The sequence below is a fragment of the Bacillus sp. V2I10 genome, from assembly GCF_030817055.1.
Taxonomy (GTDB): domain Bacteria; phylum Bacillota; class Bacilli; order Bacillales; family Bacillaceae; genus Bacillus_P.
The window spans coordinates 4308721-4364850 of record NZ_JAUSYV010000001.1 but is presented as its reverse complement, the minus strand read 5'-3'; the positions used below and the strand labels follow the sequence as shown (position 1 = coordinate 4364850).

Here is a 56130-nt window from a genome sequence, read left to right as displayed (position 1 = left end):
GGCACAAACGATTATTTTTTTCAGGTTTAACGAATGCTTAACATGAGGGGGAGAAAGACAATATGATCTTAATCGATGTAAGGAAGGACAATAAGCCTTCTACACCTACCGCATAAAAATTCTCGAAGGAAGATTGAAAAAACTCATTTAGACACATCACGGTGAACCGTATCATAAGTAAATGAGGTTTCTATTAGTAAGAAAATCTAAATAAGAACATTTTTTTGTTGAAGGCTGGTAAAGAAATTGATAGAATGGAAGAAATGAAAAGACTATGTGTAACTGGCGAAACGCGGATAACCGCGAGGGAGCACATAGTGTCGTAGCCGTTCGCCTGGGCAGAGGTAAGGGATGTATCCCTTACCTCTTTTTGTTTATTAGAAAAATTATAATAAAAAAAGGAGAAAAAAAATGAGCCTAATAACATTAGACAAAGTGAAAAAAATTAAAACATTAAATAATATTGCAGAAGGAGGTTTAAATGTATTTCATAAGGATACCTTTACGGTCGATAATGACTGTGAAAATCCTGATGCGATTATTGTTCGCAGCTTCAATATGCATTCAATGGAATTCGGTAATAATTTAAAAGCAATCGCACGGGCCGGGGCAGGTGTCAATAATATTCCTGTCGACAAATGTACAGAGCAAGGAATAGTGGTTTTTAATACCCCTGGTGCAAATGCTAATGCTGTAAAAGAGATGGTTTTAACCTCATTAATGGCTTCATCACGAAACCTTTTTGCCGGTGTTTCATGGACAAAGACCTTAGAAGGTAAAGGGGAACAAGTTCCAAAGCTTGTGGAAGCAGGAAAAAAACAATTTGCAGGAAAAGAAATTAAGGGTAAGACTCTAGGTGTAATTGGATTAGGTGCAATTGGTGCATTTGTTGCGAACGATGCGATTGCTTTAGACATGGATGTGATTGGATTTGACCCGTTTATCTCTGTTGATACAGCATGGAATTTATCGCGTAATGTTAAACGTGCTTTAACCATTGAGGAGTTGTTTGCAAGCGCTGATTATATTACAGTACACACGCCATTAACTGAGGATACAAGAAGAATGTTTAACCAAGCAACATTTAGCATTATGAAACCAGGTGTTCATATTTTGAATTTCTCGCGGGGAGAGCTTGTGAATGAAACGGATATGGAGGCTGCACTTGAATGCGGGATAGTGGGTAAATATATTACAGACTTTCCAAATGAAAATGTATTGAAAATGAAAAATACTGTGTCTATACCACATCTTGGTGCCTCAACAAAAGAATCTGAGGAAAATTGTGCGATTATGGCGGGTCGCCAGATAAGGGATTTCCTGCAGACAGGAAACATTAAAAACTCTGTGAATTTTCCAAACGCTTGCCTTCCATATACAGGTAAGCAACGTGTAGCAGCTTTCCATCAAAATGTTCCTGGCATGGTTGGAAAGATTACCTCAGCCATCTCAAGCTATGATTTAAACATCGCAGATATGGTGAACAGAAGTCGTGGGGAATATGCCTATACAATGATTGACATTGATAATAATGTAACGAGCGATATCATTCCCCGTTTGGAGGAAAAAATCTACAAGATTGCAGGCATTGTCACAGCACGTATTATCTAAAGGCTGTTTTACGAAAGACAAGATAAATCTCTTATATCATAGGGGTTCGTGCACTTTTTTCTTTTTACAAAAGGTAAAAACCCTGTATTTAAAGGGTAGATAGAGGGGGGAATTCTAGTTTCCAATTCTACTTACTCCAATTGCAATAAAGGTTTCGGTAAACATAATAATAAATAGAGGTGTTTTTGAAAAAGTATATTTAATGGTGATACAAGTTTATGTATCACCTTTTTTGTTTTCTAACTTTGCATTGCATGGAAATCCGCCAGTTAAACTAGTGCGGAGAACCGTATCATAAGAATCAGCCGCCTTCAATGATTCCCCAAACCATTTAGTAAGCGAGTTCCGAGTAATCAACCGCCCACTATGATTCCCAAAAGACTGAAGCAGGCGTTTTATCCGTTATATCAATCGGTCGTTTGCTTTTTTCTGCTGCTCAATTCTCAGGCTTCAAACTTATACCCTACACTCCATACAGTCTGAATCAGCTTTGCCTCATCCTTTAATTTTAGCCGCAGGGTTTTAATATGAGTATCGACTGTCCTGCCGGTGCCTTTGTAATCATCTCCCCAAACAGACTGCAAAAGCTGATCACGGGAAAAAACAGTCCCTTTATTTTTTGCGAGAAGTGACAGCATTTCAAATTCTTTCAGTGTTAAGGAAAGCGGCATACCATGTATGTAGGCACGGAAGGCCATGGAATCCAGAACGAGCGGACCTATAGATAATTCTGTGTTCTGCTTGGTTGAGTAATTGGCTCTTCTTAACACGGATTCAATCCGCGCAAGCAGCTCCCCGGGATGGAAAGGTTTAACAATATAATCATCCCCTCCAAGCTTAAGCCCAATAATTTTATCCCATTCTTCTCCTTTGGCAGATAAAAAGATGAGAGGGATGTTATAAGATTTCTTCAATTCTTCTGCAAAAACAAATCCATCCATAAAAGGCATCATCACATCTACAAGGATAAGATCAGGTTCTTTCTTTGAAATCAATTCAAGGCCTTCCAGACCATTAGTAGTTTCCAATACCGCGTATCCATCTTTGTATAAAAAGGTCTTAATCAATGATCTCATCGGTTCTTCATCATCTATTATCAAAATCGTCGGTTTATTCACTCTGAGTCCCCCGCAGTTTTAATCACAGCTTAATCATCTCTCAAGTCATTTTATAGCAAAAAAAGAAAATAGACAAAAAAGTGATCCATATGAAAAGGACGCTCGTTATTCTAAACAAGAAGTTCAAAAAGAACTTTCATCTACTACCATTTAAAGGAGAGTGTACTCATGAAAATCAAGAAATTACTAGTACCTGCACTTAGCTTAACATTACTCGTTCCAGCATTCGGAACTGCCAAGGCAGAAGAAATGAAGCCGACAGTAAATACACCAGCCGCTCAACTGAGGGCAGACTTAGTTACAAGGGAGATAAAACAGGAAGTAAGTTTAAAAAAGTCGGAAGTATTTCATCGCATGAAAGAAAGAGCTCGATGAAAATGCAGCAGATCACATTTATTACGTACCTGCAATTGATGCTTATGGCCAGGAATCAGAGCCTTCTGAACTCGCAGCAGTAAAATAATTTTTTTTAGAACCGATCTGACGAAACAGATCGGTTTTACTTTTTTAGAAGGGTAACTTCAATTTTTAGAGAATATACTTATTTAGCCATATATTCAGTAAAAAGGAGTTACACCATGACAAAACCAAATGTTACAGAACCAGTCATTATAAAAAAACGAAAGAGGAAGCTTTTTCTTGGATCTGTCCTGTTCTTGATGCTGCTTAGTGCATGTATCGCTGTTTATCATTATTCAAAACCCCTTCCCGCAGGGATTTCGCATGAAGGGGACATTCATTCTTCCGGTCAGGTTGAGTTTTTATATGATCTTACCTTTGAAAATGGAGATAGCATCACACATGATCAGGTTATTTTTAATCAGATTGAAACCATGATTGACGAAGCTGACGATTTTATCCTGATAGATATGTTCCTGTTTAACGATGAATACGACCGTTCCGCGAGCTACCCTGCTTTATCAAGGAGTTTAATGGAGGCATTAATAGAAAAAAAACAGCAGGACAAAGAAGTTGAAATAACGGTTATTACAGATCGCATAAATACCTTTTACGGTTCATATCCGTCTGAAATTGCAGAAAAACTGAAGGAACAGGGGATCCAGGTTGTGTTTACGGATTTGAAGCCGCTGAGAGATTCCAATCCTTTTTATTCAGGCGGGCACCGGACGTTTCTTCAATGGTTTGGAACGTCTGGCAGCGGCTGGATTCCAAATGCCTTTAGTCCGGACTCTCCAGATGTCACGCTGAGATCATATCTGGATCTTCTGAACTTTAAAGCCAATCACCGAAAAGTAGTAGTGAACGAGAAAGAGGGACTTGTTACTTCTGCCAATCCGCATGACGGCAGCTCGCTGCATTCCAACATTGCTTTTCTCGTCAAAGGTGACATTTTGAGGGAACTTGTTCAAACAGAAAAAGCCGTAGCGGACCTTTCAGGGGCAGAGATAGAGATTGCCGAAAGCGCAGCTGTTTTCGAGCAGGCAGAATCCGGTGAGTATGATGTTCAGCTTTTGACAGAAGGTAAAATTAAAAAACATCTGCTTGATGAACTGAAAAAGACGCAAAAACAAGAGAAAATTACGGTTGGAGCGTTTTATTTATCAGACCGCGATATTGTAGGAGAACTGCTTGCAGCATCAAAAAGAGGGGCTGATGTGAAGCTGATCCTGGATGCCAACAAAGATGCATTTGGACGCGAAAAGAATGGTGTCCCAAACAGACCTGTTGCTCATGAACTGGTTACGGAATCTGATCAAAAGATTAAAGTGCGATGGTACAAAACAAATGGGGAACAGTATCATACAAAGCTGGTCTTTTTTGAGAGAGATCAAGAGGCAACAGTGATTGGAGGCTCCGCAAATTTCACAAAGCGGAATCTGGGTGATTTTAACCTTGAAACGGATTTAAAGATAACTGGTCCTGAGGGCACTGGTATGATGGCAGATATCGAAGAGTATTTCCATACGATCTGGACTAACGAGTCAGGTACTTATACAGAAAATTATGAGGTCTTTGCAGATGATTCGTTTGGACTTCGGTTTCTATATCGCTTTCAGGAGTGGAGCGGCATCTCAAGCTTTTAGCAAAACGGCAGCCTGTCGGCTGCCGTTTTGCTTTTAATACACTTTATAAGTTTGGCCGGTTTGTGCACCAAGGACACTCTTTTTATAGGCAAGCGCAACATCCGCTGCCGGAACAGCTTTAAAGCCTTGAAAAAAATCAGCATACTTATCCATTGATTCAATGAGGACATTTGGACTTACGTTGTTGATGCGGATCCCGCGAGGCATTTCGATGGCTGATGCTCTGACAAAAGCCTGAATTCCTCCGTTGGCCATGGCTGCAGAAGCTCCTTTAAGAATCGGATCATCCATCATCACTCCGCTGGTCAGGGTAAAACTGCCGCCGTCGTTTATAAAAGGAATACCAAGTAAGACAAGGTTGATTTGACCTTTTAATTTGCTCATGATCCCTGTTTCATTTAATTCAGGCGTTAGTTCTTCAAGAGGTGCAAATTGTGCTCTTCCCGCGGCGCTGATAACTGCGTCTACTTTACCTGCAGTTTCATACATCTTTTTTATGCTTTCGGGAGATGTGAAGTCTACTTCCACGTCTGCGCCATTCCGGCCTGCGCGAATGATTTCATGATCTTTGCCAAATTCTTTTAAAATCGCATTTCCGATTGTTCCGCTTGCACCTACTAATAATAGTCTCATTTAGCTGCCTCCCTATGTATATTACTGATGTCTATTATATCCTCTCATATATCTTAGCCGCCAATCATTTAAGCTGAAATTAATGGTTGCATTCATTTCTGTTTTTTATCGGATTGAAAAATTCAGAACATTCAGCTATAATAACATTACCAATCCGATGACAGCAAAAACCTTGCTGCATAGCCGGAATAATCGATAGAATGAATACTAAATAAAAATGGCACCTTATTCATTTGATCTTCTTTTGCGGGAAGACGAGCCTGAGCTAAGAGCCAGTGAAACGGCAATGTCTGCACATTGCTTGTTTTACTGGCTCTTTTTTATGTCATAATCCAAAGAAATGAGGCAGATAAAATGGGAAGAGCATTAGAAGGAGTAAAAATAATTGATTTATCACGTGTGTTAGCTGGCCCTTTTTGCACCATGGTCCTTGGTGATTTAGGGGCAGACATTATTAAAATTGAGCATCATGAATCTGGTGATGAAACAAGAGCCTGGGGGCCGCCATTTGTTAATGGGGAGAGTGCATATTATTTATGCGCTAACAGAAATAAACAAAGCATAACTCTTAATCTTAAATCAGAGAAAGGAAAAGAAATTTTTTATCATCTTGTATCTTCCGGTGATGTCGTGGTTCAAAATTTCAAAACAGGTACATTAGAGAAAATGGGTTTAGGCTACGAACAATTAAAAATGAGTAATCCTGCACTAATCATGGCTTCCATTACAGGGTTTGGATTAAATGGTCCATATAAAGATTTACCTGGTTACGATTATATGATTCAAGCGATGAGCGGATTAATGAGCATCACAGGTGAACCAGAAGGAAAACCTGTGAAAGTGGGGGTTGCAATTGCTGATGTTTTAACCGGTTTATATACATGCATAGGAATTATGACAGCTTTGTATCACAGAGAAAGAACAGGAGAGGGGCAGGAAATCGATATTTCATTAATGGACTGTCAAGTCGCTTCTTTAATCAATGTGGCCAGTAATTTTTTATGCAGCGGGACCCAGCCTGAAAGATTGGGAAATCAGCATCCAAATATTGTACCCTATCAGTTGTTCTCTGCATTGGATGGGGATTTCGTCGTTGCCGTTGGAAACGATGATCAATTTCGAAGGTTTACAAGTCAATTGGGAGTACCGGATTTAGCAGACATGAAAGAGTTTTGCAATAATGAAGCGAGAATTCAAAATAAGGATCGATTAATAACGATATGTGAAGATATTTTAAAAAGGAAAACAAGAAAGGAATGGAAGGAACTGTTTGATAGTAACGGAATACCAAACGGTCCTATAAATACAATAAAAGAAATGTTTGATGATCCGCAAATAAAAGCTAGAGAGATGGTGGTGAAAATGAAACATCCGCTAATTGAAGACCTTCAATTAACAGGATCTCCTCTAAAACTATCGAAAACTCCTGTAACTATGAATAAATACCCTCCGCTATATGGAGAACATACTGACGAAATTCTGCAGCAGCTGGGTTATAGTAAAGAACAAATTTTTGAATTTAAACAAAATAAGGTTATTTAATAGAAGCTAAAAGAACATAGCGATATTGCCATTTTTGCTATGTTTTTATTGTTTTTCAATAAACGGTCAAATTGAGTAGAAAATTCTGATACTTACCTATCGTTCGTATATAATAAGAGTGAAATTGAGCTTCCTAAAAGGAGAATTTATGATTAAGTTAAACATTTACAATGCTCTTTGTCTCATTCTTTTTCTGACGTTGGCAATCTTCAATCCTCCAAGAATATTTGCTGTTGGGCAAACATACAAAATAGCTGGAGAATGGGCCCTGCCTCCATTTTCATATACAAGAGAGGATGGAACACTAACTGGTCTTAGTATTGATTTAATGGAAAAAGTAGCTGCAGACAATGAGGTGGATTTTGAATATATACCTATGAGCATGCATGAAGCAGAACAAGCGCTTCAAAATGGAACTGTTGATGCAATCGCAGGCATGAAATACAGCGTGGAGAAAGAAAAGTATTTCGACTTTTCTCATTCTTATTTTACAATGTCAGATTCACTTATCATACCAGTGGAAAGTGAAGACTCCATCCATGAAATAACAGACGTTAAGAGTCAGCATGTGACGCTTGAAAATCGGACAAAAGTTCTTGATACATTGTCCAATATGCGAATTTCAAATTTAACTGTTGCTGCAAATCAATATTCAGGTCTTCTTACTCTTTTAAAAGGTCGTGCAGAAGTTTTTATCGGCAATAAATGGACAGCCGGGTTCTATTTGGAGCATTTAAATGAAAGCGATCAATATATCATCCGGGATGAGGTGATTGAGCCGGCTGATTATACAATTGCAGTAAAAGAAGGCAATGAAAATTTGCTCGGAATGGTAAATCATACTCTCACTGTTTTAGAAGCGAAAGGTGAACTAAACACTCTTATTTCTGATTGGCTGATGACGAAGACAAAAACAGAAATTGTCCGTTTGGAAAAATTTATTTTTCTGCTGACACTTGTTATATCAGCAGCTGCACTTATTCTGCTCTTTAGCTATATTTGGAATCACCGTTTAAAAAAAGCAGTCCTCAGAAAAACATATGAGCTTTGGCAATTAAATAAAGATTTGCAAAATCAGCAGCAGAAAATTGCCGATAGCCATGCTTTTAAAAATCAAATTTTAAATCAAATTCATACAGGCATTGTCACATTTGATCTTAATTTTACAATGACAAGCTATAACAAGAGAGCATTAGAAATGTTTCAATTCTCAGCAGATCCTGCACTTCACGATCAGCATTCAGACCTCATGAGTGAGCTTTTCATCCAATATCAATCCAGGAATATAAACAAATATGACGTGCCTTCCATTCATATGCTCGAATTTTATGATAATGGACAAAGAAAGTTTTATTATTACCGCATGCGGCAAATGTACGATTCACAAGATGTGCATACAGGATATCTGCTTTCCATAAACGATGAAACAGAAAAGAAAAAATTAGAACAAAAGCTGATTATTCAAGAAAAACTCCATGCTTTAGGTCAGCTTGTAGCCGGAGTTGCACATGAAATACGAAATCCATTAACGTCTATTAAAACCTTCATCGATATGCTTCCAGTTAAATATGACAGGCCCCACTTCAGAGAGTCGATTATAGAGCATTTACCTGCTGAGGTGAACAGATTGAATATGATTGTCACTGATTTGCTCGATTATGCCAGACCCCGGCAGCCAAATAAACAAAGTTACTCTTCCATCGAACTGACTTCACTGCTTAAGTTTCTGCACGTTACGATGGACAATAAAAAGATTGACTTCGAACAATCAATTAATGAAAATCTTGTTTTTTTTATCGATCCACAGCAAATCAGACAAGTGCTCCTTAATTTATTATTAAATGCAATAGATGCCGTAGAAGGTTTAAAAAATAAAAAAATTAAAATTTCTGTCGGAAAAGTGGATAAGTATTACGGACAAATAATCATTGAAGATACAGGAAAAGGAATAAATCAGGAGGATTTGACCCACATTTTTGAACCGTTTTATACAAGCAAAGAGAAGGGGGTAGGCTTGGGTCTTACCCTATCCTATAACTTAGTCAGGGAAAATGATGGGGATATTCTTGTAAAGAGCTGCAAAAACAATGGAACTGTATTTACGGTGATTTTACCTTTGTATGAAGAGGAGAGAAAAAATGAAGCCCCATATATTAGTCATAGATGATGAAAAAGCAATTTGTGCTTCTCTCAGCTTTGCACTTGAAGACGATTATCTCATATCCACAGCTACGGATCCTTTGCAAGGTCTCAGAATTGTTAAAGAAAGGCCCGTTGATCTTATACTGCTCGATCTCCGTATCGGTGGAAGAAATGGCCTTGATGTTTTAAAAGAATTAAAACAAATGGCACCATCTATAACAGTTATTATGATAACGGCATACGCTTCGATTGAATCATCGATAGAAGCAATTAAACTAGGTGCCTACTACTATATTGTAAAACCGATCAACATAGAAGAGCTTCAAATGCTTATCTTGAAAGCACTTGAATACAAGCAGCTTTCCTATCAGCTGGAAACCTTACAAAATGAATTAAATAATAAGAGGGGCTTTGATCATTTTTTGGGGAAAAGCAAAGCCATGGAACAAGTTTTTTCAATGATAGACAGAATCAAGAACATTGATTCAAGCGTACTGATCACGGGTGAAAGCGGAACAGGAAAAGAGCTTGTAGCAAGGAGCATTCATACCTCGGGCAGAAGAAAAAATGGTCCGCTTCAAATCGTGAATTGTGCAGCAATTCCAGAATTGCTGCTGGAATCGGAGTTGTTTGGGTACGAAAAGGGGGCTTTTACCGGTGCAACGCAAAGAAAACAGGGAAAATGGGCTGCTGCAAATGGAGGTACACTTTTTCTTGATGAAATCAGTGAAATGCCACTTCAGCTGCAAGTGAAATTGCTTCGCGCTTTGCAAGAGCGGGAGATTACGCCGCTCGGATCAAATACTAAAATTCCAGTTGATGTCAGGATTATTAGTGCTGCAAATAAAAATCTGGAACAAATGGTACAAGAAGGGACTTTCCGAGAGGATTTATTTTTTAGATTAAATGTCATTCCTATAACGGTACCTCCGCTTAGAGAAAGAAAAGAAGATTTATCACTATTAATAGATTACTATTTGAAGAAGTACTGCAAAGAAATGGAAAAGAGTCAAAAATCGTTCTCTTGTACGGCTCATAAACGATTGCTTGAATACAGTTATCCAGGGAATGTCAGGGAGCTTTGCAATATAATCGAGTACGCAGTAGCTTTGTCGTTAGAAGAAGTGATAAAGGTAGAAGATTTGCCGCAGAATGTTCAGGGTCAGAAGCCTGCATTTTACACTGAAGCTGAAGAAAAAGTGACGAACCTTCAAATTCCTATTGGGATAAGCATGAAAGAGATTGAAAAAAAAGCCATTGCCGCCACTCTGAATCACTTTGACTGGCACCGTCAAAAAACAGCTAACATACTGAAAATTTCAGAAAGAAGTCTTCGGGATAAAATTAAACTGTATGATATTAAATAACAAAAAAGAATTAGGAGAAATATGCCTAACCGGCAATTTTCGCTGTTTCAATCGGCAAAAATTGCCGGTTATAAATATTTTTTATTTTAGTTTTATGAAAACGCATACATTTTATTTGATCTAATAATTGGCATGATCCTTGCATGATAGAAAATAAAGGAGGATTAAGTATGAATCGGCGAATAATCTGTGCTGGAATCATTTTGTGCTTGTTTTTTCCAGCAGGATGTCAGTCATCAACTAAGCATCAGGAAATCCCATCTCCTGCTGCAGCAAATCAGTCTTTAATGGAAGAACATAAACTAGACAATTACAGTGTGATCACAATTGCCACTGGTGATATGTCAGGAGTCTATTATTCCCTTGGACAAGCCATAGCAGATACGTATGAAAAAAACAGCCGGAAAGCAGTCGCTGCACAAGTGACAAACGCATCTATTCAGAATACTGAGCTAGTCAGTCAAAAGGAAGCAGAATTAGGTTTTGCATCAGTTGATGTATTAAACCGCACAGGTACTTCAAAAGGTGCAGCAAATATAAACAAAATTCGTGCACTAACAGGTCTTTATTCCAATTATGTTCATATCGTCACCTCTGAAAAAAGCGGTATAAAAGAATTAAGCGATTTAGATGGAAAGCGAATCAGTGTAGGCACTGAAGGAAGCGGAACAAAATTAATAGCGGAACGAACTTTATCAGCAGCGGGACTCTCGGACACGGTTCATAAGTATGAGCTCTCATTTTCACAATCGTCAGATGCTTTGCGGAATGGCATAATTGATGCGGCTTTTTATTCATCAGGCCTGCCAAATCCGGAGATTTCTGAAATTTCAGGATATAATACAGGCGTCAAATTAGTTCCTATTCCTGAAAAAATAGTGAATGAGCTTACTAAGAGGTATGGTTTTTATACACCTAAGATAATCCCAGCAGACACTTACAGCAATATTAATCATGACACAATGACTATTTCTGTAAGAAATGTCCTTTTGACACATGTGGATTTGTCTAATAAAGAAGCTTATGATCTAGTTCATTTTTTTTACACTCATCTATCAGAACTCCAAAAAATACATCCTGCTGCTAAGGAGATACAGCTTCAAAATGCAAAAATAGGTATTCCAATCGCTTTTCATCCTGGTGCACAAACCTATTACTCAGACGAGGAAATTCATCATGATTAGAAGATAACTAAAAATAATGGAGGTCTAGATATGAAAAAATTCATTAGTCTGTTAATCGTCATTATGCTTTTTATACTTTCTGGATGTGGCGCTCCCACACCTCAAAAACCTGGTAAATCAAGTCAAGCTGGCGGACAAGAAAATGTTGGGGCTAAGCAGATCACCATTGCAGGAAATGGCGGAGTTATTGAAAGAGCCATTCGTGATGTCATCGCCCCAAAATTCAAAGAAGAAACGGGCATTCAAGTAAATTACATAGCCGGATTATCAGGTGAAATTCTTTCTAAGGTTGAATTGCAAAAAAATGCACCCCAAATAGATGTAGCTCTTTTTGTGCCAGTCGATGTACAAAGAGCGAAGGAGAAAGAACTCACAGAGACGGTTGATGAGAGCAATGTAGAGAATATGAAACATGTTGATCAGAGATTTATTGCCGTTGAAGGTGCTGCTGCTCCAGCATTTGGACTTGTGATTGCTCCTGCTTATAATACCGAAACATTTGAAAAAAATGAATTGAAACCAATTGAATCATGGAATGATTTGATATCTCCTGATTATAAAGGGAAAACAGCCTTCTCTGATATTAATAATGACTGGGGTTTTAACACACTTAACGCTTTGGCATTAGCAAATGGGGGCAGTACTGAAAACATGGAGCCTGGATTTGAGAAAGCAAAGGACTTAGCTGGATATTCAAGTACGTTTTATAAAAACTCGACTCAGATGATGCCTGCATTACAACAGGGAGCAGCTGATGTCACTGTGATGGGAAGTTATGCTATAGCAGAGCTTGCCGCATCAGGGCTGCCAATTAAAATGATCGTGCCGAAAGAAGGGGTACCCCTGCAGGCATTTAGTGCAGCCCTTGTAAAAAATACCCCTCATGAAGCTGAAGCGCTTGAATTCATAAACTATTTAATTAGTGAGGAAGCACAAGGGCTTATTTCTGAAGGAGGGTTCTATCCAATTGTTGAGGGCATGAAAATACCGGATAAATATGAAGATTCAATTGGACTGAAGGAATCGGATAAAACATTTAAGCCAGACTTTGCGAAGTTTGCAGAAATTCGGGCTGAATGGTCGGATAAATGGGCTAAAGAAGTAACACCTGAACTTGGAAAGAAACTTGACTGAAGAAAGGGGATCTTCCTTTATGCAAGCTATTAAAAACGATGTGGAAATAAAAAGTGCGTTTAAACAATTTGGTCATAATGTTGTGCTGAATGGTATTAGCCTTGAAGTTAAACAGGGCGAACTGCTAACGCTGCTTGGACCTTCAGGATGCGGGAAAACAACTACTCTGAATTTGATTGCCGGCTTTCTTGAGGCAGATGAGGGGGATGTATATATAAAAGGAAAAAAAGTAACAAAAATTCCTCCATATAAAAGAGACTTAGGAATGGTTTTTCAAACTTATTCACTTTTTCCTCATATGACAGTATATGAAAATCTCAGTTTCGGACTGAAGCTCAGAAAGGTTCCTAATTCTGAGCAGAAAAAGAAAATTGCAAGAGCACTTGAACTTGTTAAAATGTCGGGGCTTGAAAATCGTTATCCACGAGAATTATCAGGAGGTCAGCGGCAGCGTGTGGCAATCTCCAGGGCACTTGTCGTTGAACCTGAGCTTCTGCTGCTTGATGAGCCGCTATCTAACCTGGATGCGAAATTGCGTCATGAGCTAAGAATAGAAATAAAGCGTTTACAAAAAGAAATAGGAGTTACAACTATCTTCGTAACTCATGATCAAGAAGAGGCGCTGTCTCTTTCTGATCGGGTAGTGGTTATGAATAAAGGGCAAATAGAGCAAATAAGCTCTCCGACTTCAATTTATAATCACCCTGATTCCGAATTTGTTTTTCAATTCATCGGAAAATCAAACTCATTTGATGGAAAAATCATTGCTGTTGACACTCATAAAATATCTGTACAAGTTGAAAAAGAAATTACTCATGTAGATGTTAAAAACATAATGGGTTCAGACAGGTCATGCAGTGCAGGAGATCAGGTCAAACTTTATATTCGGCCTGAAAAGATACGGATAGCATCAAGTGAAGAAAACGGCCATCCAACGCTTGAGTTTCATAAATCAAAGATTACACAATTGAATTATTTGGGCACTTCATGGGAAATTGACGTCTCGCTGCTCGGCAAACCATTGCAAATTCTCTCACCCGTAATTGAACCATCATGGCAAATTGGAAGAGAGGTGTATGTGGGATGGAGCCCATCAGACATCATGATCATCAAGAAATAAATCACCCTTCAATAAGTAAGTCTGTCATATTAACAGGATCAAAGAGGAAAAAAAGAAGAAGCTGGGTACCTGGACTTCTTCTGCTTCTTCCGATTCTGCTCTTTATCTTTGGATTTTTTGTTGTTCCGATGTTGTACATTCTATATTTAAGTTTTATCGCAACAGATAATTTAGGAGGTACAGAAGCAGCTTACAGCATTAAAAATTACGTGCAATTTTTTACGGACAACTATTATCTGTCATCCCTTTGGCTGACTGTTAAAATCAGCTTATATACTGTGCTGCTCTCACTCATACTGGCTTATCCTGTGGCACTTACGATGGCTAAAAGTTCGCCTCGAGTAAGGGGGTATATTGCCTTAATCATAGCATCGCCGCTTTTAGTCAGTATTGTCGTACGTAATTTTGGCTGGTATCTATTATTGCTGCCAAATGGAACCATTAATCAAACCTTACTAAACTTAGGGATTATAAATACTCCTCTAAAGCTGTTATTTTCAGAGCTCGGAGTTGTGATAGGCCTTTCCAACGCCTATTTGCCCTTCATGATTCTTGCAATCGCAACAAGTCTGTATACGATCGACCCTTCCCTGGAAAAGGCCGGTGCAATCCTTGGAGCAAGTCCTATCAGAAGCTTCCTTTCCATAACCTTGCCGCTAAGTTTGCCTGGGATTGTATCAGGCTGTGTCCTGGTGTTCAGTCTTTCAATGAGTGCCTATGTAACTCCTGCCCTTATGGGTGGGGCAAACGTTCCTGTTATGCCTGTTGTCGCATATGATCAAATTAATAATTTGCTGCGATGGACTTTCGGTTCCGCCATTTCCTATGTTCTTTTAGCTACTACTCTTGTAACTGTCATTGTCTTTACAAGATCATTTGAAATCAGCAAATTCAAGGAGGTGTTCAGATAATGAAAAGTCTTTCCATTCTTCGTGTCTCTGTTGCAGTTCTGACAATCATATATATCTTAATACCTCTGATTGTAGTAATTCCGGCTTCTTTTACAAGCGCTAATTATCCTAGCTTTCCGGCTGAAGGCTTTTCTTTTCAATGGTATACGATGCTTTTGGATCGTCCTGAGTTTATAGAAGCAATCATTAATAGTGTTAAATTTGCATCGATGGCTGCCTTTTTTTCTGTATTATTTGGAACGCTTGGGGCGCTTTCGATTGCAAAATATGAAATTCCAGGGAAGGCTTATCTTACATCATTATTGACCTCTCCGTTAAGTGTGCCGCAGCTGGTACTTGGCATCGCACTATTAATCTATTTTACTCCGATGATGCTTTCGGGGACATCAATTGGTTTTTTATTGGCGCATATTATTATTTGTATTCCATATGTCATACGGCTTGTGCTGACTGGCCTAAGCGGTTTTGATTACAATCTTGAACGGGCTGCGGCAATTTTGGGAGCAAATCCTGTAGTCGTCTTTTGGAAAGTAACGCTGCCTCTTATCAGGCCGGCAATCATATCAGGAGGTCTTTTTGCATTCCTAACGTCATTTGACAATGTAACCGTCTCATTATTTATGGTTTCGCCGGATATGAGAACGCTTCCTATTGAGATATTCTCACAAATGCAGGATGCATATAACCCCCTGGTTGCATCAGTTTCGAGTGTGGTTATATTCATATCAGTCATTTTGATTATTATTCTTGAAAAATTGCAGGGGGTTGGTAAGGTTTTCGGAGGTTCACATTAACCATAAATCTCAGCCCCTTGGTTGAAATATAAATTGCCAGAGGGGCTATGATCCCAAGCTCTATGTAAAAGGTCATTCTATTTTAGTAGTTGGGAGGGAAAACAGTTTGTATGATTATTTAATCATCGGCGGAGGAATAGTAGGACTCTCTGTAGGCATGGCTATATATGAAAAATATCCGAATGCTAAATTGGCCGTATTGGAAAAAGAATCACAGCTGGCGGTGCATCAAACAGGTCATAATAGCGGGGTAATTCATTCTGGTATTTACTATAAGCCAGGAAGTTTAAAAGCAAGATTAGCAAAAGAAGGAAATCAATCTATTCTCTCATTTTGTCAAAAATACGGGATTCAGCATGATCAATGCGGAAAAGTGATTGTTGCTTCCACACATAATGAACTCCCGCTGCTTGAAAAGCTGTATATAAACGGATTACAAAATGGACTTGCAGTCAATAAAATGGATAAAGGCCAACTACATGAGGCAGAACCAAATGTAAGCGGTTTAGCAGCTCTCCACATCCCAACAGCAGGAATCGTTAATTTTCAAGAGATAGGGGAAAAGATAGGTGAGATTATCCGGAAAAACGGAGGAGAAATCTTTTTAAAAACAGAAGCTAAGAGAATAAAAGAAACAAACAGCGAAGTCGTGATCGAGACAAATGATCAAGTATTGCGCGGTAAAATGCTCGTAAATTGTGCTGGACTGCAGAGTGATCGCATTGCTAAGTTAGCAGGTTATGATTTGGATATGAAAATTGTCCCTTTTAGAGGAGAATACTATCAGCTGGTCTCTGAGAAGCGTCATCTTGTTAATAATCTCATTTATCCTGTTCCAAACCCTAACTTTCCTTTTCTGGGTGTGCACTTTACAAGAATGATAGATGGTACGGTAGATGTTGGCCCTAACGCCGTTTTAAGTTTAAAACGGGAAGGATATAAAAAAACATCCATCAATTTTCAGGATGCTGCAGAGGTATTAATGTACTCAGGTTTTTGGAAACTAGCTTCACTTTATATGAAAGAAGGAGTAGAAGAGATGAATCGGTCTTTCTTTAAGAAGAAGTTTGTTGAAGGTGTACAAAAACTCATGCCTGCTGTTACAGAAAAAGATTTAATACCAGGTCCCTCAGGTGTAAGGGCACAAGCTCTTCGGATTGACGGTTCATTAGTCGATGATTTTTATATCGTAAATGGCAAACATTCCATTCATGTTTGCAATGCCCCCTCCCCCGCTGCTACAGCTTCAATTGAAATAGGAAAAGAAGTCGTAAAGATGCTTTCAGATTACTCATATGTTTGAATGGCCTTCTTCTTATACAGCCACAATTGGGAGGAGACAACATGAAGCAAGAAATAATTGACGAAATAAAGAAAATAATTCCGCATGACCAAGTTTTCTTGGACTTAGCTGAGAGGCACTCCTATAGTTTTGATGCTTCTTTTGGACAATATCTTCCTGAAATCGTCATCCAGCCTGCATCAGCACAGGAAATTAGTCAGCTTGTTAAGCTTGCAAATGAATACTTAATTCCAGTTTATCCAAGAGGTTCTGCTACTTCATTAAGCGGAGGACCGCTTCCTGTAAAAGGAGGAATGGTCTTAGATATGTCCCGTATAAAGGATAAGTTAATTATTGACCGTGAAAATCTTCTTGCAATTGTGTCACCGGGAATCATTACATCAGAAATTCATAAAAAAGCAGAAGCAGCCGGTTTATTTTATCCGCCTGATCCAAGCAGTTCCCATGTTTCAACAATTGGCGGAAATCTCTTGGAGAATTCCAGCGGACCAAAGGGACTGAAATATGGTACGACAAAAGAATATGTGATTGGTTTAGAAGTTGTCACTCCGACGGGTGATATTATCCGAACCGGAGGGAAAACGGTTAAGAATGTCACAGGATATGACCTGACAAGATTGATTGTTGGTTCAGAAGGAACACTTGGGATTGTGACAGAAGCTACTCTTCGCCTAATTCCAAAGCCAAAAGCGAGACAGACATTACTTGCCTATTTTGAAAGACTTGAAGATTCCGGATCAGCTATTACGAAAATCTTATCAGCAGGGATATTACCTTCAGCGATGGAGCTGATGGATAATGCATGTATTCGTGCCGTTGAAAATTTCAGCCCAACAGGGCTATATATTCATGCAGAAGCACTCGTTATTATAGAGGTTGACGGACACCCGGCAGCTCTTGAAGAGGAGATCAGAAAATGTGAAGTCCTGTGCATAGAGGCTGGAGCAATGAAAGCGAAAATTGCACACAATGAGGAGGAAAGACAAGGAATTTGGAATGCAAGAAAAATGGTATCTCCAGCCATTACTCAACTGGGACCTACTAAAATATCAGAGGATGCGACTGTTCCGCGAAGCCAAATTCCAGCCATGATGGCAAGACTTAAGCTTATCCGGGAAAAATACAGCCTGAATCTTGTGGTCTTCGGACACGCAGGAGATGGGAATCTCCATCCTAATATTATCACGGATAAGCGAAATATAGAGGAAATGAAGCGGGTTGAATCAGCCATCAGCGAGATTTTTGAATCTGCTGTAGAGCTTGGAGGAACGCTCTCAGGCGAGCATGGAATTGGACTGTTAAAATCACCGTATATGGAATTGGAACTTGGAGAAATCGGTTTATCGATGATGAAAAAAATCAAAGAAGCCTGGGATCCGAACAACATTCTAAATCCGGGAAAAATTTTTCCGGCTCCTGGACAAACAAAGGTGGTTCTGACAGAATGAATCGAAATATACCTTTGGAAAGGGAAAAATCGAACAGCACGGAAAAACGTTTATTTGATAAAACATACGATTGGACAAACCAATGCATACAGTGCGGCTATTGTTTGCCGGCTTGTCCAACTTACGAATCTATGGGAAAAGAATCAGCATCTCCCCGAGGAAGAATCAATCTAGTCAAATTGGCTTCAGAGGGCAAGATAAACATCAATGAGCACATGGCTGAACCAATTGATCTATGTTTAGGCTGCCGTGCTTGCGAAAAAGCTTGCCCTGTTGACGTTCCTTACGGACATATTCTAGAAGCGGCAAAAGAAGCAATAGAAGAGTCACAATCCAAGCTATCGAATAAAACGCCAAGATTGTTAAAAAATATGGCTCTTAATCACCTATTTCCTTATCCGAAACGTATGAAAGCGCTGGGCAATGCAGTGTGGATGTACCAAAAAACTGGACTCAGCAAGCTTGCAGGAAAAACGAAACTGATAGAAAAGATATCAGAGCCACTTTCACAATTTGAAAAAGTCCTTCCTGCTGTAGAGTCGCCGTTTAAAAGAAACCGCAGAGGAACAGCCATTCCAGCAAAAGGGAAAACGAAGGTTCGGGTTGCTTTTTTTACAGGATGTATCATGGATGCAATGATGTCCCGCATCAACCGGCTCACAATAGAGCTTTTAACTTCTGTAGGCTGTGAGGTTATTATTCCAGAGCATCAAAATTGCTGCGGTGCTCTGCATTCCCATCAAGGAGAGGCACTAAAAGCCAAGGAGATGGCAAAATCAAATATCCGCTCTTTTATGCAATCAGGTGCTGAGTTTTATGTTAATAATGCTGGAGGATGCGGAGCAGCACTTATTGAATACAATCATCTATTAAAAGACGAAAAGGAATGGAGAGAATCTGCCGGGGAATTTGTAAAAAAATCAAAGGATATAAGTCAAATTCTACTCCAATATGGTCCGCTTCCCTTTAAGAATAACTGGTCTGGTGTAATTGTTTATCAGGATTCCTGTCATCTGAAAAATGTACAGAAGGTAGATAAAGAGCCACGCCTGCTGCTTCAGTCAATACCGGGTGCATTATTTCTTGAAATGGAAGGCGCTGACAGCTGCTGTGCCTCTGGAGGCATATACAATCTCCTTCATTATCAGGATTCAATGAAAATACTTGATAAAAAAATGGATAACGTACTGCAAACAAAAGCAACAACTGTCATCACTTCAAATCCAGGGTGTCAATTGCAAATGAGCCTAGGCATATTAAGAAAGGGTAAGGAAAATAACATACGGAGCATGCACATAGTCGAACTATTGGCTGAAGTCTGTGGAATAGATTGATAGTTTTTAGCAGGCTCTTTTTAAAATGCTTAGAGTTATCCGGACAGAGTCTTTTGGAAAAAATGAGAAACATAGAGAGGGGTTTCTTACATGGATTTAGGGTTAAAAGGGAAAGTGGCATTAATTACAGGGGGCAGTAAAGGAATTGGGTATGAAACGGCATTGCACCTGGCTCTTGAAGGAGTAAGCGTAGCTATTTGTGCAAGAAATGAAGATAAACTGCAACAGGCAGCACTGCAAATATTAAAAGAAACAGGATCAGAAGTGTTTTATATTGCAGCTGATATGACAAAGGAAAATGAGTGCAGAGAAGCTGTTAATAAAACGGCTGAACACTTCGGACATCTGGATATCCTCATAAATAATGCAGGCACTTCTTCAGCCAATCCATTTGAGAAAGTAGATGCTTCCCTTTGGCAGCAGGATCTTGACCTGAAATTATTCGGTGCGATCCATTGTTCACGTTACGCCATTTTGCATATGAAGGAAAATGGAGGCGGTTCCATCATTAACGTTACAGCTTCTATTGCAAAAACACCTTCTGCATCTTCCTTGCCAACAACAGTCAGCAGGGCAGCGGGCATGGCGCTAACAAAAGCAATGAGCAAGGATCTTGGCCCTGACAACATTCGCGTCAACACTGTCTGTATCGGGCTCATCAGAAGTGATCAAATTGAAAAAAAGTGGAAAATGGAAGCACCAGAGCAAACCTGGGAACAATATGCAGCAGATCCCAAACATCAAATTCCGCTTGGTAGAATCGGAAAAACGGACGAAGCCGCTAAAGTCATTACTTTTCTCGCCTCTGATGCTGCTTCTTATATAACGGGAACAGCAGTCAATATCGATGGCGGAAAGTCTGGTGTGCTATAAATATCCATCCCAGAACTTTGATAATGAGCAACATACAGCAATCCTTCGCCACTTAAGGATTCCACTATTTGACACACTGACCTTGATGCAATGTATTTTGATCAGTGGGAGTTGCTTTCAGATTAAGAGGAAGTTAAACAAATGAAAAAAAGAAGGCACACACCTGCACCTTCCAATTTATCAGCCTATTAATCCATGGATTTGCTGAGATTCTGCTTGCGTTCCTGTTCGGCGATCATTTCGTCATCTTCGGCGTTATCCCTTGTCACTTTTTGAGTTAGAATGGCTCCTACTGCAACAAGCATCATAACGGCAATGTAGTATCCTTTTTCATTCAGCTGAAGATTGTCTGCGTTGTAAAGACCGATACAAAATAATGCGACACCTGCAATAAAAGTGAAATAGGCTAAGAACGTGAATGCTGGTGTATTTCTTCTTCTGTACTTTTGCATGTTTATGACCTCCCTGATAGTAAAGTTATGTAAGTAAAGACTTAGATATAATACTATAATTTACCTAAAATGAAACCTTTGTATTTAATTTTTTTACTTTCATTAGATGTATTTGGAAAAAAGTTAATATTTTTGATAAAGAAGAAAGTATTTTATGCATATTGGCAAGTATTGGACACAAACTGGAAAGTAAAATCTTCATTATGGAAAGTAATGCAGAAAAAGAACGATCTGCCGTCAGCAAATCGCTCTTTTTTTCACTTTACATTAATGTGAACAGGCCCCTTAATTCGGACTGGAGGTTCATTTACTGAAACTTCGGTGCGCGGGTGCCGTTTTCCGCCAAAAACGGCACCAACCTGTTTAATCGAGCTTGTTACATTATGAATCATTTCTCCCACATCCTGTGCGGATTCAAGCAGCGGATCGACCGTTTTAATTTTCCCTTTCACATCAACGGTAATCTGATTAGCTGTATGTATCAGCTGCTCTGCTTCTTCGGTCAGGCCATTTACCGCATTTCTGACCTCAGCAAGCGTCTTGTTTGTTTCATCAAGTGTGACCATCCCTTTTTTTAATGTCCCGACCAGATTGACTGCAAGAAAAATAAATGCGCCTGATGCTCCTGCTACACTCAATTTTATAAGCATTTTTTCACTCCTTTTTACTTTCACTTTATGTTTTTCCGGGAGCGTACATTCCTACATTTAAGAGATAGAAATTTAATGGGCAATTACGGTAAACTATTGGTGGTATAGACAAAGAGCATGAGTGACAGAAAGGGATGCCTTCACTAGCCCTTGCTCCTATGGCGGTTAAACCGGGGTTTCAGAAAGAGGGCGTTGGTTCTTTGCTCATACGTGCAGGACTGAAACACTGCAGAGAACTGGGTTATGATTCAGTCATCGTTCTTGGACATCCGGAGTTTTATCCTAAGTTTGGTTTTGTTCTTGCAAGCAGCAAAGGAATTAAGCCGCCGTTTGAGGTTCCGGATGAGGTGTTTATGCTGACTGAGTTAAAGCCGGGTGCGCTTGATAAAGCAGCAGGTGTTGTCAAGTATCCGCCTGCTTTTATGAATGTGTGATCTTGGCCTGATATTCAAAATTCTTATTATTTAGTGTTGACACAAATTCAGATTGCCTTTAAGATGAGAGTATACAAATCGAATAGTTCTCCTAAAGGGGAGTAGCTTTTACAATAGAGTCGTCATTTCGAAGCATTTGCTTCCGGCCCTATTGGCAACTATTACGTTGTTAGCAAGACCTTTACCTATAACGGTAAAGGTCTTTTATTATTTTCCAGATAAAACCTTTGCCGGATCACAGGCAAAGGTTTTTTTTATTCGAAAAATGTCATGGAAGGTGAGATGAAAAAAATGAAAAAAGTCAGAGGTTCAATTGAAAAGCTTATTAGAGAAAACAAAGAGGAGCTGCTTAAAGATAAACGCCAGCTCGAAAAAATTGAAAAACGCATAGATGATAAATATTCAAAAGGAAATTCATAAAGGGAGGAATGTCCAATGATACTCAGAAAATATATGTCGATTTTAGGAATAGGCTCAGCACAGATTGATCTTATTCTGCCAAAGGAAGAGTTTCAGCCGGGAGAATGCATAAACGGTTATTTTTTAATTAGAGGCGGTGTCATTGAGCAGCAGCTGAAACGGATCGATTGTGATTTAGTTATGGCAGATTTGTCATCACGAACTGAAAAGGTTATAGAAACAGCCAATATCTTAACGTCTAAACAAATTGAGTCAGATGAACAGAACCGGATCGATTTTATTTTCCGATTGCCTAAGGATTTAGCAGCTTCTACTGAAGAGAGGTCGTATTACTTTAATACAAGACTTGTTTTTGATGAAGGTGTAATCAGTAAGGATCAGGATTTTATTACGATAAAGGAGGACTAATTAGATGGAAATGACAATGTTAATGGAATATGGTTGGGTTCTGCTCCTGTTAATTGCGATTGAAGGGCTGCTCGCGGCAGATAATGCCCTTGTGTTAGCCATCATGGTGAAGCATCTTCCTGAAGAGCAGAGAAAGAAAGCCTTATTTTACGGTCTTGCAGGGGCGTTTGTTTTCCGCTTTGGATCCCTTTTCGCCATTTCTTATCTCGTTGATGTATGGCAGGTTCAGGCAATTGGTGCTCTTTACTTGTTGTTCATCGCAGCAAATCATATATTGAGAAAACTTGTTTTTAAGAAAAAAGAAGATGAAGCCAAACCGGGCGACAAGAAAAAGTCTGGATTCTGGACAACAGTGCTTAAAATTGAGCTTGCGGATATTGCCTTTGCGGTTGATTCAATTCTTGCAGCCGTAGCTCTTGCCGTTACCCTTCCAAATACGAGTCTGCCTCAGATTGGCGGCTTGGATGGGGGCAAGTTTCTCGTCATTTTTGCTGGAGGAATCATCGGACTTGTGATCATGCGATTTGCGGCAAACTTCTTTGTGGAGCTGCTTCATAAGAAGCCTGGCCTGGAAATCGCAGCCTTCGGAATCGTGGGATGGGTCGGAGTGAAGCTCTCAGTTTACACGTTGTCTCACCCTGAGCTCGCTGTATTGCCTGAAGGATTCGCTAAATCTCCTCTTTGGAAAATCACATTCTATGTTGTCCTTGTTGGAATCGCATTAGCAGGATGGTTTTTATCAAAAGAGAAAAAGGCAGTAACACCTGTAGATCAAGTGAGAAATGCGTAAAATTGAATCGGTATCTTTTTTGCCATAGCTGGCAAGGGGGATGCCGATTTTTCTTTGCCGGAGAGTTGAAACGGGATTCAGGCGAGTTGGAGTCCTGATCCTCTAAGTAAAGAACCTGCACCATAGCAGCCAGAAAAAGAGCAATTAATACGACTTAAAAGAAAATCGAAAAATTACTAGTTTTTTCCATGTAAAATCATTTATAGTGAACCTATAACCTATTAAACAATAAATGGACGAACCTGAATGAAAATAAAGATACCAATTAGAAAGATTCTTTTCACACTGGTGGCAATAGGCCTTATCTATACTGGCTTTTTACATTACAACATCCACAGGTACAGTTCAGAAAAGCCGATTGTAGACGTGATTATTTAATTGTGCTCGGTGCAAAGGTAAATGGCACGGTTCCGTCGCTTGCCCTGCAATACCGGGCGGATGCAGCAGCAGAGTATTTAATAGAAAATCCAAATGCGATTGTGGTTGCTTCAGGGGGACAGGGGCCAGGCGAAGAAATAACGGAAGCAGAGGCCATCAGCAGAATCCTGCAAGATCATGGAATAGAGGAATCCCGTATAATAAAAGAATCAAAGTCTACAAGTACGATAGAAAATTTGACCTTCTCAAAAGCAATGCTTCCTCCAAGTGCAAAAAAAGGTCTCATTGTTACAAATGATTTCCACATCTACCGTTCATGCATGGCTGCAAAAGATCTTGGTCTTGATGCCAAAGGGCTCGCAGCTAAAACGCCAAAAATGGCTATCTTAAAATCTTATACTAGAGAATATTTAGCCATCACAAATTACTATGTAAAGAGCCGTTCTGAGGCAAAATAAAAAGAACCATCTTTTCCGTCTCCCTGGAAATGGTTCTTGTATTTTTGCTTAAATAGCTGCTCTTTTTTTGTTTTTGTTTGTCTAGTGCGCAAATCCTGAAAAACAAATGGGCTTCTTCCAGCCTCCGGATTTCTTTCTCCTTCGCGCAATTTCTTCAATCGCTGTTTTTTTGCCTTAGATTGACTCATACTTAAACACTCCTTGTCATGTATTTCTGTCTAGTATACGAGGAAATGCGCCTTTTTGTACAGTAAATGGAAAAAAACAGACTGTGTCTGCTTCTTAAAGGATGCATTGAATAAAAGGCTGGTTCTTCAGGACTCACATATGTACAAACCTTAAGATACATTGTGATGCCGCAGGCGCTTCGCAGAATGGTGCCGCCCATTGTAAGTCAATTCATTTCGCTGTTAAAAGATACATCGCTTGTTGTGGTCATTACGCTTCCGGAAAGGGTTGCTCTTTTTAACGAAGATCGCTTAGTCGATACCATAAATCTGAAAGAAGGATATATTTTAAAAGTCCTATATGAAAAAATCCGCAAAGGGATCATTGAAATCGATTTAAATGTAGACAGGGAGGTCAGCATTCAAAATCTTTCCTCCAACGCAAAGTTCAAACCTAAAAAAACAATAAACGGGTATAAGTTCAATGTCAGCATAAAAATGGATGGAAGAGTCATGGAAGGCGAAGGATTAGATCTTACACAAAAGAAGAATATTGAAAAAATTGAAAAGAAAACAGAAAAAATGCTGGAAAAAGAAGCTCTAGCTTTGCTTGAAAAGCTGCAGAAATTAAATGTCGATCCACTCGGCATTAAGGAAGAGCTAAGACAAGCTGGCTACAAAGATTGGAAGAAGCAATATGGCTCTGTTCAATTTGAGGTAGACGCAGCGGTTCATCTGATACAGGCAGGGATTATGGAATGAGGAAAAGACGAATAGATTTCCCTCTCGGATACAGAATAGGTATGTATGTATTAAAATGATAAGAGAGGAATGAATAAAATGGATCAATCAATGAACAATACAGGATCTGAAAACATGCACACTGGAGCTGTGCCGCCCCAATTAAGCCATGGCGGACATGAGATGTTTGATGTATCTGAAATTTTATCTGGTGCCATCAATACATTAAACTTATATACCATTTTAAAACCGCATGTTAAAGATCCGGAACTTCTGGATATGATGAACCGACAAGAGCAATTTATGATGACGGAATACAACACGATTGTTGAGTGTTTTCAGACAGGTATGAAGCCTTCAGTTTCTACGGAAGTCTACAATATGCAGCAGGGAAATGACTTTGTTTATGGCCTTAAACCTTCACCGCCGATGAAGCCGATGAAGATGCCTGAGGAAATAAATGATCAGGTTATTTCAGACCTCATGCTCGGCTCTGTAAAATCAATTGCGTCTTTAAAAGGTATGGCTACGACAGAGGTAGCAAACCCGGTTGTCAGAAGAGTTTTGGCTGATACCATTCCAAATTGCATTGAAATGGCTTATGAGATTTCGATTTACCAAAATAAGCATCACTATTATCAGGTTCCACAGCTTACAGAAGGCGATATGCAGCAGATGGTGAATTCATATGCTCCAGCACAATCGAAAAATCTTCCGAATTGAATGATTTCTGCCAAAAAAAGACCTCTCAAGATTGAGAGGTCTTTATCCTTGATCCATTGCCTTGATTTGAAATTTTTCTTACAAACCCTATAAAAAATCGTGTAAGAAAGGTAAGTGTGATTGTAAAAAACTGATAGTCGAATTCCAGCCTTAATGATAATTAATTAATTTTGTATTTTTTTCGAACCAGTCACAGATCACTTCGCCGACATGAAGCGGTGGTAACAAAAAGAAGAACGTTTCTTATGAGGTGAGTTATGACAAGAGCCATCGAATCCATTTCAGCTATTATCAAAAACTTTATTGATAAAGATCCTAACATGAAAAACAGCCCTGAGGAAAAGGCCGTTTTTAGTATTTATTGATTGATATCGTTAATGCCAGGGCTGTGTTCATTCGGTATAACTGGAAAATCTGGTACAGGATAGCCTTTTGGGGGATCTGTAACCTGTAAGTCACCGCTGTCTCTGCTAGGAGATTCTCCGCTGAAAATTTCGCCAATACGGGTTGAATCAAGCCGGAAATTAAATTGTGCATTATGAAAGCCCATCTCCACATATTTCCGGCATTCAGGGTACTTATTAATATCATAATTTGGGATTGGAAATATCTTGCCCCAGTTAACTCCTAATGTTTCAAGAGCTTTGGCAAATGCATTTTGATGGGCGTTGTCGCGGACAATCAAAAATGCAAGGGTTTCTCTGAAGGTTTTATTAGAGCTCATTTCATAAATTCTTGATTTTTGCAGAACACCTGTTGATTCCAGGATTACATTATTAAGCAAATCGCTGATTAAATTTCCGTGGCTGTACACCCATGATCCGTTCCATGGATTCCCTCCAGCATCGACAGGCAGTGAAGCTTGTGCTCCAATAATATAATGATGAGGATTTCCATGCATGACAGGGTCTGCAAGAGGTGCTTGACTAGGACCGGAATTTCCTGCATCATCTACTTCACCTGATCCATTTAAAAGCTGATTAATAGTTGTTTGAACAAGTTCTACGTGGCTGATTTCTTCTAGAAAAACGCCTCTGATCAAATCTCTGTATTGTTTATCTTTTCCTCTGAAATTGGCACTTTGAAAAGAGTATTGCATCATTGTCCGCATTTCACCAAATTGGCCGCCCAATGTTTCCTGTAAAACTTTTGCCGCAGCAGGATCCGGTTTGTCCGGAACAATCATATTGATTAAATCTTCTTTATAAAAGTACATGTCCTGACTCCTTTTTAAAGTAAAATAAGGCAGCAAGAAACTACTGCCTGTTTTTCATTATTTATCTAAATGAAGAGGAGGCGGAATTAACCAGCCTTTTTCTTTATTTAATTGAAGGATTTTCCCGCCGTATTGAACTTTTTTAGCATGATACTGAGTAAACAGCTGGGCAATATCTTCTCGAATACATTGTCCAATCATGGTACTGTCAGCTACTAATCCTTGAGCAAGGTCTTTAGAGATGCTCATAGCCACTTCTGAATCTGAAATGCGCGCTCCCGCAGGGATTTCTTCTAAGTTTGCATTTGGTCTTTCAGGGGGGGCAGGCGGCAAACCGACCTCATTCTTTTTTAAAAGTGTTTCAAGTTCTTCAATGCAAGGCAAAATATTATTTTTAATGATTTGATCAATTAATTTTTTCAAATCGGCATCACCAGTGTGATAGTAATAAACTTGATAAGCTGCATGAGATGCTTTTGCAACAGATAACGCACTCCATACTCCGAATACCTCTCCATAATGCATTGGTTCATCTGTAGGATTTCCGCTGAGAATACCCATTCACTCCATTTCATATTTTAAAAACTACAAATTCTATTTTGCTCCAGATGATTTAATTGATACTGTTTTTTTAAAATATAAAAAAGAAGAATAAAAAATTCTTGTATGAAGAGAATAATAATAAAAAATGGAGGTGTTCTCTTGAAGAAAAATGTAATGATGATCCTATGTACAATGGTTATCGCGGTTATGATGTCTGGTGTAAACGTCCAGGCAGAAAATAACGACAATAACAGAAACGATAATATAGGCACAAGAAATGTAAATACAGAAACGGCCGCTGCAGCTGACGATAATATGGACATGGGATGGATTGGTTTATTAGGTTTAGCAGGGCTGTTAGGTCTTAGAAGAAAAGATAGAGATCGCAGGGATTAAGATACCTGCAGACACACAAAAGCATGCGACAAAATGCTGCATGCTTTTTCTTTATGAATTTATGGCTTTAAAACAACCTTCACACAGTCATCTTCATGATCATTAAAAATTTTGTAAGCCTCACTGGCTTTGCTTAAAGGAACTCTGTGAGAGACAATTTCAGTTGGATCCAATTTTCCTGATGTAATCATATCAAATAGCATTGGCATGTAATGAATAACAGGTGCCTGTCCCATTTTAAGATTGATGTTCCGTTCGAAAATATTGCCAAGCGGGAACATGTTATATTTTGAACCATATACACCTGTCAGCTGAATGGTCCCGAACTTTCTGAAAGCATTCATCGCAATTTCAAACGGGCTGAGTGTTCCGCCTTGCAGCTTCAGCTTTTGGCCGATTTCTTCAAGTGCTGACTTTTTCCCGTCCATTCCGACACAATCGATCACGGCATCTGCTCCGCCGCTTGTCAGTTCTTTGATGTGAGAACCTGTATCTTTAAAATCATCAAAATTGATGATTTCAACATTGTTCATTCTTTTTGCCCGTTCTAATCTGTAAGGAAGATTATCAACAGCAATGACCCGTTTAGCACCCTTCATCCAGGCGAACTTTTGAGCCATTAACCCAACTGGTCCACAGCCAAGCACCACAACGGCATCATCGCTTTTTACGTTGGCATTTTCAATGCTCCAATACGCAGTAGGCAAAACATCTGACATAAACAGCAAGGCTTCATCCTCAAGCTCAACAGACTCAGGGATGACAAAAGGCATGAAATTTCCAAACGGCACTCTTAAGTATTCAGCCTGACCGCCCGGGTGATTCCCGTACCTCTCTGTAAATCCAAAGTAACCGCCTGTATCAATTTCTGGATTGGGATTTGAGTTATCACACTGGCTTTCAAGGTCGTGCTTGCAATAGTAGCAGCTTCCGCAGGAAATATTAAATGGGATGACAACTCTGTCGCCTTTTTTAACTTTTGTTACTTCTGGCCCGACTTCCTCCACAATCCCCATTGGTTCATGGCCAACAACATAGTCTTTTTCAGCAGGAAGGGCTCCTTGGTAAATATGTAAATCTGATCCGCAAATGGCCGTTGAGGTAATTTTGACAATGATATCGTCTTTTTTCTGAAGCACGGCATCAGGAACTTCCTTCACTTTCATTTCCTTCATTCCCTGAAATGTGACAGCTTTCAATTTAACAACCTCCTGAATAATGTAATAGGTTTGATATACCCGCTGAAAGATAGAATAAAATGAAAAAAGGGGAAAATGAGTCTTTTGTCTGATTTTTTACGTGATTCTTTCTCAGTATTTGAGAATACTTCTTGAAATATTAAAAAAGAACAGCGTCCCTTTTAAGGGACGCTGTTCAAATGGTCTTTCATTTCTCGTTTTCATTAGGCTCCTCAACAAGATGCTTCAGTATAGACAGCTTGTTATTCCAGAATTGCTCGTAATAGGAAAGCCATTCATGTAATTCCGCAAGCGGCTCCGGATGAAGCCTGTACCTTTTTTCTCTTCCTGTTTTTCTCCCGCTTACAAGTTCAGCCTCGGAAAGAATGTGAAGATGTTTGGCAATCGCTGTTCGGGTTACTTGAAAATGGCTAGTGATTTCAGAGATCGGCATCTCTTTTTCTGCAAGCAGCTTTAACACTTCTCGGCGCGTTGGATCAGCGATAGCCTGAAAAACATCATATTTTTGTGCAGAAGATGACACTAGTTTCCAACAACCTCTCCCAGGCGTTCGATAATCTTAATCCAGCCGTGATTCATGCGGTCGCGAATGACAGAGGCTTTTTCATTGGCTTTTGGCAGAATCGTGTCTGGTTGCTTCCAGCCGCCATGGATAAGGGTAAACTCCGTTTTTCCTTCCATTTCTTTCAATAAGAAAGAGACGATCCAGCCATCTGTATCCCATGTAAATGAAAGCCGGTGAGGGGGCTCCAGCTGGATCACTTTACATGGTGACGGGCCGAACGGGGATTGCAAGTGAAATTCATGGCCAACTTCGGGCTGAAAATCATTCGGCATAAACCATGCGGCAATTCCTTCAGAGGTGGAAACGGCATTCCATACTTTTTCAATGGGAGCGTTGTAGACAACAGTCTGTGTAATGTCCTGTAAATTAGTTTGATTCATCATGTATTCTCCTTATCGTAAATATAAAACCATTTGGTTTCGTATTTGATTATATAAATCCATTTGGTTTTATGTCAATGAAATATATTTTGTCAAAGTAAATCAAAACCAACCATCCATCCATCCATCCATCCATCCATAACATATAATTGAATAAAATGGAGGGTTTGAGATGAATAAGCTGCAACGTAAAATACCAAATGATTTACATAATTTTATTGCTTACTTTGCCCGAAATTTAGTCTATGAATTCGGTGATATTATCAGCGGCATCTACATATATGGATCCATCGCCATGAGTGCCTATCATGAGGGTACGAGCGATATTGATTTTATTGTGCTATTGAGAAAAGAGCTGACAGCTGAAGAATTAACCCGTCTGAAGAGTGTGTATGAGAAGTTAAATAAAAAATCACATATGGAAAACGGTTAGACGGCATGTATCTGCAGCTAACTGACACGGGTAAAAACTACAGCCAACTTTCTCCATATCCATATTGCTCGAATGGAAAAACCACAACCGGTCATTGGGATGTAAATGCCGTAACATGGTGGATATTAAATCATTATGGAATCACTCTTTACGGCATTCCTTCAGAAAAGCTTGAAATTGATGTGAAATGGGCGGATATAGAGGAAAACATGAAAGGAAATATCAATCACTATTAGTCAGGCAAATTAAAAAAGCCGTATCTCTTTTTATCTGCTGAAATGGCTGAGTTCACAATCCTGACTCTGTGCAGAATCATCTGTCCCTTAGAAACAAAGGAAATCGTTTCAAAAATAGAAGCTGCAGAACGACTTCTCATTACACTTCCGGAAAAGTGGCACCGAATAATGAAAGAAGGCATCATAATAAAAAATTAAGAAGAATCTTTATACAAGAATCGTCTGCATAGAGCAATTGACTGCCATGGTTTTTTAAAATATGCGGTTGAATACTGTCAGCTACATTATTTTAGGGAGTAAAAATAAGTCTCTGCTCATTTGCAGGCTTATTTAATGAAATCTACCTAAATCTCATAGTATTAGATGTTACATATAGAACCGCCTCAAATAGTATTATATTAGATAAATTTCCAATAGTAAGAATAGATTGACAATTATCTCTGAACATATGGTAATATAAAAAAGTGATAATGTTACAATTAAATGACAAAAAGGGGGAAATTTCCTAGTGAAAATGGGTAAAAGTTTATTTGTAGTGATGCTGCTTGCTCTTATCATGATTATTTCTGCATGTGGCGGAAACGATGCAACATCAGGTTCCGGCGGTGGTTCTGGCGATTCCAAGCCAAAAACGCTGCGGATTTTAACAGGCGGAACGGGTGGTACATATTACCCTCTTGGCGGATCGTTTGGAGATATTATTTCTGACAGCACAGATTACAAGGCAACCGTTCAGTCATCAGGAGCTTCTGTTGAAAACATGCAAACCTTAAAAAGCGGAGACGCTGAAATTGCATTCTCTCAAACAGATATTGCTACTTATGCTTTAAAAGGCGAGAGTATGTTTAAAGATAACAAGATTGATAACGTACTGGGACTTGGTACGTTATATAACGAAACAGTTCAATTAATCACAACGGAAAAAAGCGGAATTAAATCCGTTGCAGATCTAAAAGGCAAAAAGGTTTCCGTTGGAGCAATCGGTTCAGGAGCTTATTTAAATGCTACTCAAGTTCTAGAAGTTCATGGTTTGACAGTAGATGATATTCAGGCTCAAAACCTTTCATTTGATGAGTCAACAGAAGGAATTCAGGGCGGCAGCATTGATGCGGCATTCGTAACAGCCGGAACACCGACAGCTGCAGTTGAAACCCTTTCAGCTCAAAATGAAGTCGTTGTCGTTCCTCTTGAAGCTGACAAAGTGAAAGAGCTTATCGAAAAATATCCTTTTTACTCAGAGGATGTAGTACCAAGCGGCACATACAAGATTGGTGAAGACGTTCATACAGTAGCTGTAAAAGCGATGCTAGTTGTTCAAGATGAGCTTGATGAAGATCTCGTATACGACATTACAAAATCAATTTTTGAAAACACAGATAAAATCGCTCATGCAAAAGGAAAATTAATCAAAGCAGACACGGCTCTTGAAGGAATCGGCGACTTAAAGCTGCATCCTGGTGCAGAGAAATACTTCAAAGAAAAAGGCGTATTGAAATAATGGTTTAAGGGATAGGCCGCAGCGAAACTGCGGTCTATCGCTTAATTTTGGAGGGGAAAAGGATGAAAAAGAAGCTATTATCAGTCTCCATGCTTTTCATCTCAATTATTCTCCTCCTTTTTTTCCCGTTTAAGAAAACCGTTGCTTTTCATTACGAAGATACAAGGAAGCTATTAGCCTACATTTCTGTTCAAGATATGGATACCTTTCAGATCAAGTACACACATTCCATTCATCTGACTGATGTCATTGAAACGTATGAACTTTCGAATAAACAGATCAAACAAATTGAGCTTTCATATGACACCTTTGCAGTAGGCATGCCATCCGGGCCTGAGGGTGAAGAAATTTTTGAGAGAAAGAATGGCCGGTATATCATTTCAAATATGAATCGGACATTTCCGTTTATTGACCTCAGCACGGGACAGGTAGTAGCCAATCATAGAGCAGTATACAAAGGAAAAGAATATGAATTGAAAAAATACATAGAACCCGGTACATGGATCAGAATCAGCTATGAAACCATGAATCTTTTTCAGCTTTTGAAAGGAGTGAAAATGAATGAAGGATGAAGAAATAAAGTTTTTATCACTTGAAGAACAGCAGGAAATTCTCGAAAAGTACGATCCGGAAGCTGCAACGCGAAAGCTCACAGGAATTATGGGATGGATTGCATTCCTCGGTTTGCTGTCATTCTCCCTTTTTCAATTGTACACAGCTATTTTTTCCGTATTTACTGCTCAAATTCAGCGTTCCGTCCATTTAGGATTTGCACTTGCGCTTATTTTTCTATTATTCCCTTTAAGTAAGAAAAAGAAAGAAACCGGCAAGTGGCAAGTTGGCTGGTATGATATTGTGCTCGCACTGCTCAGTATTGTCGTAGGGGCATATTGGCCGCTTTTTATGGAAGATATCGCAATGCGCGTTGGAATCTTAACGACAACTGACTTTGCAATTGGAATTATTGCGATTCTGCTCGTTCTAGAAGCAACAAGAAGAGCGGTTGGCCTGCCTATTACGATTATTGCCATTATTTTTATGCTTTACGGGATATTTGGACAATATATGCCAGGATTTCTTCAGCATGGGGGCTTGAGTCTCGAACGATTGGTTCAGACGATGTTTTTCACAACAGAAGGTATTTTAGGAACGCCTCTAGGGGTTTCGGCAACATTTATTTTCTTGTTTCTGTTATTCGGTTCCTTCTTAATTCAAACAGGTGTAGGCCAATATTTTAATGATTTATCAGCTGTAATCGCTGGAAAAAGAGTCGGCGGACCGGCTAAAGTAGCCATTTTTTCAAGTGCCCTGCAAGGCACAATCAGCGGAAGCTCAGTTGCGAACGTTGTAACCTCTGGGGCATTCACCATTCCTATGATGAAAAAATTAGGATATAAAAAGGAATTTGCCGGGGCTGTTGAAGCAGCATCTTCAACTGGTGGTCAATTAATGCCGCCAATTATGGGAGCAGCTGCTTTCTTGATGGTGGAGTTTATTGGAAATGGCATCACTTACTGGGACATTGCAAAAGCTGCAGCCATTCCAGCTATCCTTTATTTCACTGGAATTTGGATCATGACACATTTTGAGGCGAAACGATTAGGACTGCGGGGATTAACAGAAGAAGAAATGCCTAACCGTAAAGAAGTCGCGAAGAAAATCTACCTTTTGCTTCCGATTTTAGCGATTATCATCTTGTTAATGACAGGTATTCCAGTAATGCATGCTGCACTTTATTCGATTTTAATCGCCATAGTAGCCGGATTTATAAATAAAGAAACAAGAATGGGTCCCAAAGCTATCATTTTAGCATTGGTAGATGGTGCAAGAACAGCTTTGTCTGTAGCGGCGGCAACTGCAGCTGCAGGTATCATTGTTGGAATTGTTACGAAAACAGGACTTGGGTTAACGCTTGCAAATGGGTTAATTGACCTTGCACAAGGCTACATTATACCAACATTGATTTTCACAATGATCGCATCCCTAATTTTAGGAATGGGATCACCAACAACGGCAAACTATGTCATCACATCAACAATAGCAGCACCTGTTATTATATTCATGGGCTATCCGGATTTAGCTGCCCATCTATTTGTTTTCTATTTTGGAATCATTGCAGATATTACACCGCCGGTGGCACTAGCAGCTTTTGCTGCTGCCGGAGTATCCGGAGGAGAGCCTATTCGTACAGGGATACAATCGTCGAAGCTTGCTATCGCAGCATTTATCATTCCATACATCTTTGTTCTTTCCCCAGAAATGCTATTAATCGATACAACAGTCCCAGAAGTCATTTGGGTTGTATTTACAGCACTCACGGGAATGATTGCAATTGGTGCTGGAATCATAGGCTATTGGATGAGACCTATGAACTGGTTGGAACGAGTCCTGGCTATCATTGCAGGCTTGCTATTAATCTATCCAGAGGGAATTTCAGATGCAGTCGGTCTAATTATGTTTGCAGGATTGTTTGCTGCACAGTTCTTTATGAATAGAGATAAAGATCAGAAAATAGTACAGCAGGCATAATAAACTGATGAAGCATGAAAATCAACTTGATTTTCATGCTTTTTTAAACAGCAACCCCAGATGATATCTAGGTATTACGTCGATTATTGTCCGGGAAATGAGTCGAATAGGATTCTGGATATATGGTAAAATATTCTTTGAGTTTTGTAGAGGTGATGAAAGTAGATACTGATATGAAAAAGGGCCTAAACTGCATAGGTACTTCCGTTATTTTTGTATAGGATTCTTTTTCAGTATCTATTCTTGCCATTCTGGTTAGATTCCTGATTATCTAATAAAGATGATAAAAGGGAATTTATCCAAGATCCTCTGGGTTTGAATCGCTTCTTTCGACGGTGCTTTACCGATAAAACAAAACGGACACACCTACTCTGTATAGATTTTAATTTTAACCCTCATCTGTATTCCACCACCATGTGATAAACTCATTGCAGCAGACAAAAAGAAGCGGTGGAGAGCGTGAATAATTTTTATTGACATTGCGCACGCAGCCTCATATAATAGAGTTTGTCAGCAACACTACATACTGCGACTTGTTAGCTCAGTGGGAGAGCACTTCCTTGACAGGGAAGGGGTCGGGGGTTCGAATCCCTCACAGGTCATATACCTATAAACGTTGATATAAAAGGGTTTCCCGATGGGAGACCCTTTTATTTGTCTTTAAAAAGAATTAACTGACTAAACGACTGACCGATTTAATTTCTGACCTTTAAAAAGGCATTTCCAACGTCTGAATCCATTTTTTTAGTGACATGTGTATATAAGTTCATCGTGGTCCCAATATCTTTATGACCAAGTCTTTCTTGGATAGCTTTCATACTAAAACCTTCACTTAATAAATAGGACGCAGATGAATGTCGAAGGTCATGAAAAGCAATTTTCTTAAGGTCGTATCGCTTCACGATTCGCTGCCAAAACTGACTAACAGAAGAAGGGGAGTAGGGAGTGCCATCTAAATTGGCGAAAAGGAGATTCACATGTTCACCTTTTACAGTTTTAAAACCCTTGTACTCATCTCTAATTTTCATTATTTCTATTTTTCGTTCTTTCCTGTACTCATATACTTCTTTCATTGTCACTTCATCAAATGTCACTATTCTTTCTTCATCTGTTTTAGTTGATTTAATCCGCAGCCCGAATTCTTTTGTCTTTTGAACGGATCTTTGTATCTTTATAGTGTTGTTCTCAAAGTCTAAATCCTTGTCCATATCTATTGCGAGAACCTCGCCACGTCTCAATGCTCCTGTTAAAGCTAATGTAATCATAAGTCTCTGATGGGTAAGGACATTATTAATAACTTTAAAAACCTTCATCATTTCGGCCTCATCATAGTAATCTTTTTTACGAGCTTTAACTTTTGGTTTAGGTACGTCAAGGGAGATATCCTTTTTTATATATTCAAATTCAGCAGCATAGCGGAATAAACTTCGAATACACCGGTGTCTTTTTTCAAGTGCGTATTGACCAACACCATTTTTTTCTTCCTTATTTAAAAATCTAATAATATCCCTGGCTAGAATTTTTTGCAGCCTAGCTTTTTTAAATTCTGGAAGAACTGATTTTTCAATCACATATTTATATGTCTCGTAAGTGCCTGGATCCAATCGATATGGAGCATATTCCTCTTTCCACTTCATGTAGAGCATTTCAAAGTTAATATTGTTGTTATCGACGAAAACCCCATCCATTAGTTCAACCTCAAGGCGAGCAAGAAGCTTCTTTGCTTCTTTATCGTTTTTGCAAGGTAGGTTTTTAAACTTGCGAATTCGGTTCCCTGCTGAATCATATCCCAACTCTAATCTGAATTCGTAAGTGCCAGGTCTTACAGGTCTAAAACTGCTCATATTCAATTCCCCCTTTAATTTTTCTAAACATTTATGACAAAAGATTTCTTTCTTCTGTTTGGAAGTAATCTTAGTACTTCTTCAATATCTGGAATAGGTAGAATAAATTGTCTGATTTCTGAAGGGCATAAATTGTATTTTCTAATCCGTTGGCTTACATTTCTTAAATCGATTCCAACTCTGTTTGGAATATTTTGATTGAAGATCAAATCAGACTTGAAGATAGATACACTTAAAATTGAATCATTATATTGATCTCGATTAAAATACTCAAAAGGTGCAATTGCATCAAAGAAAAACCTATTCCTATCCCAAGAAATCTCATTTTGTTTAAAGGTAAGTACATACCAATATGGTACGAGATCACCATTTACATAGTCGTAATATACTCGTTGTCTAGGCATTCATTACTCTCTCCTTAGCTGCAACTTGACTTCTTAATTTTGAAAGTATTGCCTTAGTTTCATCAGAATAATTATCGGGGTTAACTTTTGGATATAGTGTTTTCATTTGCCTTTTAAACTCTTCGTCCATCTTCGTTTGTATAATCTGATTTTTAAACAATATAAGGCGCTTCCTTGCAAACTCTGTAGTAACATTAAACTTTTTTGAAATAAGGGGAACTCCTGCCTGTACATTCAAAAAATCGTTTATTTGAAAATTTAACAACATGAAAGTGGGAATGCAAAAATGCATGGAGAAGTTTTCAGATTTTGCTTCTTGTATGTCTAAAATTTGATTACCTAGAAGTAATAATTGGTTCGCTTCTTGCCTAATAAATGACATAGTTCATGTCCAAAATCTTGCCACTGCTCAGCAGATGAAATTCTATTATCAATTATTATTTCATTCCTAAAGATACGACTTGAAAAATCCTGAAGCTCGACATGTAATCCTATACGATTTGCGATATCTAATAAATCTAGTTGATGAGGATGAAAAATACCTATATTGTTGTAAAAAACTTTTATCCAATCCTCTAACAAAGTTGTTACATATTTCAAGAGAGTGCCTCCTTAATCGAATGTATGTTCTGTTTTTAGCTGTAAAAGAAGCCCTATTATAAATATAGGGAAAGTACGTTCGGTTTTATGGTGAAAATAATAGCCCGAAGAGGGGCTTTTATTTTATAGGAGATGTCAGGCGGAACAGGCTGGGTTTCATTGTCTAGCGTAGTATTTAAGGCTGAAAAATAAGAGGTGTGAAAATGGAGGAGTATATAGTTGTAAATGAAGAAGGAAATGTCATTGACTCTGTCCTTTTAACTGATAATCAAAAAATCCCTGATAACCACTTTAAACCGTGGGGAGATCGGGGGGTTTTTTGTACCTAAATGGAGTTTTGAAAGAAACGAATGGATTGAGAGCCTTACAACTGAAGAGATTGCAATAATAAGAGAAGAAATAGCAGATTCACAAAATCAAATTACAGCAGATGAAATGAACGGGATTTCGATTTTAGAATTATCCAATCTAATATTTGGAGGAAAGGGAGTTGAGTGATGTGTTAGCAATGTTATATGCCACTTACATTATGAAAGGGAAATGGACGTATTCAAATGTTCCCGAACAATTAAAGCCACAGGTAAAGCATATTCTTATTGATGAAGGTCTAGGCCATCTAACAGAGGAAGGAGCATGAAGGCCGACGTTAAATACATGGTGGAAGATCTAAAAAATCAGATTAGTAGACTTTCTGAGGAAAGAGCTCTTTATTATGCTATCGGAAAAGAACATGAAACAAAGTGCAATCAACTTCAAGGGAATATAGAGATGCTGACTCAGCAGCTGGAATCATCGAAAGAAAAAGAAAAGATACTTAAAGATGAAATTGAAGAATTGAAAAATAAGCATAGCACCGAATCAGAAGCCTAAAGGCTTTTTTTGTTTGTCTTAAATCTCCCAGCGCTTGGAATTTTCTTTCTAACTAAGGAGGTGATCTATCGCGGTGAAAAAAAATAAAAGGGGGCGTCAGAATTGGAGGAGAGTGTCATGGATCTATGGAAACAATCCATTCAAAAAGAAATAGATGACCTTAAATCACAATCTGAAAAGTCCAAAGAAGAAATAGAGAAACTGAAGCAAGTTACAGCTTTTCATGAACGTGATATTAAGGATATTAAGGATACACTCAGGGACATCAAGGAAGATACAAAATGGCTCAGAAGATCCATTACAAACGCTATTATTGTTGCAGCAATTGGGGGAGTAATAGCAATCGTATTCACAGCACTTAGAGGAGGAATTTAAAATGATGAAAGATACATTCACTTTACTTGGAGGGTTCCTTACAGCCCTTCTTTTCTTTTTCGGAACAATTGGTATTTCATTCGAGTGGTTTACTGAAGCAAGTATAAATGCTTTCGTGTTTGCCGCAGCTGCATTCGTGGCTCTTGTCATCAATCTATATGCCGTTTGGAAAAACACTCATATTAGCAAAAAAGCTCAGTTGCAGAAAAAAGCACTTCAAGCGCAAGGATTAATGAAAAAATAAGGCTGCCTCCGGGTGGCTTTTTATTTTGGGAGGAATTTAAATGACAAAGTTAATTGTAATTGATGACGGCCATGGTTTAAGAACACCAGGTAAAGAAACAGATATACTCCCGGAATTGGGACGGAAAGTGAAAGAAAACGAGTTCAATAGTGCATTTGCAAAGTACTTAGAAATTGAATTAAGACGGTGTGGCTTTAGGACTCTACAACTTGCCCCAACTGATTCTGACACTCCTTTAAAAACACGTACTGACTTAGCTAATAGATCAAAGGCTGATTTGCTTATAAGCGGTCACTTCAACGCAATCACTGGGAAGTTTGCAACATCTAAAGCTGAAGGGTTTTCTGCCCATGTTCAAAGCCCAACAGGCGCAGCTGCTAATTTTGCTCGAATAGCTCTTAAGCATCTTTCTGGAGGTACTCCTCAGAAGAATAGAGGGCTTGTAAAGCAGAACCTGCACATGACTCGAGAATCAAATATGCCGGCAGTACTATTTGAGTTTGGCTTCATGGACAACCTGAGAGAAGCACGGCTCATGCTAAATGTGGAATTCCAGAAAGAATGCGCTCAAGAGGTTGCTATTGCAGTTTGTGAATACTTTAGAGTTGACTACGTACCAGTGGCAAAACCAACTGCAGCTACCAAGCCTAAAACGCAGGAATCAGTTCAAATTCTTACTGGTGGCTTAAGCCCCGATTCTGTCAAATTAATATCACAGTTTTTCAAGTCTAAGAAATGGTGGGGACAGATTCAATTTTCAACTGATGGAGAAAATCCTCGTGCTTTATCTGGTGGCCTTAGTCCGGTAATGAGAGCAGAGTTTGAAAAATGGTTAAAAGCTCGTAAATGGTATTATGAGGTATTCCTCAAGTAACAAAAAAGGCCCTTGTCTTGTGAGGAGGGCTATTTTTATAGGTTTTGTTAAAATTAATAAAAATGAAAATGATTTAAAGTGGAGAATCATAAATTTGATGCAAGAGCCCGAAGTCCTTGGACACCATTAAAAAATGTAACTAAAGTAAGTGTTTCACCAAGTAAAAGTAGAATAGATGGCTCGATTACTATTCCCGGAAGTAAAAGTTTAACAAATAGAGCTCTAATTATGAGTGCTTTAGCTAATGGAAAGTCTAAAGTTTCGGGTATCTTAAAAAGCGATGATTCGTATTGGTGTATAGATTCCTTAAAAAAATTGGGTGTAAATGTAGATGTTCAAAATGAGACAGCTTACATTGAGGGAAAAGGTGGCCAATGGGATTCGGGTAATTTATATATTGGTGCGGCAGGTACAATTGCTAGGTTCTTACCTGGAGCATTAGCTGTATCTAGTGAAGGGATATGGGAAATTGAAGCAAGTAAAAGTATGAGTAAAAGACCTGTTTCACCATTAATAGATGCCTTAAGGGAACTTGGTGCTGAAATAAAATATTTGAGGAATGAAGGTCACTATCCATTGCTAATTAAAGGTCAAGAAATATTTGGAGGCGAGGTTAGCCTTTCGGGTAGTATTTCTAGCCAATTTATAAGTGGTTTATTGATTGCAGCACCTTATTTCAAAGAAACAGGAAAGGTTGAACGGTATATGACTAGTAAACTGTACGAACGGGTTGTGCACGCCTTTGAACCGGTAATAGGATTGGTCCAGGCGCTATCCTATCCTATTGGAATAGTGGTCATGCTGGGCGGCGGGTTGTTCGTGATGATCGGCAACAGGGAAAAGGGATTTGATATGATAGCGAAGGCAATTTGAGGGAGTGGGTGGATTAAGCCTACAAGCGAATTAACTGTTCAGATGATGGCAAAAGGGTGGGCGGTTTCATCTGTTCATCCAGCCCCGAAATGCCGGTTCGATATGATAGCGAAAGTGGGGCTAGGGTATCTTTTTGTTCAGTCGTTACCAATGCTGATGGACTTATTGTTTTTGAATAGCAATGGTTCATTTTTGAGGTTCTGTTAATTAAATCAACAATTGGAATGCAGGCTGTGCAAAATCATCACATATTTTCCGTGAAAATTTTGCACAGCCTATTTTTTTGCGAAAAGTATCATGATTGAACCGAATAGACAAGAAAAATGGACTTTTCTGAAAAGCTCGGATCAGCGAACGAGATTATAATTAACCATGCAAGCGCAACTATTCCTAATAGAAAGGAGAATATATATGATTACAGCAGATCAAGCCCGCAAGATCATAGCCGCCGGCGAGGCGCGGGCCACAGAAATTGGCGTTCCGGTCAATATTGCAGTCCTGGACGCCGGCGTGAACCTGAAGGCCTTTGGCCGGATGGACGGTGCCCTTCTGGGCTCCATCGACATCGCTCTCGGCAAGGCCCGAACAGCCGCGCTGTTCGGCATGCCCACCGAGGCGATCGGTGAATTCTCCAAACCCGGCGGTACCTCGCCCGGCCTGGAGCAGACCAATGGCGGTCTGGTGGTCTTCGCAGGCGGCCTCCCTCTGCTGGACACCAGCGGCATCCTGATCGGCGCAGTCGGCGTATCCGGCGGTGCAGTAGCTCAGGACCTTGACATCGCCCAAGCCGCGGCAGCGGTGCTCGGCAACTGAACAGCAACCAAAGCACAACCATCAACCCATCTGAATGTGAAAGGAATGAATGTATCATGAACACCAAGACTATCCTAATTACCGGCGCTGGCTCGGGCTTCGGCAAGGCAGCGGCCATCGGCATGGCCAAGAATGGACACAACATCATCGCTACCGTCCACGTATCCTCGCAGGTGACCCCGCTGCGCGAGGAAGCCGCAGCCCTCGGCCTCACCAACCTGCGCGTCGAGCGGCTCGACCTGACCGATCCTTATGATATCAAGCAGGCGCAGTCCTGGGACTTCGACGTACTCTGGAACAATGCGGGCATGGGCGAAGCCGGCCCGGTCTGGGAAATGCCTGTCGATCTTGTCCGCAAGAATTACGAGGTCAACGTCTTCCTGCCACTGACCCTCACCCAGGGCGTTGTCCAGAAATGGGTCCGCGAGGGCAAGCGTGGCAAGGTCGTCTTCACTTCGTCCATGGGCGGCCTGTTTACCCCGGCCAACTGGGGCACCTATGTTTCGACCAAGCATGCGCTGGAGGCATTCGCCGAAGCCATGCAACAGGAGCTGGCCCAGTATGGGATCAAGGTCCAGACCATCAATCCGGGCGCCTATTACACGGGCTATAACGAGACGATGGCGGACAATCCGTTCCGCTGGCTCGACGACGAGGTCAACTTCACAAAGCGCGCCGATCTGCGCAAGGGCTTCGACGACTTCTTCGCTACGCCTGAAGGCAAGATGGATGCGCAGGAGATGATCGATCGCATGATCGACATCGTCCCTGCCGACGAAGGCAAGTTCCGAAACGTCGTCCCCCAGGTGATCGAGGACATGTTGAAGGAACATCAGCTCGCCGCTTGGGAAAACCGGATCTGACCTCAACCCACCACCGGGCGGCGCCTCAAGCGGGTGCCGCCCGTCCTTATGTAGCCATCATGAACATCCGTTATGATGGAAGACTTGATCTCCGATTGTGCGATTGCACCGGAATGCCTCAAGCAGGAATCGCTCAAAATGTCACTGCAGCCCGCAGTCGAGAATGCAATCATGCATGGGATGAGCCGCATGCATTCCAGCGACGGAAATCTTGTCATTACGATCTCTGCCGTCCGGCGTGATCAAACAGAGATTTCATGATGTAGTTTTGGGGTTTTCTTGCCTTGTTTTTTGGAAATACTCTAAATAAGCGATTTTACGGAAGAACTACCTGGTTGGCAGACTAGGTGGTTCTTCTTTTTTTGGTGACACCAAGCCAACTATGACAATACCAATTTTAAAATTGGAGTCTGACGTTAAAAAGCCGGCGAAATCTTCAATCAAGCTGTATAGATCGGCAACCAAACTTAATAAACTCAAAATTTCTATGTTCCCCACCTCCATTCCCCACAGTATTAGGGGTAGTACCAGCGTAGTTGACACCACCCGCAAAGTAGATGTTAATAATCGGTAAAAAAATTAAACCGTAATTCGAAGTAAAGTTCCGTTTCTGTTCATGGTAATGAAACTTGGTTTGATTGTAACAGGATTTCCCTTCTTATCTAGCGGACAAAGGATCTTAGAAAGAAAATAAAGTTCCGATACTCACCGTTTCAGGAACTTTTCACCTTCTTACTTTGCTGTCTGTGTCAGCTACGCTGGTAAGTTCACAACTGGAATATTTTTATGGTTGTAAATACTGATTTGTTGGCGGTACACATAAAAGAGAGAATGAAATCTCTAAATTTTTTTTGATTTTTTTGAGGGGAAATTCAAGAAAAAAATTTTAAAAATAAAACTTTTATTTCGATATTCCGTCTAAGTAGTGAACATCAAGAAATGGAGGGGGGATAAATTTGTCGGAGTACAGAAAAGAAGAAATTGCAGATTGGTATGACCAACATAGTAAATCAGTTTTAACCTTTATATTATTGATGGTTAAAGATTATCAACAAGCAGAAGATTAGACAGTTAAGAAGTAGCGCCAATATATTTTAAAACCCACGCTAATACATTTTATGAAACAAAAAAGACGATTTTCCCAACTCTAAGAGGGAAATCGTCTTTTCTAGAAAGCACTCTTTATAAGTTCCGTTATCTATATATAACTTCTGGCTTTTATATAGATCTAAAACAGGTCTTACCTCAAATGTGGCTGTTATCATTAACGCTTTTGGATGTTAAAGCTTTAAAAGCATATATCTCCTTTTTAAGTTTCATATTTACAAGCGCAATACTAAGCGCGACCAAGATAATTCCTACGAAAAGATTAAGTGTAACTGCTTCATGTAGAAATAAGGAACTTCCTAAAATAGAAATAACAGGGATTAAAAAAGTATAAGTTGATACTTTGCTTGCCTCCCCGGAACTAATCAGTGTAAAGAAAACAAGCCAACCAAGTGCAATCACAAATATCGAGATAAATAATAAGACTAGTATAAACGGTATGTTCCATGAAATAGACGACCAGCTTTCCGTTACCGTTCCAGCTGCAAGCAGGAACAGTCCCCCAATAATAATATGAAGCGTAGTAAGCCAAATTCCATCTACTTTTTGTGCTGTTTTTTTCATATACACCGTACCTAATGCCCAACTAAGAGCAGAACCTAAAGCAAGTAGAACGCCGATAATCGAAATGTGTCCAGCTAATCCTCCTAAACAAATGACAACGACACCTGCAAAACCTAAAATTAACCCAACTGCTTTAAGAGTGTACATAGATTCACCCAGCCAAATCCACGAGAATACACTCAATAAAACTGGTTGAAGAAAAACAATCGAAGTAAAAAGTCCTGCCGGTAAATAATTTAAGCCGACAGTTTGAAGACCGTAAAATAAAATAATATTTAAGAACGCAGATACAAAGTAAATTGGCCATGTTTCTTTAAAACGAAGCATTTTATATCTTGGAATGGCAATGATAAGTAAGATAAGTCCACCTATAAATAATCGCATCCCTGCAAATAATAGTGGAGGTGAATAATTTAAGGAAAATTTAGTCATAGGCCAGTTTATCCCCCACATGATAACGAGAAAAGCGAGAAAAAGGAAATTTTTCACTTTAATATGGTGCTTCATACTAATATAACGCCTCCCTAGTCTGATTACCTTATACATGGTACTATATTTATAAATATAAATAAGATGAAATATTATAATAGAGGGTATAAGATATTACTTATGATGACGTTTTCGCAATTGCAGATGTTAGTTACAGCAATAGACACGGCCGAAGCAGCCACCGATCTTAAACTCAAGCACCCGTTACTTTAAGTACAATTATTCACAAACTATCAAAAAAGGAACGTCATTGCACTAAACTGCTTTTTTAGGCCACCAAGATTGGTAGCTGGATTTTTAAGGCAAGCATCCGTTAGCTAACAAATGATGATGAAATATTTTTTATTAATCCCTAAGTAGTTTACCTTCCTGTAATCACTTAATTGTTGGGTAAACATTACTGAAAAGGATAAAACGGACCCTTTGAGAAAAAAGACTTATAGCCCACTCACCAATCACTTACAGAAATTGGTGGATGAGTCACGACGAAGAAGTAGAAGTCCGAAGTTAAAAAGGCGAAGACTCGAAATAAGAAATTACACCAAAAAATATATCAGTGAAATGGGTGTATACGAATAACTGTGAAAAAATTGTATTTTTTACCAGTCAAACTTTAGATAACCTCCCATTTTGTTCTGTTAACTTAAGCATTACATGAAATGGGAGGCTTTATTCTGATATATTACTTGTATCTCCGTCAGAGTTGGGCTTAATTATCCAAAGATGAGCCCATCAAGTCTTAATAAGATTTCATTTCAGCCATTTTTATTGAACATTTACATCATCATGATCTGTACCTGTAATCACGTCATACCAAGCTTCAATATCCTTTTCAAAATTAGCCGTCTTTTCCCGGTATCTTTGCAGCGAATCCTTGCCAAGCGGCAAGTGAACCGGCGGCTTCTCCGCGTTGGCAGCCTTCACGATTGCCTTGGCCAACTTGACAGGATCGCCCGGTTGTTTCTTATTTGCCTGAGTAGCGAATTTTCTCATCTCTCCTACCGTTTGGTCATAATCCGGAATGATGTGACCTGAGCGCGTTAGTGACGCAGCATCCAGAAATTCCGTACGGAAGAAGCCCGGGGCTACTACGGTCGCATGAATTCCAAGCGGAGCCAATTCCAATGCAAGTGCCTCTGTTAATCCTTCAACAGCGAACTTGGTTGAACCGTATACGCCCCAGCCGATATAACCGCTCAATCCTCCAACGGACGAGATATTGATGATATGTCCGGAACGTTTTTTACGCATATGAGGCAGGACTGCCCGGGTCACATTCAACAAACCAAAGACATTGGTTTCGAAATTTTTCCTAACCTCATCAGCAGTAGCTTCTTCAACGGCACTCAGCAGCCCGTATCCTGCATTATTGACAAGAACATCAATTTGGCCGAATTTCTGTACGGCTTGATTCGCAGCTGCAATTGCCTGTTGTTCATCGGTAATATCCAGAAGAACAACTTGAAGATTCTCCGGATTTCCTAATTTATCAGCTAAAGACTCCGCCGATCTACGGACTGTCGCAACAACGTTATCTCCGGTTTCCAACACAGCCTTCAGTATTTCCAAACCAATGCCCCTTGCTGCACCAGTAATAAACCAAACTTTTTGCTTTGTCATCTAGAAACCCATCCTTTTTGTTATTTTTGTTGTATGTTATCTACTTGGAAACCTAGGAATCTTATCAGCAAGCAGATATTCTGCATATTGCCGAGAGCTCTCAACTAATTCTCCCTCGCTTTTATCATCCGTATCAAAGATGGTAAAAGGCATCAACAAATCGGTTTCGATTAGATTGCTCGTAGCATGGAAAGGGCTAAGGAGTTCATGAATCGTATAGAGATCGCCTCCTCCAGGCTGATAATCCATTTCTGAACCACCGATAGAAATAGCCAGACCCAGCTCCTTCCCCCGCAGTTTCCCTCCTTTTGACGTGTAGCCCCAGCCATAAGTCAGTACATCATCCAGCCACTTCTTGAGAAGCGGAGGTGAACTATACCAATAGAACGGAAATTGAAAAATGATCCGATCATGCTGCATGGCAAGTTCTTGTTCTCTTTGAACATCAATCCGCCAATCCGGATAGGAAGCATATAGATCATGAACAGTGATCGTATCCGGATACTTCTTAACTTCCTCCAACCAAGTCTTATTCACGCGAGATGTGTCTAAGTTAGGATGAGCAACAATAACCAATGTCTTCATCATTTTTCCTCCCTTCGTTTGATCTTATGCCTGCTTACAAGTAAACTTTATCGTACTTTAAGCGAGGGTGCTTATCTATGCAGTTCAAACCATTTGTCTATTTAGCTCAAGTTCGATGTCCAGCTACCTGCTGAATTGTAACCTGGGGAAACAAAAAGGTTTCTTAGAGTACCTTGATAAGAACAAGGCGATCGGTTGGGTGATTGACCATAATTTTTAACTCAACATTTCACCCCTTAAAATAGTAGTAGGCGCCGTTTGATGGCCCATGCCAGCTTGCTGCTCTTAAGGTAGTTATTTTGAATCGCACTAGCAAAGTTGTACGGACTGGCTTAATATTATGTTATGGAATAGCGAGGAGGGGTATACATGATTGTACGTTCCGAAAAGATAATGAAAGTACCACAGGGTTTAACCAATGATGTTCATCAAATAGCGTTAAAGTTGAATGGGTTAACGGTCTTTGAGTCCTGCGTTTATATGGAAAGTAAAGCAGGCACTTTATTTCTAGAAGACCACCTGCTATTATTCGTGCTCAATGGTACATACACCGTTCGTTTTGGGAACCAAGTACATACTGTCCGCAAAGATGAAATGGTTTTATTGCAAAAATCTATTGTCATTGAATATGAGAAATCTGGCGAGGACGGATCGGAAAACCGTCTTGATTACATGATGTTTTTCTTGAAAGATGAAATACTAAACGATTTTATCAAAATGGCGAATGTAATGCCTGCTTATCCCTCGGTCATGGTCCCAATATCGGTCTTGTCAGTTAATGAAAGGCTCATTCACTTTATAGAATCGTTAAAACTGATGATTAAAGAACCAGACCGAATTAATCCTGGTTTAATTAAAATTAAATTGTTAGAGTTGTTGTTTGATCTCGCAGACGTAGATGACAAGTTATTGTTTCAGTTTTTGCAAATAAAACGCAAAGAAAAAAGGCATATTACTGAGATCATTGAAGAAAATATGTTCAATCCAGTATCTTTAAACGATCTTGCCTATTTGTCAGGGCGGAGTTTGTCATCCTTTAAACGTGATTTTCAATCGATCTACAACACTTCGCCCCTTCAATGGATTCGAAATTGCAGATTAGATCGTGCAAAGGAATTACTTGCAAATTCGGCATTGTCCGTTACAGATGTTTGCTACTCAACAGGATTTGAAAATGTGGCTCATTTCTCAAAGGTCTTTAAAAAAAGATTTGGCATACCTCCATCCATGGTAAGAGGGCGTCATTAGCAAACGTAAAATTAAACTGTACTGTATCTATAAAAGTAGTGTTTATTTACTTTATTAAGGCCTGAGTCGTTGTAGAGACTGAGGTCATTTTTTGAGCTAAATAAACAAATAAATCTAACTACTGAGAAAAGTGCTTGTAGTTAAAAAGCGGTATAGTGTACTCATGAAACCTCTTCTTACATAACTTGGCAAGTAAATGCTTGAGCATTATCTGAACCAAGTAAAGGTATGGGAAATATATTAGAGAAGCTATGGAGGAAACCAGATATTAATTGAACAATACCAGCTGTGGTTTAAGGGTTAAAAGAAAAAACCTATATTAATACAGGGTTTTATCAAACTATGTTTTAAATTATCAATCATTTTTATAAATTATCAAACTTTATTTTAAATCAACGGCAGATGAAAAGAATGGACTATGAAAAATAGCTTGTTCTTTTAGGGAATGAGTGAAATGAATAGCAAAATTGGGTGAGATAGGATGGAGAAGAGATCCAGCATGGCCAAGAAAATGACCCTATTCAAAGGAACCCGCAATTATCTTGTAAGAGTGGAGCAAGACAAGGACTGGTGTGTTGTGAGAGAAGAGATTATCTCCTCCTCAGAAACTTTCAACTCTACAAAGTACGGATGGCCAAAGTTAACCTTAGATGCCGACATCCCTTTCTAAATAGGAAGGGAAGTTTAAGTTGCTATGCACATTGCTAATCTTAGCTGGTGCAATGTGCAAAAGAATCAAAAAATCCACAAACCAGTCTAGCAGGTAAAGCAGAAAATAGATCATGAATATATTTATTTAATCTGGAACTGCTGATACCAATATGAGTGTGAAACAAATTTGTAACTATCTAAATTTATTAATAATCAATGCGATGAACTTATTTAAATCAAGTGGATGATGTACGATGATGCTCCCCCAGAGAATTCCCCCCACTGTTGTCACCCCGATAAAAATAAACCATTCCTTTTTATTCAACTTTCGTACTCGGTTTAATATCATCAAACCACCGCTGAGAAACAGTATATATAAGCCTAACATTGCGATCATGCTGGTTTGTCTCTCCTCTGTATTTTATATAGCGTCTGTAACCAAGAACCAATAATCAGAATGGTCGGAACAATGAGGGCGAACAACATATAGTAGCTAAATAAATAATTTTCAATCCATTCGATGTTCTCTATCACGTTGGCAAATAAAAGAGAGTAAGCGGAGATGATCCATACTAGCGGAAAGGCTACTATGTCACGTCTTTCAATTTTGAATAGCTGGCAAAGGCCGAGGACTGCACAATAAAACAATAAGCTTAATTTTAGACATAATAAAAGAAGGATATTAATCGAAAGAATCGCTTCTAAATGTTCCAAAAACCCCGAAAACTGCATTTCACGAAAAATGGTGTAAACTGGGTATATAAGATGTGAGCCTCGATCGACTCCTAAAATGCCAATCGTCATGTATACACAGATAGAAAGGACAACACCAGCGGAGCTAATTCCTAAAAAAAATGCCGTTTTCAATCTGCTCTTAACAAAAGGGAAGAGCATCATGAACATGATGGTTTCCATAAAAGGAAACGCAAGTGCATATTTTGTATGGAGGACCGTAGTCCAAAGGTGAAAGTCAAAAGGGACATGGAAAGTCCGCAAGTCCCAATCCTTTAGCATTACCGTGAAGGGAATCCAGAAAGCCACAATAATATACGGCGTAACAAGCTCACTAACCATTGCGATCGACTCAATTCCTTTTACGACGGCATATGCACAAACGAGCAACATCACTACATTGAAAATAGAAAGGGGAGTTCGTGGCATAAGATTATTATGCATAAAATCACTTAAGTTACGTGTTACCCAAGATGCAATTTGGATGAAATAGAGGATGTAAAGAATGGCGATCAATCCACCAGCCCATTTACCAAGGACTTGTATCGCAATCTGAACGAGGCTTTTTCCAGGGTAAAGTTTGGATAAGTATAACCAAAAACCCGCCAAAACCAACCCGTACAAAAACGACCAAACACAAACAATCCAGCTGTACTGCTTTGCATCTTCCATAAGTTTTCCTGGTAACATAAGGAACGTTGTAGCACAGACAAAAGTAAAAGTTAAAGTGATCATCTGCCATCCACTTAATCGAGCATTTTCCATTTTCTTATTCACTCTTTTCTACTTTGTATGGGGATCCTGTATTTCCTATGGTTGTTACCTTGGAGTTCACCACAAACTTAACAGGAAACTCTTTCCAATTTTTAATATTAACGCCTTCATCCTGAATGCCTAACAGATCCCAGTCTTTATCTTTACCCAACTGATCAAGGGACATTGCTTTCTCTTCCAGCGTTCGATTAAATGCCGATTCTACTTCATGAAGATTGTCTGCGGTCATTGGTTTAGGTTGTTTACTGTTAACAATCCGCAGTTCAGCACGAAACTGTATAGTTAGACGAGAGGAAGAACGGTCGAATTCCCTATTCATTTTCACACCCTGCACCTCTACATCGACTTTCTCTCCATTCACTTCAATCGATTCTACAAATTTCTTAAGCTTGTCATTCAAGATATAAAAATACTTTTTTGTATCCAAATCAATTCGGCCAACCATGCGGGCATTAAGGAAAACCGCTCCATCCTCAAAACTCATAGCCTGTGTACTTGCGTTGATGTTTTCCAATCTATCTGTTTTAGAAGCAGGCTGTTCGCTTTTATAGTGTAGAATCGGAATGATTGTCGGTTGATGATAATTAATCCCTTTTGCCAAATCTCTAAAACGTGTAGGCATAATACCGTTACGAAAACTGCGTGCATGAAGGTCAAACATTGATTTAACAAACCGGCCTGGCACTCTTTCCAGAAAGGTATAACTGTTCATGACTGTGGATAGCGGGGAATCTGTCACTACAATATTCACATTCGTCCGACGTTCAGGATCACGTTCCAGAAAGTTAATTAAATCTAATAAACCTTGTTGAGCATACCGTTCAGATACGATATATAACTGTACATGAGGGGTGTAAAACAACCTTGGCATTACCGTGATTGTTTGTTCCGCAAATCTCCCGGAACTATATTCCTTTAATTCATATGTATAAACGGCGCCACCACTTGCGCCACCTGATTTGGTTGAAAGGCCTGAGGGGTTAATAATTTGGTAATAAGCCGTAATCATTCCCGTACTCGGGTCTTTGTCGGCTCCAGCTATGTTGACAATCGCTAATTGATTGATTTCCTTCATATCCCAGCAGCCAGAACAGAACAAGAGAATTAATAATGTAAGATAGGATCTTCTCATTCTTCACCCTCCTTTCATTTTTTTTCATAAAACGCACGAGGAATGCGTTTCAATAAAAATCGGGGGAACCGGACAAAAGTATCCTTCCAATCGGAAAGAGCCAATGGTGCCAGTGGGGTCATATACTTGACTCCAAAAGATCGTATCGATACTAAATGAATTAAAAGAAAATATAAGCCAACCATGATTCCAAAGAAACCCAGGAACCCAGCTAATAGCATAAAAGAAAATTGAACAATTCTTTGAGCAATATTGAAACTGTAGTTAGGAGAGACGAAATTAGAGATAGCCGTAAAAGAAACAACAATAACCATCGCTGCCGAAATGAGTCCGGCTTCCACCGCTGCCTGTCCTAAAACGAGTGCGCCGACGATAGAGATGGATTGGCCGGCAATACGTGGCATACGAAGCCCGGCTTCACGTAAAATCTCGAATGTTACCATCATGATAATCGCTTCAATAACCGCGGGGAACGGCACTTCCTCACGTTGGGCTGCCAAGCTGATCAATAGTGAGGTTGGCAGTAATTCTTGGTGATAGCTTACCACTGCGATATAAAGAGATGGTACGAATATGGAAAACAAAAAAGCAAGCATGCGCAGCCAACGCGTGATTGTGGCAATATCTGCTCGCTGGTAATAGTCCTCTGGGGATGAAAACATTTGAAAAAAGGTTATGGGCCCGTATAAAACCATAGGTGTACCGTCCGTAATAAGCGCAACTTGTCCCTCGAGTAATTTTGCTGCAATAGAATCTGGTCTTTCTGTACTTACTAATTGAGGAAAGGGTGAAAATGTCTTATCTTGGATCCATTCTTCAATATAAGCGCTCTCCAAAATACTATCAGTTTGAATGGAATGAAGGCGACGACGGAACTCATCTAAAATTATCGCTGAGGCCACATTGTTGAGATAAGTTAGGTACACTTTCGTCCTTGTTGCTGATCCTATCGTAAATGGCTCAAATATTAGGTGTTCGTTTTTTAATCTCTTTCGGATCAGAGCGACATTTCTTGCTGCCTCTTCAACGAAACCCTCTCTTGGACCACGAACGGAAGCTTCTGCTGTTGGTTCCGAAATACTTCGAAATTGTTCATTTGAGACATCATAACTTAGATAAGTATTTCCACAGGCCGGAATAAGAAGACAATGACCTTCAAGAAGATCGGAAATACCTTCGTTGGATCCGGATAATTCTTTCCATTGAATAAGAGGGATTATTTTTTTCAACCAGTTAATAGGAGTATGTATTGACGCTTTTATGTTCTGATCGCCTTCAGAAATGGGCTTCAATAGCATTTCATCGACCTGATTCGTCGTTACGATCGATGCAAGATAAATGCAGTAAAGGCTGAATCCCTTAGTGACTTCTATTTTTTTACATATAAAATCAGGTGATTTTCCTAGACGTTCCGTGATTTCTTCAACAGTGAGACTAGCTTTGTTAACCCTTAACATAAAAAATCCCCACTTCTAATAAGACTACCTTCATTTTTTACTGTGGAGGGATTTATTATGCGAAATTTTTAAAAATAAAAAGTCTCGAAAATATTAATTGTATTATTGTAAAAGTGATAATAATGCTTTATCAATTTATTGAATTATTAATTTCTAAATAAAAATAACCACTTTTTCTTTAACAAAAAGTAGTTATTTTTATTTACAAAAGTTCACTAATAAAGATAGCTTTACTACTACCAAGGCATGATTATGTTTGTGTAAAATGAATATTTTTAGCCCTCTGAAATCCATTCTGTTTTTGTGAGTTAATATTTCATTTGAAATTTTCCTGATTGAATAATAGACACAAAAATTATCATGTTCTTAATATCCTTTTAGGAAGTTCACGTACTAATGGGGTCTAGATGTAAATTTTATTAAAAGAAAACGAATAATAAATCCAATTCCTAACCCTGGAATTAAATAAAGCATTGGAAGCCAAATCGGACCAAATAATATACCGAAAATTATATTTGGTGAGTACATAAGACCTACTGTGACAAAATAAGCTCCAAAAGCAAATGGAAGAAACGAGAATCGAGGATTTTCCCCTTCTGCAAATTTATAAGCATCATACATTGCATACATATATACACAAGGATAAAACATTAGCCATTGATAATTCACCGTTCCATAAGCCTCTGTTATTTTCCCTAAGAAGCTATACATAATGGCTTGATTAAATGAGCTCATTACATTAATAGTGAACTCTAAAATAATAAAGATTATTCCTTTTAACAGGTGCCCATTTAAAATTTGCCCAAAACCAGGTAAAGCAATGCTCCATAGGATGGCTTCTAACTTAACTGTTATTTTAACCATAATATCAACCTTTAATTATCGGTTATATTTGTTTTTGGTTTAATTTATCTAATTTCTTTAATAAACCGACTAAACCTCTAATTGTAAGCAAGGTAAAACTACAACTCCCAAAAGTATGTAGTGGTGACCATTTTTTCCATTTGAATAATCTGGAATTTCCCTCTAAATACCATTGACCTAAACTAAATGGAACACTAAATATTAAGCTCTTTAAAAGTATCTTACCTATATTATCGTTATACGATATTCTAACCCAGATGACACTTAAAATCGGAAAGAATAATACATCATAAATAATATTTGTTTTAAAGATTTTTGGAAAAGGGCGAACTGGATAAGAAATTCTTTGGGTTCCAACAACATAAGCATCAATAAGAGTTGCAAGAACTCCTTTTGTGAAAAAAACAAGTAAATTTTCCCTCATCTTTGAGCCTCTAAATAAAAATGGTAAGGAAAATATACACAGTACATTAAGTAGATTTAATAATTTTTTCTCCATAAAGATTCCATCCTTTCAAAGGATAAATTTGATACCTTTAAAATTTCCTATTTCAATAAGTTTTATCCTCCATTTATTTATTCGAAATCTCTTTTTAAAAAGGTAATTTTTACAACCGTATAATAAATCAAATCTTCTTTATACAATGCTCCATTCCTGAATTAAACAGTCCCTGATCTAGCAGTAAAATGGCCCGATTGTTGCAAAGAAACAAATACTCACTCTTCCACAATCCTGCCCTTGGGACTAGATCCCGTCCGTTATACTGTCCACCCCCTACTTGCAGAAACATGTTTGAGGCTGGTTGGGACAAAGATCCCGTATAACAAGCGAAGCTATGAAACTGTAAGATAGACAGGGGTTACCGGTAAAGGGTCAACAAGGATTTTTATTATAATGTCATTATTACTAAATGTACTAAAAGAAGTTGGAGGAGCTATATAATATAGAAAAAGCACCCTAAGTTATCAAAGGGTGCCTACTAGGTGCCGAAATTGATATTTTTAAGTATTATTGAGTGAATTTATAATTCAGTAAATAATGTTTTTATATGAATAAATAAAGAATAAATAGAAGGATATTATAGCGTAAACCCTAGCAATCTATGGGCGGCATGATGTAGTTTGACCTATAAAACCCTATTATACCAAGGGTTTGAAGGTTAAAAGCTCGGTTTAGTTGCCGAAAAGTTTCAAACCAATCACAAACTTTTACGATTTGATCAGCAGTCAAACGAGTTTTATCTCTTTCAATTGATACAAGAGTACTAACAGAAACATTAAGATAATGAGCCATTAATCCGAGGGGAATCCCACGTTCTTCTCTAAGTTGTCGAAGTTTCGTACCAACAATCATTTTAATCAGTCCTTTAAACATTTGTTATATATATTTATCGGCAAAAAATGTGGTATGTAAAGTAAAAAGCCCTTCTCTTAATTGAGAGGGCACTTATTAATTAACCACTTGTTCCCGGTTGTTTTAAAACGGGGCTGCCGCTCGTCCCCGGATCTTTAAAAATTGCTCCCCCGCCAACTCCTGGATCCTTCATAATGCTTCACCTCTTTCGCTTTCACTAAGTCGGTAATGTCTATTTGATTATATAGTACTTTGTAAAGATCTACTTCATAAATAAAATCACGTTTTACTTGTTTAAACCAGCCCAAAGCAACTCTTGCTGCTTCTTCATCTGGATTGTTATTAAATTCCCTTACGTTCACCTTGAAATACCCACATTGTAAAGTTTTCATTCCATTCACAAAATAATGGAGATCTATAACTATCTGGATCTTATCATCTTCTTTTGAGTTAGTAATACACATTTATTAATTTCTCAAATTTAACCCTCAAAATGTCATTGAACTCATTAACCGCACGTATTTCTTCATTTGTATCATCAACGTAGTGAACGAATCCAATAAAGTATTTAATTACATCATTTTGAAAATAAAGAAGTGTTAATTGCTGATTTCTTTC

General features: G+C 39.0%; 66 protein-coding genes, 1 tRNA gene, 1 pseudogene and 1 riboswitch (1 of these 69 only partly in view). Of the genes and pseudogenes, 41 read left to right on the top strand and 27 right to left on the bottom strand.

The window, feature by feature from the left end:
* Nucleotides 1-268 precede the first annotated feature (268 nt).
* Nucleotides 269-347: riboswitch (ZMP/ZTP riboswitch) on the top strand.
* Between the two features lie 64 nt (nucleotides 348-411).
* Nucleotides 412-1611, top strand: a complete 1200-nt coding sequence (locus tag QFZ72_RS22230; protein WP_307437889.1) for a phosphoglycerate dehydrogenase — start codon at nucleotides 412-414, stop codon at nucleotides 1609-1611.
* A 443-nt stretch (nucleotides 1612-2054) separates the two neighbouring features.
* On the opposite strand, the gene QFZ72_RS22225 is transcribed toward QFZ72_RS22230, so the two are convergent.
* Nucleotides 2055-2729, bottom strand: a complete 675-nt coding sequence (locus QFZ72_RS22225; RefSeq protein ID WP_307437888.1) for a response regulator transcription factor — start codon at nucleotides 2727-2729, stop codon at nucleotides 2055-2057.
* Nucleotides 2730-2897: 168 nt separating this feature from the next.
* On the opposite strand from QFZ72_RS22225, the gene QFZ72_RS22220 reads away from it, so the two are divergent.
* Both QFZ72_RS22220 and QFZ72_RS22215 read left to right on the top strand, forming a co-directional pair.
* Nucleotides 2898-3104 (top strand): hypothetical protein, encoded by a 207-nt coding sequence (locus QFZ72_RS22220; protein WP_307437887.1) that lies wholly within the window; start codon nucleotides 2898-2900, stop codon nucleotides 3102-3104.
* Nucleotides 3105-3307: 203 nt separating this feature from the next.
* Nucleotides 3308-4774 (top strand): phospholipase D family protein, encoded by a 1467-nt coding sequence (locus QFZ72_RS22215; protein ID WP_307437886.1) that lies wholly within the window; start codon nucleotides 3308-3310, stop codon nucleotides 4772-4774.
* 33 nt (nucleotides 4775-4807) lie between these two features.
* Here QFZ72_RS22215 and QFZ72_RS22210 read toward each other — a convergent pair whose 3' ends face one another.
* A complete protein-coding gene (locus tag QFZ72_RS22210) occupies nucleotides 4808-5407 on the bottom strand; it encodes a short chain dehydrogenase (RefSeq protein WP_307437885.1) in 600 nt (199 codons plus the stop codon).
* A 354-nt stretch (nucleotides 5408-5761) separates the two neighbouring features.
* Here QFZ72_RS22210 and QFZ72_RS22205 point away from each other — a divergent pair, with 354 nt between their 5' ends.
* From QFZ72_RS22205 to QFZ72_RS22150, 12 genes are all read left to right on the top strand, one after another.
* A complete protein-coding gene (locus QFZ72_RS22205) occupies nucleotides 5762-6949 on the top strand; it encodes a CaiB/BaiF CoA transferase family protein (protein WP_307437884.1) in 1188 nt (395 codons plus the stop codon).
* A gap of 148 nt (nucleotides 6950-7097) precedes the next feature.
* A complete protein-coding gene (locus QFZ72_RS22200) occupies nucleotides 7098-9116 on the top strand; it encodes a transporter substrate-binding domain-containing protein (protein WP_307437883.1) in 2019 nt (672 codons plus the stop codon).
* Nucleotides 9088-10458, top strand: coding sequence for a sigma-54-dependent transcriptional regulator (locus QFZ72_RS22195; protein WP_307437882.1), 1371 nt, complete (start codon nucleotides 9088-9090; stop codon nucleotides 10456-10458). The genes QFZ72_RS22200 and QFZ72_RS22195 overlap by 29 nt, the downstream gene beginning before the upstream one ends.
* Nucleotides 10459-10628: 170 nt before the next feature.
* On the top strand, nucleotides 10629-11642 hold the full coding sequence (locus QFZ72_RS22190) for a TAXI family TRAP transporter solute-binding subunit (protein WP_307437881.1): 1014 nt from the start codon (nucleotides 10629-10631) through the stop codon (nucleotides 11640-11642).
* 30 nt (nucleotides 11643-11672) lie between these two features.
* On the top strand, nucleotides 11673-12776 hold the full coding sequence (locus QFZ72_RS22185; protein ID WP_307437880.1) for an ABC transporter substrate-binding protein: 1104 nt from the start codon (nucleotides 11673-11675) through the stop codon (nucleotides 12774-12776).
* A gap of 19 nt (nucleotides 12777-12795) precedes the next feature.
* Nucleotides 12796-13896, top strand: coding sequence for an ABC transporter ATP-binding protein (locus QFZ72_RS22180; RefSeq protein WP_307437879.1), 1101 nt, complete (start codon nucleotides 12796-12798; stop codon nucleotides 13894-13896).
* Entirely contained in the window at nucleotides 13860-14807 is a 948-nt protein-coding gene (locus tag QFZ72_RS22175; RefSeq protein ID WP_307437878.1) for an ABC transporter permease, read from the top strand. The genes QFZ72_RS22180 and QFZ72_RS22175 overlap by 37 nt, the downstream gene beginning before the upstream one ends.
* Nucleotides 14807-15601, top strand: coding sequence for an ABC transporter permease (locus QFZ72_RS22170; RefSeq protein ID WP_307437877.1), 795 nt, complete (start codon nucleotides 14807-14809; stop codon nucleotides 15599-15601). The genes QFZ72_RS22175 and QFZ72_RS22170 overlap by 1 nt, the downstream gene beginning before the upstream one ends.
* A 106-nt stretch (nucleotides 15602-15707) precedes the next feature.
* Nucleotides 15708-16904, top strand: a complete 1197-nt coding sequence (lhgO, locus tag QFZ72_RS22165) for an L-2-hydroxyglutarate oxidase (RefSeq protein WP_307437876.1) — start codon at nucleotides 15708-15710, stop codon at nucleotides 16902-16904.
* 41 nt (nucleotides 16905-16945) lie between these two features.
* Nucleotides 16946-18352 carry an FAD-binding oxidoreductase gene (locus QFZ72_RS22160; RefSeq protein ID WP_307437875.1) on the top strand — a complete coding sequence of 469 codons (1407 nt, stop codon included), beginning with the start codon at nucleotides 16946-16948 and terminating at the stop codon, nucleotides 18350-18352.
* The gene (locus tag QFZ72_RS22155; protein ID WP_307437874.1) at nucleotides 18349-19686 is read left to right on the top strand and encodes a (Fe-S)-binding protein; all 1338 of its coding nucleotides are present in this window, start codon (nucleotides 18349-18351) and stop codon (nucleotides 19684-19686) included. The genes QFZ72_RS22160 and QFZ72_RS22155 overlap by 4 nt, the downstream gene beginning before the upstream one ends.
* A 90-nt stretch (nucleotides 19687-19776) precedes the next feature.
* Entirely contained in the window at nucleotides 19777-20559 is a 783-nt protein-coding gene (locus tag QFZ72_RS22150) for an SDR family NAD(P)-dependent oxidoreductase (RefSeq protein WP_307437873.1), read from the top strand.
* 188 nt (nucleotides 20560-20747) lie between these two features.
* Here QFZ72_RS22150 and QFZ72_RS22145 read toward each other — a convergent pair whose 3' ends face one another.
* Nucleotides 20748-21011, bottom strand: coding sequence for a YiaA/YiaB family inner membrane protein (locus QFZ72_RS22145; protein WP_307437872.1), 264 nt, complete (start codon nucleotides 21009-21011; stop codon nucleotides 20748-20750).
* A 257-nt stretch (nucleotides 21012-21268) separates the two neighbouring features.
* Entirely contained in the window at nucleotides 21269-21661 is a 393-nt protein-coding gene (locus QFZ72_RS22140; protein WP_307437870.1) for a DUF948 domain-containing protein, read from the bottom strand.
* Between the two features lie 134 nt (nucleotides 21662-21795).
* Between QFZ72_RS22140 and QFZ72_RS22135 the strand changes: the two genes are divergently transcribed.
* From QFZ72_RS22135 to QFZ72_RS22115, 5 genes are all read left to right on the top strand, one after another.
* Complete coding sequence (locus QFZ72_RS22135; protein WP_307437869.1) at nucleotides 21796-22095, top strand: GNAT family N-acetyltransferase; 300 nt, start codon at nucleotides 21796-21798, stop codon at nucleotides 22093-22095.
* Nucleotides 22096-22386: 291 nt separating this feature from the next.
* Complete coding sequence (locus QFZ72_RS22130; protein WP_307437867.1) at nucleotides 22387-22515, top strand: FbpB family small basic protein; 129 nt, start codon at nucleotides 22387-22389, stop codon at nucleotides 22513-22515.
* 15 nt (nucleotides 22516-22530) lie between these two features.
* Nucleotides 22531-22923, top strand: coding sequence for a sporulation protein (locus tag QFZ72_RS22125; RefSeq protein WP_307437866.1), 393 nt, complete (start codon nucleotides 22531-22533; stop codon nucleotides 22921-22923).
* A 4-nt stretch (nucleotides 22924-22927) separates the two neighbouring features.
* The gene (locus QFZ72_RS22120) at nucleotides 22928-23713 is read left to right on the top strand and encodes a TerC family protein (RefSeq protein WP_307437865.1); all 786 of its coding nucleotides are present in this window, start codon (nucleotides 22928-22930) and stop codon (nucleotides 23711-23713) included.
* A 380-nt stretch (nucleotides 23714-24093) separates the two neighbouring features.
* Nucleotides 24094-24549: a YdcF family protein gene (locus tag QFZ72_RS22115; protein ID WP_373464622.1), complete on the top strand. Its 456-nt coding sequence runs from the start codon at nucleotides 24094-24096 to the stop codon at nucleotides 24547-24549.
* Here the strand turns inward: QFZ72_RS22115 and QFZ72_RS22110 are convergent.
* Nucleotides 24519-24737 carry a hypothetical protein gene (locus tag QFZ72_RS22110; RefSeq protein ID WP_307437863.1) on the bottom strand — a complete coding sequence of 73 codons (219 nt, stop codon included), beginning with the start codon at nucleotides 24735-24737 and terminating at the stop codon, nucleotides 24519-24521. The genes QFZ72_RS22115 and QFZ72_RS22110 overlap by 31 nt on opposite strands.
* Before the next feature lie 117 nt (nucleotides 24738-24854).
* Here QFZ72_RS22110 and QFZ72_RS22105 point away from each other — a divergent pair.
* Both QFZ72_RS22105 and QFZ72_RS22100 read left to right on the top strand, forming a co-directional pair.
* Nucleotides 24855-25478: pseudogene (locus tag QFZ72_RS22105) on the top strand (Ger(x)C family spore germination C-terminal domain-containing protein); the annotation flags it as partial.
* Nucleotides 25479-25556: 78 nt separating this feature from the next.
* On the top strand, nucleotides 25557-26180 hold the full coding sequence (locus tag QFZ72_RS22100; protein WP_307437862.1) for a spore coat protein: 624 nt from the start codon (nucleotides 25557-25559) through the stop codon (nucleotides 26178-26180).
* Between the two features lie 358 nt (nucleotides 26181-26538).
* Here QFZ72_RS22100 and QFZ72_RS22095 read toward each other — a convergent pair whose 3' ends face one another.
* Together QFZ72_RS22095 and QFZ72_RS22090 are read right to left on the bottom strand one after the other, a co-directional pair.
* Nucleotides 26539-27396: a manganese catalase family protein gene (locus tag QFZ72_RS22095; RefSeq protein WP_307437861.1), complete on the bottom strand. Its 858-nt coding sequence runs from the start codon at nucleotides 27394-27396 to the stop codon at nucleotides 26539-26541.
* Nucleotides 27397-27453: 57 nt separating this feature from the next.
* Nucleotides 27454-27957, bottom strand: a complete 504-nt coding sequence (locus QFZ72_RS22090) for a DUF3231 family protein (RefSeq protein WP_307437860.1) — start codon at nucleotides 27955-27957, stop codon at nucleotides 27454-27456.
* 141 nt (nucleotides 27958-28098) lie between these two features.
* On the opposite strand from QFZ72_RS22090, the gene QFZ72_RS22085 reads away from it, so the two are divergent.
* A complete protein-coding gene (locus QFZ72_RS22085) occupies nucleotides 28099-28335 on the top strand; it encodes a WGxxGxxG family protein (RefSeq protein ID WP_307437859.1) in 237 nt (78 codons plus the stop codon).
* Nucleotides 28336-28394: 59 nt separating this feature from the next.
* Here QFZ72_RS22085 and QFZ72_RS22080 read toward each other — a convergent pair whose 3' ends face one another.
* The 3 genes from QFZ72_RS22080 to QFZ72_RS22070 all read right to left on the bottom strand — a co-directional run bounded on the left by QFZ72_RS22080 (nucleotide 28395) and on the right by QFZ72_RS22070 (nucleotide 30482).
* On the bottom strand, nucleotides 28395-29534 hold the full coding sequence (locus tag QFZ72_RS22080; RefSeq protein ID WP_307437858.1) for a zinc-dependent alcohol dehydrogenase: 1140 nt from the start codon (nucleotides 29532-29534) through the stop codon (nucleotides 28395-28397).
* A gap of 187 nt (nucleotides 29535-29721) precedes the next feature.
* Nucleotides 29722-30057 (bottom strand): ArsR/SmtB family transcription factor, encoded by a 336-nt coding sequence (locus QFZ72_RS22075; protein WP_307437857.1) that lies wholly within the window; start codon nucleotides 30055-30057, stop codon nucleotides 29722-29724.
* Nucleotides 30057-30482: an SRPBCC family protein gene (locus QFZ72_RS22070; protein WP_373464621.1), complete on the bottom strand. Its 426-nt coding sequence runs from the start codon at nucleotides 30480-30482 to the stop codon at nucleotides 30057-30059. The genes QFZ72_RS22075 and QFZ72_RS22070 overlap by 1 nt, the downstream gene beginning before the upstream one ends.
* A gap of 169 nt (nucleotides 30483-30651) precedes the next feature.
* Between QFZ72_RS22070 and QFZ72_RS22065 the strand changes: the two genes are divergently transcribed.
* Both QFZ72_RS22065 and QFZ72_RS22060 read left to right on the top strand, forming a co-directional pair.
* Nucleotides 30652-30912 (top strand): nucleotidyltransferase domain-containing protein, encoded by a 261-nt coding sequence (locus tag QFZ72_RS22065; protein ID WP_307437855.1) that lies wholly within the window; start codon nucleotides 30652-30654, stop codon nucleotides 30910-30912.
* A 5-nt stretch (nucleotides 30913-30917) separates the two neighbouring features.
* The gene (locus QFZ72_RS22060) at nucleotides 30918-31148 is read left to right on the top strand and encodes a hypothetical protein (RefSeq protein WP_307437854.1); all 231 of its coding nucleotides are present in this window, start codon (nucleotides 30918-30920) and stop codon (nucleotides 31146-31148) included.
* On the opposite strand, the gene QFZ72_RS22055 is transcribed toward QFZ72_RS22060, so the two are convergent.
* A complete protein-coding gene (locus tag QFZ72_RS22055; RefSeq protein ID WP_307437853.1) occupies nucleotides 31145-31288 on the bottom strand; it encodes a hypothetical protein in 144 nt (47 codons plus the stop codon). The genes QFZ72_RS22060 and QFZ72_RS22055 overlap by 4 nt on opposite strands.
* Here QFZ72_RS22055 and QFZ72_RS29625 point away from each other — a divergent pair.
* The 5 genes from QFZ72_RS29625 (at nucleotide 31251) to QFZ72_RS22035 (ending at nucleotide 35777) form a co-directional block, all read left to right on the top strand.
* Nucleotides 31251-31346: a hypothetical protein gene (locus tag QFZ72_RS29625; protein WP_373464713.1), complete on the top strand. Its 96-nt coding sequence runs from the start codon at nucleotides 31251-31253 to the stop codon at nucleotides 31344-31346. The two genes, QFZ72_RS22055 and QFZ72_RS29625, sit on opposite strands and share 38 nt — an antisense overlap.
* Before the next feature lie 316 nt (nucleotides 31347-31662).
* Complete coding sequence (locus QFZ72_RS22050) at nucleotides 31663-32646, top strand: TAXI family TRAP transporter solute-binding subunit (RefSeq protein WP_307439935.1); 984 nt, start codon at nucleotides 31663-31665, stop codon at nucleotides 32644-32646.
* Between the two features lie 62 nt (nucleotides 32647-32708).
* On the top strand, nucleotides 32709-33218 hold the full coding sequence (locus QFZ72_RS22045; protein ID WP_307437852.1) for a DUF1850 domain-containing protein: 510 nt from the start codon (nucleotides 32709-32711) through the stop codon (nucleotides 33216-33218).
* Entirely contained in the window at nucleotides 33208-35175 is a 1968-nt protein-coding gene (locus tag QFZ72_RS22040; protein ID WP_307437850.1) for a TRAP transporter permease, read from the top strand. The genes QFZ72_RS22045 and QFZ72_RS22040 overlap by 11 nt, the downstream gene beginning before the upstream one ends.
* A gap of 530 nt (nucleotides 35176-35705) precedes the next feature.
* Nucleotides 35706-35777, top strand: a tRNA-Val gene (locus tag QFZ72_RS22035).
* A gap of 93 nt (nucleotides 35778-35870) precedes the next feature.
* On the opposite strand, the gene QFZ72_RS22030 is transcribed toward QFZ72_RS22035, so the two are convergent.
* From QFZ72_RS22030 to QFZ72_RS22015, 4 genes are all read right to left on the bottom strand, one after another.
* On the bottom strand, nucleotides 35871-37019 hold the full coding sequence (locus QFZ72_RS22030) for a tyrosine-type recombinase/integrase (RefSeq protein ID WP_307437849.1): 1149 nt from the start codon (nucleotides 37017-37019) through the stop codon (nucleotides 35871-35873).
* 23 nt (nucleotides 37020-37042) lie between these two features.
* Nucleotides 37043-37423 (bottom strand): hypothetical protein, encoded by a 381-nt coding sequence (locus QFZ72_RS22025; protein ID WP_307437846.1) that lies wholly within the window; start codon nucleotides 37421-37423, stop codon nucleotides 37043-37045.
* Nucleotides 37416-37583, bottom strand: a complete 168-nt coding sequence (locus QFZ72_RS22020; RefSeq protein ID WP_307437844.1) for a hypothetical protein — start codon at nucleotides 37581-37583, stop codon at nucleotides 37416-37418. The genes QFZ72_RS22025 and QFZ72_RS22020 overlap by 8 nt, the downstream gene beginning before the upstream one ends.
* Before the next feature lie 179 nt (nucleotides 37584-37762).
* Nucleotides 37763-38023 carry a hypothetical protein gene (locus tag QFZ72_RS22015; protein ID WP_307437843.1) on the bottom strand — a complete coding sequence of 87 codons (261 nt, stop codon included), beginning with the start codon at nucleotides 38021-38023 and terminating at the stop codon, nucleotides 37763-37765.
* Between the two features lie 203 nt (nucleotides 38024-38226).
* Between QFZ72_RS22015 and QFZ72_RS22010 the strand changes: the two genes are divergently transcribed.
* The 10 genes from QFZ72_RS22010 to QFZ72_RS21965 all read left to right on the top strand — a co-directional run bounded on the left by QFZ72_RS22010 (nucleotide 38227) and on the right by QFZ72_RS21965 (nucleotide 43196).
* Complete coding sequence (locus QFZ72_RS22010; protein ID WP_307437840.1) at nucleotides 38227-38352, top strand: hypothetical protein; 126 nt, start codon at nucleotides 38227-38229, stop codon at nucleotides 38350-38352.
* 170 nt (nucleotides 38353-38522) lie between these two features.
* Nucleotides 38523-38660, top strand: a complete 138-nt coding sequence (locus tag QFZ72_RS22005; RefSeq protein WP_307439933.1) for a CD1375 family protein — start codon at nucleotides 38523-38525, stop codon at nucleotides 38658-38660.
* On the top strand, nucleotides 38657-38893 hold the full coding sequence (locus QFZ72_RS22000; RefSeq protein WP_307437838.1) for a hypothetical protein: 237 nt from the start codon (nucleotides 38657-38659) through the stop codon (nucleotides 38891-38893). Before QFZ72_RS22005 ends, QFZ72_RS22000 begins: the two co-directional genes overlap by 4 nt.
* A 117-nt stretch (nucleotides 38894-39010) precedes the next feature.
* Nucleotides 39011-39268 carry a hemolysin XhlA family protein gene (locus QFZ72_RS21995; RefSeq protein WP_307437836.1) on the top strand — a complete coding sequence of 86 codons (258 nt, stop codon included), beginning with the start codon at nucleotides 39011-39013 and terminating at the stop codon, nucleotides 39266-39268.
* Between the two features lies 1 nt (nucleotide 39269).
* Nucleotides 39270-39512 (top strand): phage holin, encoded by a 243-nt coding sequence (locus tag QFZ72_RS21990; protein ID WP_307437834.1) that lies wholly within the window; start codon nucleotides 39270-39272, stop codon nucleotides 39510-39512.
* Between the two features lie 40 nt (nucleotides 39513-39552).
* The gene (locus QFZ72_RS21985) at nucleotides 39553-40386 is read left to right on the top strand and encodes an N-acetylmuramoyl-L-alanine amidase family protein (protein WP_307437832.1); all 834 of its coding nucleotides are present in this window, start codon (nucleotides 39553-39555) and stop codon (nucleotides 40384-40386) included.
* Between the two features lie 78 nt (nucleotides 40387-40464).
* The gene (locus QFZ72_RS21980; RefSeq protein WP_307437830.1) at nucleotides 40465-41259 is read left to right on the top strand and encodes a 3-phosphoshikimate 1-carboxyvinyltransferase; all 795 of its coding nucleotides are present in this window, start codon (nucleotides 40465-40467) and stop codon (nucleotides 41257-41259) included.
* Nucleotides 41260-41670: 411 nt separating this feature from the next.
* Entirely contained in the window at nucleotides 41671-42072 is a 402-nt protein-coding gene (locus tag QFZ72_RS21975; protein ID WP_307437827.1) for a GlcG/HbpS family heme-binding protein, read from the top strand.
* Between the two features lie 56 nt (nucleotides 42073-42128).
* Entirely contained in the window at nucleotides 42129-42935 is an 807-nt protein-coding gene (locus QFZ72_RS21970; RefSeq protein WP_307437826.1) for an SDR family oxidoreductase, read from the top strand.
* Between the two features lie 138 nt (nucleotides 42936-43073).
* Entirely contained in the window at nucleotides 43074-43196 is a 123-nt protein-coding gene (locus QFZ72_RS21965; RefSeq protein WP_307437823.1) for a hypothetical protein, read from the top strand.
* A 984-nt stretch (nucleotides 43197-44180) separates the two neighbouring features.
* Here the strand turns inward: QFZ72_RS21965 and QFZ72_RS21960 are convergent.
* The 3 genes from QFZ72_RS21960 to QFZ72_RS21950 all read right to left on the bottom strand — a co-directional run bounded on the left by QFZ72_RS21960 (nucleotide 44181) and on the right by QFZ72_RS21950 (nucleotide 47300).
* Nucleotides 44181-45113, bottom strand: coding sequence for a DMT family transporter (locus tag QFZ72_RS21960; protein ID WP_307437821.1), 933 nt, complete (start codon nucleotides 45111-45113; stop codon nucleotides 44181-44183).
* Nucleotides 45114-45860: 747 nt separating this feature from the next.
* Entirely contained in the window at nucleotides 45861-46715 is an 855-nt protein-coding gene (locus QFZ72_RS21955; protein ID WP_307437818.1) for an oxidoreductase, read from the bottom strand.
* Between the two features lie 36 nt (nucleotides 46716-46751).
* Nucleotides 46752-47300, bottom strand: a complete 549-nt coding sequence (locus tag QFZ72_RS21950) for an NAD(P)H-dependent oxidoreductase (protein WP_307437815.1) — start codon at nucleotides 47298-47300, stop codon at nucleotides 46752-46754.
* 369 nt (nucleotides 47301-47669) lie between these two features.
* Between QFZ72_RS21950 and QFZ72_RS21945 the strand changes: the two genes are divergently transcribed.
* Nucleotides 47670-48548, top strand: a complete 879-nt coding sequence (locus QFZ72_RS21945; protein WP_307437814.1) for a helix-turn-helix domain-containing protein — start codon at nucleotides 47670-47672, stop codon at nucleotides 48546-48548.
* Between the two features lie 844 nt (nucleotides 48549-49392).
* Here QFZ72_RS21945 and QFZ72_RS21940 read toward each other — a convergent pair.
* From QFZ72_RS21940 to QFZ72_RS21905, 9 genes are all read right to left on the bottom strand, one after another.
* Entirely contained in the window at nucleotides 49393-49596 is a 204-nt protein-coding gene (locus QFZ72_RS21940) for a hypothetical protein (RefSeq protein ID WP_307437812.1), read from the bottom strand.
* The gene (locus QFZ72_RS21935) at nucleotides 49593-50696 is read right to left on the bottom strand and encodes a GerAB/ArcD/ProY family transporter (protein WP_307437807.1); all 1104 of its coding nucleotides are present in this window, start codon (nucleotides 50694-50696) and stop codon (nucleotides 49593-49595) included. Before QFZ72_RS21935 ends, QFZ72_RS21940 begins: the two co-directional genes overlap by 4 nt.
* Before the next feature lie 4 nt (nucleotides 50697-50700).
* A complete protein-coding gene (locus QFZ72_RS21930; protein WP_307437806.1) occupies nucleotides 50701-51837 on the bottom strand; it encodes a Ger(x)C family spore germination protein in 1137 nt (378 codons plus the stop codon).
* Nucleotides 51838-51851: 14 nt separating this feature from the next.
* Nucleotides 51852-53294 carry a spore germination protein gene (locus QFZ72_RS21925; protein ID WP_307437803.1) on the bottom strand — a complete coding sequence of 481 codons (1443 nt, stop codon included), beginning with the start codon at nucleotides 53292-53294 and terminating at the stop codon, nucleotides 51852-51854.
* Nucleotides 53295-53687: 393 nt separating this feature from the next.
* Entirely contained in the window at nucleotides 53688-54158 is a 471-nt protein-coding gene (locus QFZ72_RS21920) for a hypothetical protein (RefSeq protein ID WP_307437801.1), read from the bottom strand.
* A 22-nt stretch (nucleotides 54159-54180) separates the two neighbouring features.
* A complete protein-coding gene (locus QFZ72_RS21915) occupies nucleotides 54181-54657 on the bottom strand; it encodes a CBO0543 family protein (protein ID WP_307437799.1) in 477 nt (158 codons plus the stop codon).
* A gap of 594 nt (nucleotides 54658-55251) precedes the next feature.
* Entirely contained in the window at nucleotides 55252-55512 is a 261-nt protein-coding gene (locus QFZ72_RS29620; protein ID WP_373464620.1) for a helix-turn-helix domain-containing protein, read from the bottom strand.
* 155 nt (nucleotides 55513-55667) lie between these two features.
* Nucleotides 55668-55874, bottom strand: a complete 207-nt coding sequence (locus QFZ72_RS21910) for a hypothetical protein (protein WP_307437797.1) — start codon at nucleotides 55872-55874, stop codon at nucleotides 55668-55670.
* An 88-nt stretch (nucleotides 55875-55962) separates the two neighbouring features.
* A protein-coding gene (locus QFZ72_RS21905) for a YolD-like family protein (RefSeq protein WP_307437796.1) crosses the window boundary here: on the bottom strand, nucleotides 55963-56130 show its 3' portion. The gene runs 69 nt beyond the window's last position; only the last 168 of its 237 coding nucleotides appear in the window; its start codon lies beyond the right edge, outside the window — the gene reads right to left on this strand; the stop codon is at nucleotides 55963-55965.

Coding starts and splice junctions, on each gene's coding strand:
- QFZ72_RS22010 (WP_307437840.1), top strand. CDS start 38,227: ATGGAGGAGTATATAGTTGTAAATGAAGAAGGAAATGTCATTGACTCT.
- QFZ72_RS22145 (WP_307437872.1), bottom strand. CDS start 21,011: ATGCAAAAGTACAGAAGAAGAAATACACCAGCATTCACGTTCTTAGCC.
- QFZ72_RS21990 (WP_307437834.1), top strand. CDS start 39,270: ATGATGAAAGATACATTCACTTTACTTGGAGGGTTCCTTACAGCCCTT.
- QFZ72_RS21945 (WP_307437814.1), top strand. CDS start 47,670: ATGATTGTACGTTCCGAAAAGATAATGAAAGTACCACAGGGTTTAACC.
- QFZ72_RS21950 (WP_307437815.1), bottom strand. CDS start 47,300: ATGAAGACATTGGTTATTGTTGCTCATCCTAACTTAGACACATCTCGC.
- QFZ72_RS22100 (WP_307437862.1), top strand. CDS start 25,557: ATGGATCAATCAATGAACAATACAGGATCTGAAAACATGCACACTGGA.
- QFZ72_RS21960 (WP_307437821.1), bottom strand. CDS start 45,113: ATGAAGCACCATATTAAAGTGAAAAATTTCCTTTTTCTCGCTTTTCTC.
- QFZ72_RS21995 (WP_307437836.1), top strand. CDS start 39,011: ATGGATCTATGGAAACAATCCATTCAAAAAGAAATAGATGACCTTAAA.
- QFZ72_RS22055 (WP_307437853.1), bottom strand. CDS start 31,288: ATGAGAAGTCGTTCTGCAGCTTCTATTTTTGAAACGATTTCCTTTGTT.
- QFZ72_RS22030 (WP_307437849.1), bottom strand. CDS start 37,019: ATGAGCAGTTTTAGACCTGTAAGACCTGGCACTTACGAATTCAGATTA.
- QFZ72_RS22070 (WP_373464621.1), bottom strand. CDS start 30,482: ATGATGAATCAAACTAATTTACAGGACATTACACAGACTGTTGTCTAC.
- QFZ72_RS22195 (WP_307437882.1), top strand. CDS start 9,088: ATGAAGCCCCATATATTAGTCATAGATGATGAAAAAGCAATTTGTGCT.
- QFZ72_RS21955 (WP_307437818.1), bottom strand. CDS start 46,715: ATGACAAAGCAAAAAGTTTGGTTTATTACTGGTGCAGCAAGGGGCATT.
- QFZ72_RS21935 (WP_307437807.1), bottom strand. CDS start 50,696: ATGGAAAATGCTCGATTAAGTGGATGGCAGATGATCACTTTAACTTTT.
- QFZ72_RS21975 (WP_307437827.1), top strand. CDS start 41,671: ATGATTACAGCAGATCAAGCCCGCAAGATCATAGCCGCCGGCGAGGCG.
- QFZ72_RS22180 (WP_307437879.1), top strand. CDS start 12,796: ATGCAAGCTATTAAAAACGATGTGGAAATAAAAAGTGCGTTTAAACAA.
- QFZ72_RS22155 (WP_307437874.1), top strand. CDS start 18,349: ATGAATCGAAATATACCTTTGGAAAGGGAAAAATCGAACAGCACGGAA.
- QFZ72_RS22065 (WP_307437855.1), top strand. CDS start 30,652: ATGAATAAGCTGCAACGTAAAATACCAAATGATTTACATAATTTTATT.
- QFZ72_RS22090 (WP_307437860.1), bottom strand. CDS start 27,957: ATGGGTATTCTCAGCGGAAATCCTACAGATGAACCAATGCATTATGGA.
- QFZ72_RS22045 (WP_307437852.1), top strand. CDS start 32,709: ATGAAAAAGAAGCTATTATCAGTCTCCATGCTTTTCATCTCAATTATT.
- QFZ72_RS21930 (WP_307437806.1), bottom strand. CDS start 51,837: ATGAGAAGATCCTATCTTACATTATTAATTCTCTTGTTCTGTTCTGGC.
- QFZ72_RS22095 (WP_307437861.1), bottom strand. CDS start 27,396: ATGTACTTTTATAAAGAAGATTTAATCAATATGATTGTTCCGGACAAA.
- QFZ72_RS22130 (WP_307437867.1), top strand. CDS start 22,387: ATGAAAAAAGTCAGAGGTTCAATTGAAAAGCTTATTAGAGAAAACAAA.
- QFZ72_RS21920 (WP_307437801.1), bottom strand. CDS start 54,158: ATGGTTAAAATAACAGTTAAGTTAGAAGCCATCCTATGGAGCATTGCT.
- QFZ72_RS22205 (WP_307437884.1), top strand. CDS start 5,762: ATGGGAAGAGCATTAGAAGGAGTAAAAATAATTGATTTATCACGTGTG.
- QFZ72_RS22050 (WP_307439935.1), top strand. CDS start 31,663: ATGGGTAAAAGTTTATTTGTAGTGATGCTGCTTGCTCTTATCATGATT.
- QFZ72_RS22170 (WP_307437877.1), top strand. CDS start 14,807: ATGAAAAGTCTTTCCATTCTTCGTGTCTCTGTTGCAGTTCTGACAATC.
- QFZ72_RS22125 (WP_307437866.1), top strand. CDS start 22,531: ATGATACTCAGAAAATATATGTCGATTTTAGGAATAGGCTCAGCACAG.
- QFZ72_RS22230 (WP_307437889.1), top strand. CDS start 412: ATGAGCCTAATAACATTAGACAAAGTGAAAAAAATTAAAACATTAAAT.
- QFZ72_RS21925 (WP_307437803.1), bottom strand. CDS start 53,294: ATGTTAAGGGTTAACAAAGCTAGTCTCACTGTTGAAGAAATCACGGAA.
- QFZ72_RS22215 (WP_307437886.1), top strand. CDS start 3,308: ATGACAAAACCAAATGTTACAGAACCAGTCATTATAAAAAAACGAAAG.
- QFZ72_RS22000 (WP_307437838.1), top strand. CDS start 38,657: ATGAAGGCCGACGTTAAATACATGGTGGAAGATCTAAAAAATCAGATT.
- QFZ72_RS22135 (WP_307437869.1), top strand. CDS start 21,796: ATGCCTTCACTAGCCCTTGCTCCTATGGCGGTTAAACCGGGGTTTCAG.
- QFZ72_RS22220 (WP_307437887.1), top strand. CDS start 2,898: ATGAAAATCAAGAAATTACTAGTACCTGCACTTAGCTTAACATTACTC.
- QFZ72_RS22150 (WP_307437873.1), top strand. CDS start 19,777: ATGGATTTAGGGTTAAAAGGGAAAGTGGCATTAATTACAGGGGGCAGT.
- QFZ72_RS21965 (WP_307437823.1), top strand. CDS start 43,074: ATGTCACTGCAGCCCGCAGTCGAGAATGCAATCATGCATGGGATGAGC.
- QFZ72_RS22120 (WP_307437865.1), top strand. CDS start 22,928: ATGGAAATGACAATGTTAATGGAATATGGTTGGGTTCTGCTCCTGTTA.
- QFZ72_RS22025 (WP_307437846.1), bottom strand. CDS start 37,423: ATGCCTAGACAACGAGTATATTACGACTATGTAAATGGTGATCTCGTA.
- QFZ72_RS21940 (WP_307437812.1), bottom strand. CDS start 49,596: ATGATCGCAATGTTAGGCTTATATATACTGTTTCTCAGCGGTGGTTTG.
- QFZ72_RS29620 (WP_373464620.1), bottom strand. CDS start 55,512: ATGATTGTTGGTACGAAACTTCGACAACTTAGAGAAGAACGTGGGATT.
- QFZ72_RS22040 (WP_307437850.1), top strand. CDS start 33,208: ATGAAGGATGAAGAAATAAAGTTTTTATCACTTGAAGAACAGCAGGAA.
- QFZ72_RS22210 (WP_307437885.1), bottom strand. CDS start 5,407: ATGAGACTATTATTAGTAGGTGCAAGCGGAACAATCGGAAATGCGATT.
- QFZ72_RS22160 (WP_307437875.1), top strand. CDS start 16,946: ATGAAGCAAGAAATAATTGACGAAATAAAGAAAATAATTCCGCATGAC.
- QFZ72_RS22140 (WP_307437870.1), bottom strand. CDS start 21,661: ATGCTTATAAAATTGAGTGTAGCAGGAGCATCAGGCGCATTTATTTTT.
- QFZ72_RS22060 (WP_307437854.1), top strand. CDS start 30,918: ATGTATCTGCAGCTAACTGACACGGGTAAAAACTACAGCCAACTTTCT.
- QFZ72_RS22190 (WP_307437881.1), top strand. CDS start 10,629: ATGAATCGGCGAATAATCTGTGCTGGAATCATTTTGTGCTTGTTTTTT.
- QFZ72_RS21970 (WP_307437826.1), top strand. CDS start 42,129: ATGAACACCAAGACTATCCTAATTACCGGCGCTGGCTCGGGCTTCGGC.
- QFZ72_RS22110 (WP_307437863.1), bottom strand. CDS start 24,737: ATGAGTCAATCTAAGGCAAAAAAACAGCGATTGAAGAAATTGCGCGAA.
- QFZ72_RS21985 (WP_307437832.1), top strand. CDS start 39,553: ATGACAAAGTTAATTGTAATTGATGACGGCCATGGTTTAAGAACACCA.
- QFZ72_RS22175 (WP_307437878.1), top strand. CDS start 13,860: ATGGAGCCCATCAGACATCATGATCATCAAGAAATAAATCACCCTTCA.
- QFZ72_RS21915 (WP_307437799.1), bottom strand. CDS start 54,657: ATGGAGAAAAAATTATTAAATCTACTTAATGTACTGTGTATATTTTCC.
- QFZ72_RS22185 (WP_307437880.1), top strand. CDS start 11,673: ATGAAAAAATTCATTAGTCTGTTAATCGTCATTATGCTTTTTATACTT.
- QFZ72_RS22200 (WP_307437883.1), top strand. CDS start 7,098: ATGATTAAGTTAAACATTTACAATGCTCTTTGTCTCATTCTTTTTCTG.